This window comes from Parafrankia sp. FMc2, assembly GCF_041008525.1.
GTDB lineage: Bacteria > Actinomycetota > Actinomycetes > Frankiales > Frankiaceae > Parafrankia.
On the sequence record NZ_JBFLUG010000009.1, the window covers coordinates 57,672 to 111,679 of the forward strand.

Below are 54,008 nucleotides of genomic sequence, written 5' to 3' on the forward strand. Positions count from 1 at the left end.
CATCCACACCGTCGCGGGTAACGGCCAGAAGGGCTTCTCGGGCGACAACGGCCCCGCCACCCGGGCGCAGCTGTCCGTCCCGTCCGTGACCCTCGGCCCCGGCGGCGAGGTCTACATCGCCGACTACGGCAACAACCGGGTCCGCAAGGTGGACCCGAACGGGACGATCACCACGATCGCCGGGACGGGCACCGAGGGTTTCTCGGGTGACAACGGCCCCGCCAGCGCCGCCCAGTTCACCGAGCCCAGTTCGGTGGCCATCGACGGCTCTGGCTCGCTCTACATCGCGGACGCCGGCAACGACCGGATCCGGCGCATCGCGCCGAACGGCACGATCACCACGATCGCCCAGTAGGCCGGGGCACGAACCATGACGTCCGTCGACATCGGCCGTGTCGCGGCCGCGCTGACCGGCTACGAGCTCGGGGGGGAGCTCGGGCGGGGCGGTTTCGGGGCGGTGCTCGCCGGTCGCCACCGGCTGATCGACCGGGACGTCGCCGTGAAGGTGCTGCTCGAACCGAGCAGCGGCGGCCACGGCGGGCACGGGAGCGGGTACGGCGACAGCGGAGGCGACCTGCGCGACCGGTTCCTCTCCGAGGCCCGGGTCCTCGCCGGCCTGGACCATCCGCACGTCGTGCGCATCTACGACTACGTCGAGCACGACGGCCTCTGCCTGCTGGTGATGGAGCAGCTGACCGGCGGGAGCCTGAAGCACCGCGCACTCGGCCCGCACGACCCGCGCGCGGGCTGCGCGGTCGGCCTGGCGGCAGCCGGGGCGCTGGCCGCCGCGCATGACCGCGGCGTGCTGCACCGGGACGTCAAGCCGGACAACCTGCTGTTCGCCGCGGACGGCACCCCCAAGGTCACCGACTTCGGGATCGCCAAGATCCTGGAGACCACAGCAGCGACCACGACCGGCCTCGTCGGCACGCCTCGCTACATGGCTCCGGAACAGATCACCGGCGCCCGCCTCGGACCGGGCACCGACCTGTACTCCCTCGGCGTCGTCCTGTACGAACTGCTCGCCGGCCGGACACCGTTCCCCGCGGGCCTGCCCGTGCCCGCGCTGCTGCACCATCACATGTCGGTGGCGCCGCTGCCGCTCACCGAGGCGCCGCCGCCGCTGGCCGCCGTGATCCTCACCGCCCTCGCCAAGGAGCCGGCCTGGCGCCAGCCGACGGCCCACGACTTCGCCCTCGACCTCGCCGCCGCGGCGACGCAGGTGTTCGGCCCCGGCTGGCTCGCGGCCAGCGGTGTGCCGGTGCGCCTCGGCGACGACGTGCTCGCCGCCGCCGGCCACGCCCAGAGCTCGAACCCCACCGCGGCAGAACTGGCCGGCCGCCTCGGCGCTGCCCCGCCGGGCGGCCGCGGCATGCCCGGCTCACCGAGCGGTCACAGCGGGCCCGGCAGGCCGCTCGGGCCGGCGGGCCCCAGCGGCCCGGGTACGGCCCCGGCCCCCATGCCCGGCGGGCCGAGCTGGCCAGGCGGGCCGAGCTGGCCAGGTGGGCCGGGCGGTTCCAGCTGGCCGGGCGGACCGGGCACGCCGAGCGGGCCGGTGCCGACCCGGGTCGACCCGTACGGCGGTGCCACCGGCCCGCGTACCAGGCGGCGGGCGCAGCACCATGGCCCGGGCGGCGGCGGGTACCGGCCCGGACGCGGGACCGTCGTCATCGCCTCGGCCACCGCCGTGGCGCTGCTCGCCGCGGCGATCGGGCTGGGTCTCTGGCTCACGGGCGGCTCCGATCCCGAGCGGCCGGCGTACGCCAGCGGCGAGCCCGTCGAGGTCCAGGGTCTGTACAGCGCGGAGGACGTCAGCATCGGCCCGGACGGGTCGCTCTACACGGTCGACAGCGGCCCGACGTCCGGCGGGCAGGGCCAGGTCCTGCGGCTGCGGCCGGACGGATCCCTGGCCCGGATCGCCGGTGTCGGCCCGCCCGCTCCGACACCCACTCCCACGCCCACGCCGACCGGCGGGCCGTCCGCGTCGACCACCGCGAGCTCGGCGTCGCCGTCGCCGTCGCCCTCCCCGACACCGGTCCTGGGTGACGGCGGGCCGGCTGAGCGCTCGAACCTGATCGGCCCGCACGCCCTCGCGGTCGGCGGTGACGGCGAGGTGTACATCGCCGACACCGACGGCGGCCGGATCCGCCTCGTCGACGGGACGAGGATCACGACGGTCGCCGGCACGGCGCCGGACGAGGGCTTCGGCGGAGCGTCCGGCCAGGCAGCGAAGGCGGCCCTGAGCAGCCCACTCGCGGTGGTGGTCTCCGATGACGGCGTGCTCTACTTCACCGATGGCTACCGCGTCCGAAAGGTCCAGGACGGTCTCATCTCGGTGGTCACCGGCAGCGCCGACACCTGGGGCACGTCCGGTGACGGTGGCCCGGCGGCGGAGGCCATGTTCGCCAAGCCGGCGGGCCTCGCGCTCGCCGACAACGGGGATCTGTACATCTCCGACTACCGCGCCCACACGGTGCGAAAGATCACCCCGGACGGCAAGGTCACGCGCGTCGCGGGCAAGCCGGACGAGTCCGGGCGCTCGGGTGACGGCGGGCAGGCCGTCAACGCCCTGCTCTCCTACCCACAGGACCTCGCGCTCGGTCCGAACGGCGAGCTCTACATCGCCGACTCCGCCAACAACGCGATCCGGGTCGTGTCCGCCGTCGACGGTAAGATCACCACGTTCGCGGGTTCGAGCGAAGCCACCGCGAACATCGCGGACGGCGGCCAGGCCACCGAGACCCGCATGATGCCCCGCGGTCTGGCGGTCGACGTCTCCGGAGCCGTCTACGTCAGCGAGGGTGACGGCGGAGTCAGGCGCATCGGGCCGGACGGCATCGTGTCGACCGTGCTGCGGGCGGCGGAGGAGGATTAAAGCCACGCGCGGGCACGCAGGCGCCCGGGCATCGGACGGAACGGGCGGCATGGTCGACGGGCACGGTGCGGTCGACCGGCGGGAGGCGCTGCGCCTCGCCGGGGTGGGTCTGGCACTGCTGGGTCTTGGCGGGTTCACCGTCGGCGTTGCCGGGTGCGGCGGCGCGAGCGAGGAGAAGCCGACCGAGCGGGACTGGCAGCGTCTCGCGGAGAAGCTCTCCGGCCGCCTGGTCCGGCCAGGCGCGCAGGACTACGCCACCGCGAGCCAGCTCTTCGATCCCGCCTTCGATCAGATCCGGCCACAGGGGATCGCCTACTGTGCCTCGGCTGCCGACGTGGCGGCCAGTCTCGCGTTCGCGCGGTCAGCCGGGATTGCGCTCGCCGCCCGCTCCGGGGGGCACAGCTACGGCGGCTACTCCGCCAGCACCGGCCTGGTCATCGACGTGTCGCTCCTGAACGAGGTCCGCCCGGGGAGCCGCTCGGGTGCGGGCGGCCCCACCGCGGACGGCCCCGCCGCGGACGGCACAGCGGCTGCGGGCATCGCGGCCATCGGCGCGGGAGCCCAGCTCGTCGATGTCTACGACCAGCTCGCGCAGGCGGGGGCGGCGCTTGCTGCCGGCTCCTGCCCGACGGTGGGAGTGGCCGGCCTCACCCTCGGCGGCGGCATCGGGGTTGCCGGCCGGCGCCACGGCCTGACCTGCGACCAGCTGCTCTCCGCCGAGGTGGTCCTCGCCTCCGGCGAGATCATCCGGGTGGACGGCGAGCGTGACGCCGACCTGTTCTGGGCACTGCGCGGGGGCGGGGGCGGCAACTTCGGGGTGGTCACCTCGTTCACGTTCGCCACCTACCAGGCGGTACCTCTGACGATCTTCACCTACCGGTGGCCGTGGGACGCCGCGGCCGATGTGATCGCCGCCTGGCAGGACTGGAACCTGCGGCCGGACGCCCCGGACGAGCTGTGGTCCACCTGTGTCCTCACGAGCACCACGAGCACGGACGGCGCGACCGCGACCGTCCCCGCGATCCGGATCAGCGGCGTGATCAGCGACGTCACCCCCGCCTCCGGCTCCGGCCCGGGCGCACGCACACCACTTGGCGGGTCATCCGGGTCATCCGGGTCATCCGGCTCGGCCACCGCCGTCCCGCGGGCGGCCCAGGACCTGCTCGCCCAGCTGGTGGACGCCGTCGGCCGCGCCCCGTCCTCGGCCTTCGCAGCTCAGCGCGGCCCGCTGGAGGCCATGCTGATCGAAGCCGGCTGCGCGGGCCGGACCGTGGCCCAGTGCCACCTCACCGGTCGCCACCCCGAGGGCATGCTGCCCCGGGTGGCCCAGCTCGCGGCGTCGAACTTCCTCACCGAACCGCTGTCGGGCGCCGGCACCGAGGCACTGCTGGACGCCGTCGAGGCACGCCAGCGGGTGCCCGGCCTGCGCTCAGGCGGCGTCATCCTCGACTCCTGGGGCGGCGCCATCGGGCGGCTGGGCCCGCAGGAGACCGCGTTCGTCCACCGAGACGTGGTCGCGAGCGCGCAGTACATCGCCGGCTACGACCTCGGTGACGACGGCGACCTGCGCGCCCGCAACGCCGGCTGGCTGCGGGACACGGTGGCGGCGCTGGCCCCGCACGTCTCGCGGTCGGCCTACCAGAACTACATCGACCCGCAGCTGACGGACTGGGAGACCGCCTACTACGGGGCGAACCTGCCCCGGCTCCGGTCGGTGAAGCGCGCCTACGACCCGGACAACGTCTTCACCTTCGCGCAGAGCATCCGCCCCGCCTGAGCGGGCACGCGGCGCGACGCTGAACGGGCACACCCCACCACCAACGTCACTCACCGTAGTCAGCTGCCCGACAAGGCTGCCGCTCCAGGCAGGGAGTCGACGTCACCCGCCCGGAACGGTAGGGATCAGTACATCGGTTCGCCGGGGCGTCGGCTACTGGCCGCCCCTGGTCAATCCCCTGTCAGTTCCGTGTCATCGGACGGGCCCGTACCCGGACCCCGATGTCTCCGGCCCAGCAGGGGTTTCCCGGCCGCGGCAACCCTGCTCGATCGGCGGTTCGACACGCCGTCGGAGGCCACGGGGTGGGCTCACGGGCCGACCTCGCGGGCCGTCCCCGCGATCTCCGCGGGCGGGCGGAGGACCACCCGTGGGCCGCGCGGGGACCCCGCCGTGGCACGGCGGTTCCCCTTGCGACCACTACTCAAAGTCAGTACACACATGCTGTCGGCAACCACCGACCGTCACCACAGGCACCGGACCCCCGAGGGCACCGGTTCGCCCACGCTCTTCGGGAGGTCCAATGAAGCAGCTGATCTGGCCGTGGGGTGTGACCATCTTCATCATCTTCTTCATGGTCACCGCCCCCGGCGACGCCGCTGATGTGGTTCACAGCGCATTCGGTGCTCTGGGCACCGTGGCCGACGGGCTCAGCAGTTTCGTCTCGGACGTCGCAGTCTGAGGCCGGGGCCGGGGCGGTGGGGACGCCCCGGCGAGACCGGAAATCCCTCAGAAACTACTGGCCAGGGGACGGGTGACTGCGACCACCGTCGTCCAGTCGGACAGTTCCGAAAGAACAACCCCCCACCGGGCGCCCTTGGCCGCAATTACCTGCCCGTTCCCGACATACATTCCGACATGGCCGGGCGCGAGGGCCGTCCCGTCTGATCCAGGAATGAAGAGAAGGTCCCCCGGCTGCGGCTCGACGGCGGCGACCCGGGGGCCGAACGCAAGCTGATCCGTCGTCACGCGGGGAATGGAGATACCGATCGTCCGGTAAGCAGCCTGCACCAGGGACGAGCAGTCCCACGCGTTGGGCCCGGTAGCGCCCCAGACGTAGGGCTTGCCGATCTGCGACCACATGAAGTCGAGCACCGGCTGGACCGCCTCCACCGACACCTCGGCACCGGTGTCCAGCGCGTCGCCGTACACCTGGGCCTGCGCCAGAATGGTACGCACATAGTTGCGTGTTTCCGGGTAGGGCGGCACACCGGCATAGGCGAGCACGGCACCGGGCCCAGCGTTGTAGGCGGCGAGCATCTTTTCCTGAGCCGAGCCGGGAACGCTCGCCACCGACGCTGCGACAGCGCAGTCGTAACGTGCGGCAGCGGGAATGGCATCGACCGGATTCCACACGTCACCGGTGCCGTGACTGGCCCAGGTGCCAGGCATGAACTGGGCTATTCCCATCGCTCCCACGGGTGACCGGGCCTGCGGGTTGAAGCCCGACTCCTGCCGCAGCTGGGCGGCCAGGATGGCGGGCGTCACCTCGGCGCAGCCGGCCGCGTTCGCCGCATCCGTGATGAGCTGCACGTACTCGGTCGGGATTCCCTCGGAGTTCACGATCGCGCGGCTACCGGTCCGCTGCTCGTCGAGGAACGGCGCGGCGATCAGCAGGATCAGTATGGAGATCAGCAGGAAGACGCCGCCGATGGTGACAAAGCCACCGACGCCCAGCCAGAGCAGCCAGCGCCCTCCGCGGCCCGGTCGCCGCGACGTTCCCACCATGCCCGTCGCCCGCCTCTGCCCGTCGCGTGTCCGTACTACCGGCCCGACTACCGGCCCGGCGCGTCGCCGGCGGCGTTCGCCAGGTCGGCGCCGGCGATCCGCCAGGTGCCATCCGTGCCGGCCAGCATCGTGACCGCCGGTGTCGAGACGGTGATCTCGGGCTGGCCGTCGTTCGAGGCCGTCTCTCTGCGCACATTCAGCAGGAGCGCCACCTGCCCGGATGTGGTGGTGTCGGCCGCTCCGACGGGTGTGACCGCGAGCACCGTGACCGCCGACCGGGTGCCGGCGGCCCGCAGTTCCTGCCAGGCACGATCAGCCTGAGGGTCGTCCCGCCCCCCGTCCGTGCCGTCCACACCCCCACCCGGGCCGGATGCCCCGGTGAGCTTCGCGGCGAAGTCCGGGGTGAGGCAGTCGCGGGCCCGCTCGACCCCGGCCACCGGGCCGGCGTCGGTGCGCGCGTCGAAGGACTGCCACTTCTGAAAGCAGTCCCGGGCCACAGCCTGTGGATCTGTGGGATCAACCGTGGCCTGAGGTTCGGCGGTGGCGGTCGCGAGCGGCGGGCCGGGCGCCTGGCTGGCCCCCGGTGGCGGCCCACTGGTCGGCGACGGCGCCGGCTCGGTCGAAGCATCGTCGAGCGCCGCGCAGCCCACCGCCGTAACCAGGACGAGAGAGATCAATGTCACGCAACGGGCAAGGGGGTGGCACCAGGCGCTATCAGTGTGCCGAACTGGTGTTCCTCCCTCGTGCCCGCGTGGTCTCACTCGTGGCCGTCCAGCCAGTCCCGAACCCGGCCGCGCCGGATCCGCCACTGATGACCCACCTTGCGCGCGGGGATCGCCCGCTCGGACAGGAGCTTGAGCACGGTGCTCTCGGAAAGCCGCAACCACGACACCAGCTCGTCGACGGTCAGCACCTCGTCGTCGTCCGCCGGGCGGCTGGAGCTCGGCATCCTCGCAGGTGGAGAACTCGAGACCACGGGAGACGCCGCCGGCTCGGCGGTCCTCGCCGCCGGCCGGGCGGGCATGCGCGGCGGGCGCGGCGGGCGCGACGAGGCCGCCGGAAAGCCGTCCTGCACCACCCAGGGCCCCCTTCTCGACCGGCGTCAACCAGCCGTTGTGCACCGGCGAGGGAGGCTAACACCGCAATGCCTGCCCTGGCGAGCCCCAACTGGCGCTTGTCATACTTGAATGGCTCGTGTTACATCGATCCGACCGCAGCCGAGAGTAAGTAACAGTAAGTAACTGTAACTGGCACCAATTGGCCAGCAGAGTGGCCGACCGAGCCCATCAGCCCGGCTCCTGACCGAGACCCACCGATCAACCCGGACCAGGCAAGACAACCCGACCAGGCAAGACAACCCGGACCAAGCGATACGGCCCAGACCAAGCAACCAGCCCAGACCTGCCAGGAGGGCGACGGCGCGTGAGCGATGTGCCACAGGCACCGTACGGTGAGGAAGGGGACGCGCGGCCCGTTTCACTGATTGGCGCGCGAATCCCTGCATCCACGCCGTTCGCGGCCGAGCTCCCGGCTCGCGACGGCGAGAGCGAGGACCGCACCGGCGCACGGGCGGCCCGCCGCCGACACCGCAGGCGCGGCGACGAGGACGAGGCCACCGCCACCGGCGGTGGTGACGGACCATGGCAGGACCAGGCGTTCCACCTCGAGGATGCGGCACCGGACGAGCCCGGCCCCACAGGCCGGTCCGGCATGTCGGGGTCAGGCCGGACCGGCATGTTCCGTGACGCCCGTGACGAGCCGCGCGGCCAGGCCCAGCGCCGCGGCCGCCGGCTGCCCCGCACCCCACCGAGCGCCGGCCGTAACGGCACACCGGCCGCCCCCGGCGATTCCGCCCGCGGCGAGGCCGGCCGCGGCGAGGCCGGCCGCGGCGGGCGCACCGCAGCACCGCGTGCGCCCCGCCCCGAACCGCCTGTCGCCGGGGAGCCACCGCGCCGCGTCGACGTCGCCCGCGTCCCCGCCCCGGTACCCCCCGGCCGGTTCGCCGCGTCGTCACCGCTGCCACGGGTCACAGCCGCCAACCCGGCATCGGACGTCCCGGAGGACGAGCTGGCGGAGCGGAATCCGCCGCGCCGCCCGGCGCTACGGCGCGCGGCGACACCCCGCGCCGTCCCGCCGCCGACCCCCATGGGCCGCAAGGACCCGAGCTTCCCGCCCGCCACGGCGGGCTCCGTGGCCGCGCCTGCCGCACCTTCGGCGCCGTCGACCCCCACCGGCCCGGGCACGGCGGCTCCCGCCGGCCGCACCGGTCCGGGCGTTCCGGGTGGTGCCGGCCGAGGTGGTTCGGGTGCCGCGGGCGGAAGGGGCACCTCCGGTCGTTCCGGTCTGTCTCGTTCCGGTTCGTCGGGGGGCGCGCGGCCCTCGAGCAGCGACCCGCAGGAACCACCGTCCCGCCGGGGTGGCGGGACGAGCGCGCCCCCACCGGGCCGCCGACCCACCTCGGCCGGGCCGCGCCGTCCCGGCCGCCCGTCCGCCCTCGCGCCGAGGACTCCCGCCACCGGCCCGCAGCCGGCGGTTCCCCCGCCCGCTGCCACGCCCGCCACGCCGCCGCTCGCGGCTCCCCAGCCACCTGGCGCCACGCTGCCGCCCGCCGCGTCGCAGCCGCCTCCTGCCCCCCAGCCAATCGCTGGCCCGCAGTCGCCGGCCGTCTTCGGAGCGGGCTCGGCGTCGCCCTCCGGCTGGAACGACCCGTCCGGGGGCGGCTATGAGCATCCGAGCCAGCCCGGTGGCGGGCCGGAGCAGGTCTACCCACCAGACGCCGTGCTGCCCGACCAGGCACCCGCGCCCACGGGCGAACCGGCCCCCGCAGCCGGCGCCGTCCCAGCGGGCGAGACGGCCTGGCCGGCAGGGCAGGCCTGGCCGACCGATCCCGCGTGGCCGACGGATCCGGCCTGGCCCGGCGATACCGCGTGGTCCGGCGCTCCTGCGGAGGCCGCGCCCGCGGAGGCCGCGCCCGAAACGACCCCGGCGGCCGGCCCGGCCTGGGACCGGGCCGATGCGTGGCACGAGGCACCGGCACCGGCACCGGCCGAGATCGTGGAGGCGCTCCCGCCCGACCTGAGTGCCCAGCCGGCCGCGGACGACCAGTACGGCACGCCTGGCCAGCACAGCTGGGACGAGGTTGCGCCGTCGGCGGCCCCGGTGCCGCGGCTGGCTGCTCCGACCAGGGTGCCCGCCGTACCCGAGTCGCCTGCGGCCACGGAGAGCGACGAGGTGCCCGCCTCTACCGAGGTGGTCCCCGTCGGGCGCCGCCGCGTCCCGGCTCTCACCGCCGGAGACGAGGTACCGGCCGCGCTGCTGCGGCCGTCCACCCGCCGGCAGTGGCCCGGGCAGGAGAGCTGGGCCAGTGGGGACGGGCCCGAGCCGTGGGAGGAGATCCCGCTCCGGACCACTCTCTCGGACCGGGCGTCCAGCATCCTGCCCGGCTCGTGGCGGATCGTCGTGACCTCGCTGTTTCCCTATTCGGGTACCACCACGCTGACCGGGGTTGTCGGCCTCACCCTGGCGGGGGTGCGCGGTGAGCCGGTGCTCGGCATCGACCTCCACCCTGGAACGGAGACCCCCGGGTTCGTGCCTCCGACCTCGGCCGACAGTGTCGAGATCGACGAGTCACGCGGTGACAACCTGGTCAGCCGGGTCGGCAGCCAGGGGCTGGCCACGGTCGCCGACATCGCCCGCCTGCGTGGCTCCGGCGCAGGTGTTCCCTCCGAGGAGACGCGGGCGCTGATCGGCGCGCGCCGCGCGGGCAGCGTCTACGACCTGGACGTCCTGCCGGTCGACCGCCCTGCCGAGAACAGCACCGAAGGCACCGGCGCCGACGACCGGTCCCCGGTGCCGGTAGACGAACCGGTCACCCCGGCCATGCTGCACGCCGTCCTCGGCGGTCTGGCTCACGCCTACCCGCTGGTCCTCATGGACGCGCCCGCGGCCGCTCCGCTGACCCCCACCGCGCTCCGCTCCGCCGACGCGGTGATCCTGGTGACGCTGGCGACCGCGTCCGACCTGGAAACAACCCTCGCGGACCTGACCGACCCGGAGGGCGCACTCGCCGGTGTCGGCGTGCGGGCCCGTGAGCCGGCCGGCCGCGGGCATCTCGAGCCAGGAGCACCTGACGACGGGACAGCGGATCCGGCGCCTTCCGGGCCCGTCGTGATCGCGGCGGTGGTGTCGCCGCGGCGGGGCCGGCCCTCGCCCCGCGCTCGGAACGCCACCGCGCGGCTGGCCCGTCATGTCGACGGCATTGTGCGGGTCCCTTACGACCCTCGCCTCGACCCCAGCCGTGGCACCCCGGTACGGATTCCCCGGCTGCGGCTGGCAACCCGGCGTGCCTACCTGCGGCTCGCCGCCGAAACGGTGGACGCCCTCGCGGCCGTCGCCGACTCCGAAGGCGACGTGCGGGAGACCGAAGCGCAGGTCAGAGCACAGGCAGAGCCAACACCGGCGGTGGCTCGACCGACCGTCCGGCCACCCGCCGAACTAGCAACACCCAACACCTCGACGCTGCCACACACTGCCGATGCTGATCACGGTCAGGTGCCGGGCGTATCATTTGGCGACCTGCGGCCCGGAAGCCCACCCGCGCGGGTGTCCGAGCCGGATCGTCCGGGCGACCCGTCGCCCGCAGGGAGGGAACCACGATGATCGTCGATGCTGCAGCCGCTTCGGCAGCGGTCATTCTTGCCGTGGAAGTCGACCCGGACGACTCCAAGGCGCCTGGCATCAATGCCCTGAAAGACCTGGTCAACGGTCTGGCAGCCTACGCGGTCGTCGCAGCCGTGGCCGCCGTCCTGTTGGGCGGTATCGCCTGGGCGCTCGGTGAGCGGATGGGGCTCGACCGCGCTTCGGCGGCAGGTAAGAGCGGCGTCCTCGCCGGGTTCGGCCTCGCCTTCCTGGTCGGCGCCGCCGCAGCGTTCGTCAACTTCTTCCTGGCCACCGGCGCCTCCGCTTCCAACGACTCCGATGATGCGAACAGCATGCGCCCGCCGGCCGTGGTCCAGACGTTCACCCCAGCGCCCGCTGATGACATCGTCGATGACCCCGACGTGGTCCATGAGCTTCCGTCCAGCGACTTCTAGCCGGTTCCGGAGGTATCTGGCCTCCGACATTGCGATGATGACCCTGCCGGCAACGGAGGGGAGTGGGCGTTGGTGAGCCTGACGGAGTGGGCATTCGGGCGCCTGATCATCGTCATCGTCGCGACAGCCGCGGTGACCGCGATCGGGGCCGGTGGGATCGGTTACGTTGCCGGGCGGCATTCATCGGACAGCGGACCCAGGACTCCGGCCGATTCCGAACCTGTCCCCGAACAGTCCGCCGAGGCCGCTCCCGAGACACCGGCCGTGGCGGTTTCGCCCACCAGTGAGGTCCCCGTGGCAGCCAGCGACGGCCCGGTGGGTGGGCCCACCCGGGTCAACGAGTTCGGGGTGCCCGTCGGCTACCCCCACACCGAAGCCGGCGCGATAAGCGCCTGCGGTAATTACATTGCAGTAACAAGCGTGGCGAGAAATCGCGAGCAGTCTCGATCTCGGGACGTGATTATGTCAATCTCGGACGAGGCTACCGCGGCTAGACTGTCGAAACTGCTTACCGATATCGATTCAGAGACAGCACGCAATTTCGGAGTTCCCTCAATTCTCGCCCCACAGTTTTTGATGAATCACCGCGTATTCGGCTATCGAATCAGCGACCACAGAGAGAACGAGAGTCGGATCGAAGTTCTCTCAGCTATTGGCGCCGGCCTAGCCGAAGGTCCCCCGAATTTGCGCCCGTCTATGCACTGGGGAACCGACGTCTGTACGATTGCTTGGGATGGCTCAGACTGGAAACTTCGTGACGTTTCGGGAGGGGGAGAAGGACACGCCATGACGGAGCGGAGCTCGGAGTCCTTCGAACGCTTCGCTCTTGCAGGGGTGACATCATGACAAGTGCTCCAGCGACAGAGATTCTCGCCGTTCCAAACCCCCTTTCAGGCATCGGTGATGCCATCTCCGGGATTGCCGGTGGGGCTGCGGAAGATTTTCTGGACTCGGTCGGCAAGGCGTTCTGTAACATGGCGGCCGATCTTTCGGCATCCGTTTTCAGCTTTGCGGCACAGAAGACCGCTGTGGATCTCAATGCCCAGTATGTCGTCGACAACTACAACATCGTCTTCGGCGTCTCGATCCTGATCGTGACCGGTCTCTTCCTCTGTTCGTGCACCGTGGCCGCCCTGCGGGGCGATCCGCATGTGTTCGTGCGGGCCCTGGTCTCGACCGGTACGGCGGTCCTCGGGTCGTTCATCGCCCTGACGCTGCTGCAGATGATCCTCGCCGCCTCGGATGGCATGGCCGAGGCCTTCGGCAACGACAAGGAACTGGGGGCGGACCTCGTCGCCCAGCTGAGAGCATTGCCCGAACAGGGTAATTTCGCCCTCGACCTCGTGCTGTCGCTCCTGGTCGCCATCTTCTCCTTCACCCTCTTCGTGGTGCTGTACATCCGGAAAGTCGCGATCATCGTGGTGGCGGTGTTCATCCCGCTGTATCTGGCGGGTCAGCCGACCATGACGACCAGCACCTGGATCAAGCGCGCGGCGGAGATGCTGGTCGCCCTGATCTTCGCGAAGCCGGTCATCTACGCGATTTTTGCCCTGGGTGCGGGCATCGCCCAGGACCCGTCCGGCTCCACGGTTGACCAGACGCTGAGCATTCTCAGTGGTGTCGTTGTGATGATCGCGGCGGTCTTCTCACCGTTCATGCTCATGCACCTGCTGGGCTTCGCCGATGTTCAGCTGATGCGCGCGGTCGGATCGGCGGGCCGCCGGAGCGCGGCGTCGTTCGGGCATGGCGCGGGCGCACTGCTCGGCTCGACCTCGCGGGACACGTTCCGCGGAATCGGTTCGCGGCTGCAGACCAGGAACCGGGGAATGCTCGGCGATGCCGGCGTGGTCGGGGGCTCGGCGGTCCCCGCCGCACGGCCCGCTGTGCGGCCGGGCCGTGGCGGGAACGCCCCGGCCGGACTGCCCGCGCGCGCCGGAACCGCCGGCGCGGTGCGTGCCAGGGCCAACCGTTCGGGCACGCCGGGTTCGGCTGCGGCCCGCGGTGGGCGTGAGGCGCCGGCGACGGCCGGTGTGCGGGCTGCCCGCAGCACGGTCGGTGCTGCCGCCGGGGCACCCCGGTCCGTCCCGGCGAAGGCCGTCACCACCCGCGGGAGTGGCGGCGTGACCCGGGTCGGCGGGGCTGGTTCGGGTGGCGGGCGGACGTCCGGAGGCAGTGGCCCGGTGGCGAGGCCGCCGGTGACGCCGCAGGCCACGCCGCGGGTCACCCCGCCGGCGCGTACCGGCGGCGGGTGAGCCGATCGTGATCGCCGAACGCAGCTATCGCTTCGGGCCCCTGGAGCGGGGCGGGGTTCTCCTCGGCATGCGCTGGCCGCAGCTCGCCCTGCTGATCGGCGTGATGCTGTCGATCCTGGGCGCGCTGCGCTCGCCGCTGATCTTCGTGCCGCTGTGGCTGCTGCTGGCAGCGGGGTTCGTCTTCGTCGCGTTCGTCCGGGTGGAGGATCGTAACCTCGACCAGTGGGTGCCGATCGTGTTCGGCTTCACGATGCAGAAGGTGACGGGCGAGACGGTGTTCCGCGGAGGCTTCTTCCGGCTCGGGCCGACCGAGGACCGGATGACCAGGACGGTCCTGCCGGGGCCGCTGTCGAGCCTGGTCATCCTGTCGTTCCCGGTGGGCGGCGGCCGGTACGTGGCTGTGGTCAAGGATGTGAAGAAGCAGACCTACACGGCCGTCCTGCAGGTGAAGGGCAGCCAGTTCGCGCTGCTGGAGTCCGGCGACCAGCAGGCCCGGGTGGATGCCTGGGGCGAGCTGCTGGCCGGGCTGACCGGCGGCGGCGGCAAGCTGTCGCGCATCCAGTGGCTGGAGCGGACGCTGCCGGACTCCGGCGACCAGCTGCAGCGCCACTGGCGGGTGCGGGGCCATCACGACGACTCCTGGGCCGCGGAGGCCTACGAGCAGGTGATCGACGCGGCGGGGCCGGTCGCGCAGCGGCATGAGACCTACCTGTCCTTCCAGCTGCGGGCCAAGGACGCCCGCCGGGCCATCCAGCGTGCGGGTGGTGGGGACGAGGCTGCGTGCGCCGTGCTCCTCAGCGAGCTGCGGACGATGGAGGCGGCGCTGGCGCGCGCCACGATCAACACGGTGGGGTGGCTGCCGCCGCGGGCGCTCGCCGCGGTGATCCGCACGACCTACGACCCGTACTCGACCGAGATGATCGACGCTCGCGGCGGCGCGAGCACCGACCTCGCCGGTGGGCTCAAGGGGCTGCCGTCCGGCATCAACCCGGCGATCGCCGGCCCGGTCCGGGCGGTCAACGCCTGGGACCACTACCGCACCGACTCCGGCTTCCACACCACCTACTGGATCAACGGCTGGCCGCGTGTTCCGTCCCCGGCGGCGTTCCTGGCACCGCTGCTGATGGAGACGACCTGCCGGCGTACCGTTTCCCTGGTGGTGGAGCCGCTGCCGGGCCGCAAGGCGGAGAAGGCGGTGAACCGGCGGCGCATGGCGCATCTCGGTGAGCAGCAGATGCGGGACAAGGTGGGCAAGGTGACGACCCAGCGGGACGTCGCCGAGGCGGACGAGGTCGAGCGGCGCGAGCAGGAACTGATCGCCGGCTTCGGTGCCTTCCGCTTCCACGGCTTCGTCACCGTCTCCGCGGACGATCTGGAATCCCTCGCCGACGCCTGTGGCGAGGCCGAGACGCTGGCGTCGCGCAGCCGGCTGGAGATGGTCCGTCTCGTCGGCGAGCAGGACCAGGGCTTCAGTGTCGGCGCGCTGCCGCTCGCGGTGGGGGTTTCGTGACGCCCGCTGACTCCGACGACGCCGGCTACGAGACCGGCCGCCAGACCGGTTTCGACCCGGGCTACGAGACTGGCTACGACCCCGGCTACGGCTACGACGCCAGCAACGAGGCCGAGCCGGGCTGGCAGGCCAGCGGCTTTGCCGACCTGGGCGGCAGCCAGCAGAGCCGCCGGCGGCGGGCGAAGGCACAGGCAGCCCACAGCCGCCGGTCACGGCGTGCGGAGCGCGCGGCGGCGAACGCGGAGAAGATCGCCATGCGCCGGGCGCAGGCAGCACTGCGGCGCGGCGTCCAGCCACCGAAGCTGCTCGGCCCGTACGCCGGCCGGAACTACCACAAGCTCCGCCTGCCGGCCCACATGGAGACCACGGCGCAGATCGCCGGGATCTACCCCTTCGTCGTCGATTCCGGGCTCGACGCGCCCGGCATGTACATCGGGCGGCACGTGTGGTCGGGCAACTCGTTCGACTTCGACGTCTTCGAGCTCTACCGCCAGCAGGTCATCGAGAACCCGAACTTCGCGGTGTTCGGCGCCGTCGGCTCACGCAAGTCGGCGCTGCTCAAGACACTGATCTCCCGCGGGTCGGCGTTCGGCTACCAGGCCGCGGTCCCCTGTGACCCGAAGGGCGAGTACACCCGGCTCGCCCGCCGGCTCGGCTGCGAGCCGACCTACATCGGTCCCGGCCTCTCCACCCGGCTCAACCCGCTGGACGCCCCCCCGCGCCCGCGGGGCATCGCGGACGCCGACTGGGCACGCGAGGTGAAGCGGGCCCGCTCGGCGCTGCTGTCGTCGCTGATCGAGACGGCGAAGGGGGTCCCGCTCACCCCGGCCGAGCACACCGCCGTCGACCTGGCGCTCGACGTCGTCACCCGGCAGATCACCGGGGCCGCGCCCGACCGCTGGGCCACCCCGCTGCTCCCCCACGTGCTCGAGGCGATGACCGACCCGACGGAGGAGGACTGCGCGGCGCTGCCGATGACCGCCACCGAGCTGCGGGACGCCTCCCGCGACGCGACGCTGACGCTGCGGCGGCTCACCCACGGTGCCCTCGGTGGTCTCTTCGACGGTCCGACGACGTCCCCGCTGGACTTCGACCGGCCGATCGCCGTGCTGAACCTGGAGCGGGTCCAGGGCAGCGACGAGATGATCGCACTGATCATGACCTGCGCGCAGGCCTGGATGGAAGCCGCCCTGATGCGCCAGGACGGTGTGCAGCGCTACGTCGTCTACGACGAGTGCTGGCGGCTGATGCGCTTCGCCGGGCTCGTCCGACGCCTCTCCGCCCAGCAGAAGCTGGCGCGGCAGTGGGGCTGTGCGAACGCGATCGTCGCGCACCGCATCTCCGACCTGCTCTCCGCGTCCCCCGACTCGGTGGAGATCGCCAAGGGCCTGCTCGCCGAGACGGCGATCCGCATCCTGTACAAGCAGGCGTCCGACCAGATCGCCGACACGCAGGAGGCGCTGGGCCTCACCGACGTCGCGGCCGACCTGCTCCCGCGGCTGGACCCGGGCTACGCCCTCTGGCTGATCCAGCACCGCGCCTTCTACGTCGAGCACGTCGTGGGCGACCTGGAGATCCCGGTGGTGCTCAACGGGTCCAAGATGCACGGCGAGGTGGACGACACCAACCTCGTGCCGGACGACCTCGACCCCAGCGAGCTCGACCCGCCGGAGCTCGTCCCCACCCTGTGGCAGGACGGGGACGACCACGGTCACGACCCCGCCGAGGAGGACGAGGAGAACCTCGTCGCCGGCCCGCGCTGGTCCGCTCCGCCGCTGGTGCGGGAGGGGCTTCACCACATCCAGGTGGGGGACCCGCACGTCCCCGGTGAAGCGACGCCCCCGCCGACCTACCACGGGATGGGCCAGCCGCCCGCGGGCGGCTCCGGCGCACACCACTGACCCGCCTGCGTGCGGGGCCCCGCACAGCCGGCGGGCCGGCGGCGGGTGAGCGGCGGATCAGGGCGGGATCAGCGGCGGAGCATGCCGCGGAGCCGTGAGCGGGTCGGCCAGGCCGGCGGCGGCCCGGCCACCTCGTAGCCCGGCAGGACCCTCTCGGCGACGTCCACCAGCAGCGCGACGTCGATCGGGCGCAGGACCACACCGGCCGACAGGATGTAGTCCGCGATCCCGGCCAGCGGAAGCAGCAGCACCCCGTCCACCAGCGCGAGCCCGTTCGGGACGTCCGTGCGGGCGAAGGCCACGACCGGCTGGGCCTCGAGCTGCCACCCGGCGGGCAGTTCGGTCACGAGCTGGCTGGTGGCTTCCTCGCCCATCCAGGTGACGAGGCCGAGCATGGCGCGCAGCGGCACCTTGCCCGCCCACACCCCGGCGGCGTTCTGCCGCAGCGGGCCGCGGTGGGCGTCGGTCTCGATCACCCAGGCGCCGGACGGGCCGATCACCAGGTGGTCGATGTTGCCGGCGGAGTCGGCGAGCTGCCGGTCGTGCAGCACGGTGTAACCGGCCCGGCCGAGCCGGTCCAGCGAGCGGGCGGTGCGGCGCTCCGCCTCGGCGTCCACCCGCCAGGCCTCGATCTCCGGCGGAACCCGGTAGTACCGGACGGCGACCACGCCGAGCACGGCGAGAGCCGCGAGCACCGCGCCCTGTGCCACCCGCCCGGCGGACAGGCCGGCCGCACCGCAGAGGAACCCGACCAGCACGCTCGCGCCGACGGCAGCGGCCGCCGCGGTGGCAGCGACCCGCCGCGACCTGTCACCGCGCTCGGCGGCGTACAGCTGCCGGCGGCGCTGGTACTCGGCCATGGCCGACCTGCCTGCCGACCTGTTGGCCGACACGCGATCGTGAGTGTCCGCGGTCACCACCTCCTGTCAGCTCGGTGCCGTCGCCGTGCTTCGGCGGACCGCAGGGGGGTACCAGCGAGTCTGCCCCGATCCGGTCACCGGGCGCTACCAGCAATCTCCATCATCAGGGTCACACTTCCATCCAATTCGCAGTCACAACAGCCCGGAAGCGTGGAACATCCGGGAGAGCCACCGAAGACCCACAGCTCCCTGTCGGGAAGTGGCGGCCATCGTGATGCCTTGTGTCAGGTGGAGTCCGTCCCGACGCCGCCCGCCGAGGGGTAGCCGGGCCGTCGCTGTGGGGAGAACGCCCTCACGATAGGCGCCTCCTTGTGACCGAGGCGCAGGGAGAGGAGCCGCTCGATGCCACTCAGCGTGCCCCCTGGCGCTTCCGTAGACGGGCGAACGACCCGGGCCGGCCGCAACGGCCCGCGCACCCAGCCCGAGACGACCGACAAGGCAGATCACATGGAGACCACCTCCGCGCCCGCGGACGTGCTCCGGTCGTTCGAGGACATCGTCCGGGCCGCCGGGCGGGACGTCCTTGCCCACCCGCACCCGCACGCCGAGCGGCAGGCGGCCGGCGCTGCCGGCCCGGGCAGCGCCGCCGGACCGGGAGACAGGCAGGCCGAGGCCGGCGGCGCGCGCCGGGTCGGGATCGAGATCGAATCGTTCGTCGTCGACGTCACCCGCCCGCAACGGTCCGTCCCGCCGGAGGAGACGGCGGCCGCGCTCGCAGCCGCCGCCGGAGTTACGACCGGGACCGGGTCGGAGACGGAGGGGCGGCTGCCCGGCGGCAGCCGGCTCACCTTCGAGCCCGGCGGGCAGCTCGAGCTGTCCGGTCCCCCGCTGCCGCTGACCGAGGCGGTGGGCGCGATGCGCGGTGACCTCCAGATCGTCCGCGAGGAGCTCGCCCGGGCCGGGCTCGGCGTCGCCGGGTTCGGCGTCGACCCACTGCGGCCGCCGCGCCGGCACTCCACCGCCGCCCGCTACGTGGCGATGGACCGGCACTTCCGCACCTGCGGGGGCGAGGCGGGCCTGACGATGATGTGTTCCACCGCCTCGGTGCAGGTCAACCTGGACGGCGGATCGGGCGACGAGGACATCGTCGCGCGCTTCCGGCTCGCCCATGCGCTGGAGCCGGTCCTGATCGCGATGTTCGCGGCCTCGCCGGTCGGCGCGGGGCAACGGCTCGGCTGGCAGTCCGGCCGGCAGGCGGTGTGGGCCGGGATCGACGCGAGCCGCACCGGGCCGGTCCTGCCCGACCTCGCCGACCTGGCGGACCTCGCGGCCGGGCCGGAGCAGCTCGCCGTGCTGTGGGCCCGCTACCTGCATGACGCGACGCTGATGATGGTCGGCCACGACGACGGCCGGTACCAGGCCGTCGAACGGCCGACGACGTTCGGCGCCTGGCTGGCCGGCGCGGGACCGGTGCGGCGGCCGCCAACCGTCCAGGACCTGGGGTGGCATGCGACGACGCTGTTCCCGCCGGTCCGCCCCCGCGGCTGGCTGGAGCTACGCTACCTGGACGCACAGCCGTCCGGGCTCTGGCCGGTGGCGGTCGCCGTCCCGACGGTGCTGCTCGACGACCCCGACGCCGCCCGCGGCGCGCTCGCCGCGTGCCTGCCGGTGGCCGGCCGGGGCGAGGCAGCGGCCCGGCGCGGGCTGCGCGACCCGGAGCTGTTCCGCGCCGCGGCGCGGTGCATCGACCTCGCCGTCGCGGCTCTCGGCCGGGCCGGCGGTGACCCCGAGCTGCGGGCCGCGGTGGAGGCGTTCGCGGACCGTTACACCCGGCGGCGGCGGTCGCCGGCCGACGATCTGAGCGCGCGCTTCGCGGCGCGCGGGCCGACGGAGCTGCTGCGCGAGGAGGCTGCCCGATGCGTTCCGGTGCCCTGACCGACGGATCCGCTGGACCGGCCGAACCCGCCGACCCCGCCGACCCCGCCGAGGCGGACGGTGTGGACGGGTTGGCCGGCACGGACGGGTCGGCCGGGGTGTCCGGCCTGGAGCCCGCCGCTCCCGCTGGACCGGAAGCGCTCGCGGCGGAGCTCGACGCCGCCCGCAACCGGTCTCTCGGCTACACCGACCTCGCCGAGGACGATCTGCTGCGCCAGCACTCGCCGCTGATGTCCCCGCTCGTCTGGGACCTGGCGCACATCGGCAACTACGAGGAGATCTGGCTGCTGCGCGCGCTCACGGGCGGCCCGGAGCTGCGTCCCGGCCTGGACGGCATCTATGACGCCTTCCGGCACAGCCGGGCGAGCCGGACGACGCTGCCGCTGCTCGGCCCGGCCGAGGCGCGCGGTTACCTGAGCGACGTCCGCGCGCGGGTGCTGGACGTCCTCGCCCGGCTGGACGCCGACCAGCTGCTCCCCGGGTCCGGCCAGGATCGCCGGGAACGGCTGCTGGCGGGCGCCTTCGTGTACGGAATGGTGATCCAGCACGAGCACCAGCACGACGAGACCATGCTCGCCACGCTGCAGCTGCGCAGCGGGCCGCCCGTCCTGGACGACCCCGGGACGGGTCGGCCGGGCAGTGCCGGTGGTGCTGGCAGTACTGGTGGTGCTGGCAGTACTGGTGGTGCTGGTGGTGCGGTCGTCGACGACACCGCGGAGGTGCTGGTACCGGCCGGCGCGTTCACGATGGGGACGTCCGCCGACCCGTGGGCGTACGACAACGAGCGGCCGGCGCACCGCGTGCATCTGCCCGCCTTCCACATCGGCCGGTTCCCGGTGACGAACCGGGCCCAGCTGGCCTTCATCGCCGACGGCGGCTACGACGACGAGCGGTTGTGGTCCGCCGAGGGCTGGGCGTGGCGCTGTCAGGAGGGGCTGACCGCGCCCCTGTTCTGGTCGCGGGACGGCGACGTCTGGACCCGGCGGCGGTTCGGGCGGGTGGAACCCGTCCCGCTGGACGAGCCGGTGCAGCATGTGTGCTGGTACGAGGCCGAGGCGCACGCCCGGTGGGCGGGACGGCGGCTGCCCACCGAGGCCGAGTGGGAGAAGGCCTGCGCGCACGACCCGGTCACCGGGCGTTCACGACGCTATCCATGGGGCGACACCGATCCGACGTCCGAGCATGCGAACCTGGGCCACGGGCTGGCCAGGCCCGTGCCGGTGGGCGGCCGGCCGGCCGGCGCGAGCCCGTGCGGAGCCGAGCAGATGATCGGGGACGTGTGGGAGTGGACCGCAAGCGGATTCACCCCTTATTCCGGTTTCGCTGCGTTCCCGTATCGGGAGTACAGCGAGGTCTTCTATCCTCGGAGCAACGATCCGGCCCGGTTCCGGGTGCTGCGCGGTGGCTCCTGGGCCACTCATCCCCGTGCGGTCCGGTCGACCTTCCGCAACTGGGACTTCCCGATCCGGCGGCAGATCTTCGCCGGGTTCCGGCTCGCCCGCGACGCCGACGCCTCCTGACCCGCGTCCTGACCCGGAGGGGCCATCCGCCTGTGTGCCGTCACCTGGCCTGGCTCGGGGCCCCGCGCACGCTGGCGGAGCTGACCCTCGACCGCCCGTCCGGCCTGCTGCGCCAGTCGTGGGCGCCGCGCCGGATGCGGCACGGCACCGTCAACGCCGACGGCTTCGGTGTCGGCTGGTACGCGCCGGCGCTGCGGCCCGAACCGGCGCGGTACCGGCGCGCCGTCCCGATGTGGACGGACGCCTCCTACGCATCGTTCGCCGGCACGATCAGCTCCGGCTGCGTCCTGGCGGCGGTGCGCAGCGCGACAGTGGGCATGCCCGTCGAGGAGACGGCCACCGCGCCGTTCGCCTCCGGCACGCTGCTGCTGAGCCACAACGGCCGGGTCCACGCGGCCGCGGCGATGCGGGAGCTGCAGGCCCGGACGGACGGGGCGGCGGTGCCCGAGTCGCGCTGCGACTCGGCGGTCGTCGCGGCGCTGCTCTGGGAGCGCACCTCGCGGCTGCCGCTGGCCAAGGCCGTCGCGGATGTCGTCCTCACGCTGGGCGATCTCACCGAACCCGACGGGACGCCCGCCCGGCTGAACCTCCTCGTCACGGACGGTACCCAGATCGTCGCCACGACCTGGCGGGACACCCTCAGCTACCGCGAGGACCCGGACGGCGTTCTTGTCGCAAGCGAGCCGGATGATGACGAACCGGGCTGGGTCGACGTGCCTGACCAACAACTCCTGGTGGCTGACACACGCAAAGTCACTCTCAGTAGCTTGGCCTCCTAGGTCAGCTACTGTGAGTTGCACGAGGCAGACGGAGGACCCACGATGACATCCAGGACGCCGGCCACCGCCCGGGAAACCCTCGGGTCCACGTTCGCCGGAGCAGCCGGCGGCGGATCAGGTGACCCCGACAAAGCCCGTGACAGCAATGGATCCAGCGGGTCCAGCGGCACCGAGGGTCCCACTGGCATCACGGTCGACCGCCACCTCGCTGCGGCGGAACGCCACGCCTCCCTCGCCGCCGACGTCCGCGCCGGTCTGACCTCGCAGCCCCGCGAGCTGCCCCCCAAGTGGTTCTACGACGCCACCGGCGGCCTGCTCTTCGACCGGATCACCCGGCTGCCCGAGTACTACCCGACCCGCCGGGAGCACGCCGTGCTCACCGCCCATGCCGACGAGATCGCCGCCGCCTGCCCGGCCGCGACCCTCGTCGAGCTCGGCTCCGGCACCTCGGAGAAGACCCGGCTGCTGCTCGACGCCCTGCGCCGTCTCGGCACGCTGCGCCGCTTCGTCCCCTTCGACGTGGACGAGGCCACCCTGCTCCAGGCCGGCGCGGACATTCTGCGGGCCTACCCGGGAGTCGCGGTCCGCGCCGTGGTCGGCGACTTCGAGCGCCACCTGGGCAGCCTTCCCGGCGCACCCGCGCGAGCATCCGCGGCATCCGCATCCCCCGGCGCCCAGCCGGCCGTGGGCGGCGACCGGCGGCTCGTCGCCTTCCTCGGCGGCACCATCGGCAACCTGCAGCCCGCCGCCCGCGCGGCGTTCCTGCGCGCCGTGCGTGACCAGCTCCGCGACGGGGACGCCCTGCTGCTCGGCGCCGACCTGGTCAAGGACACCGGACGCCTGGTCGCGGCCTACGACGACAGTGCCGGTGTCACCGCCGCGTTCAACCGGAACGTGCTCTCCGTGATCAACCGCGAACTCGACGCCGACTTCGACCTGCGCGGGTTCGCCCACGTCGCGGCCTGGAACGCGGAGAAGTCCTGGATCGAGATGCGGCTGCGCAGCGTCCGCGACCAGGAGGTCACGGTGCGGGCGCTGGACCTGGTCGCCCGCTTCGAGGACGGCGAGCAGATGCGCACCGAGATCAGCGCCAAGTTCACTCTGGACGGGCTGCGGGCCGAACTCGCCGCGTCCGGCCTCGCCACCAGCCGCCAGTGGACCGACCCGGACCGCGACTTCTCGGTGACCCTCGCCGTCCCCGACTGAGTCAGGAAGCCGCGCGCAGGTCGGCGCAGCCGGTCTCGTCCGGGAGCAGCGGCCGGAAGTCGACCGTCCAGCGCCGGCCACCGGACGTCCACGGCGTCGTGTCCACCGCCGTGCGCGCGGCCGCCAGCAGCACCGTCGCGTCGGTTCCACTGACGGCCACGCAACCCACCTCGAGGCCCTCGACCAGCGGCTCACCTGGCAGCCCCGGGCCGGGCCAGGCCTGCTCCGCCGGAAGCGGGAGGCCGCCTCCGCAGGAGTCCGGCGACTGGACACCACCGGACGGACCTGCCGGCGCCGCACCACCGGACGGGTTCGCAGGCTGGACGCCGCCCGCCGGGCAGTCGCTGACCAGCGGTGCGGCGATCGCGGCGACAGCCGTCGGGACGTACGGCCCGGTGTCGCCGATCGTGCCCGGCAGGTCGGTGAGGGCGTCCAGCAGCCCCTGGATGTCCCGTCGCGCGTTCTGCTGCTCGGCGGTCAGCCCGGTGCCGTCCGCCTCGGCCAGCGCCCGCACCTCCGTCGTTCTGACACCCTCCGGGGTCCGGACCGTGAAGCGGGTCGACGGGACATCGGTGACCGGTGGCTCGCCGTAGTCCCTCCCGGCGCCGACGCCGGCCGCGACCGCGCGGTCGACGAGCCGTTGGACGTCGGCCGGCGCGATCCGCCGCAGCTGGATGTTCGGCAGCGCCGGCGCCGGGAAGATCGCGACCTGCGGACCCTCGGAGATCACCCGGCCACCCGGGTAGACGCTCACCACGGGCAGCCGGGCCGCCAGGATCTGCGGGGTCACGAACCCGCCGACCAGGTCCACCCGCAGCACCGCGGTGTCGTCCACCCCGGACTCGACGGGTGTGCCGGGGTCGCCAGGAGCGCCGGCGGGAGCGGAGCCGACCCCGCGGAGGCTGTCCGACCCGGTGGTGTCACCGGCGCAGGCCACCGCGGTGAGAAACAGGGGGAGGGCGACGGCCGCGAGTCGCGCGCCGCGCAGCGTCATCATCGTCACGGTGCTTCGACGCGGCCGGCCCCCGCCTGGTTCCCCGGCTGCCGCGTCCCGCCCCGGACAGTTCCGCACCGGACAGTTCCGCACCGGACGGCCCGGCGCGGACCGGACAGTCGTCAGGGGCGCGCGGAGAAGACGCGTACGTAGTCGACGATCATCCGCTGCGGGTAGTCGGCGGCGGTGGCCTGGGCGCCGTCCCGGTTCACCGCCACGTTGAGGATCACATAGTGGTCCTTGTCCCACAGCCAGACCGGCACGTCGTCGTGGGTGAACGTACGGATCGTCCGGCCGTCGAAGATGAACCGCAGCGCGGACGGCGTCCACTCCAGTCCGTAGGTGTGGAAGCCGGCGGCGAGGTCCACCCCGGCGTCGTGCATGCCGCCGCGCCCCCAGGTCGCCTGCCAGTGGGCACCGGACTCGTCCACCCCGTGGACGTTGGTGTGCACGGTCGTGGGTGCTGTGGACACGGTCTCGACGACGTCCAGCTCACCGCTCGCCGGCCAGTCGACCTCCGGCATGTTGGAGCCGAGCAGCCAGATCGCGGGGAAGGCACCCTGGCCGGTCGGCAGCACCGCCCGCGCCTCCAGGTAGCCGTACCGCATCGTTCGCTTGCCGAGCGTCTCGATCCGCCCGGAGGAGAACTCCGCGTCGCCGCAGGACGGCTCCCGCCGCGCGGTGATCACCAGGTGGCCGTGACCGTCGGCCGCCAGGTTCCGCCGGTCCGTGGTGTAGCACTGCATCTCCCGGTCGCCCCAGCCGGCGCCGGTCTGGGTGATCCAGGTGGCCGGATCCGGTGTGGCCCCACGGGGCCCGTCGAACTCGTCCGACCACAGCAGGCTCACCTCGTCACCTCTCGCGTGCCCTCCGGTCGCACCGGGCCTGGACGGCGCGACCGGGCTGGAGCCACGCAGGCCGGCAGCCGGTGGGCCTTCCGAACCCTGCTGCCCGCCCCCATGTTCGGCTTCCGGCTCCGCGGAGCCGGCTTCGCCGCCAGGACGATCGGCCGCCCCTGCCCCGGCGCTGCCGGACTCGGCGCTGCCAGCCCCGGCGCCGCCGAAGGCGGAGCCCGCCGCTGGGGCAGTGCCCGTGGTGGGCGGCCGCCCGGGCGCCTCGGCGGACGGAGCCGCGGACCTGCCGGAGGAGGAAGCCGGGGACCGACCGGGCGGGCCCGTGGAGGGGACCAGGGGCCCGCCGGTGGGGATGCCAGCGGCGCCCAGGCGGGCCGGGCCGTCGTCGAGCTGCGGACGGGTGGTCACCGTGATGCCGGTGACCAGGCCGGCCACCACCATCCCGGACAGCAGCGCGGCCGCGGCGGCCGCCCGGGGGCGGGGACGGCGACGGGCACCCCGAAGCGGGGGACGACGATGGGTGGGACGCCGGTGACGAGCCATGGCGAGGCGGATCTCCTCACGGTCAGCCCCCACGGGCCCGGCCGCGACTGCCAACCACCGCACAGATCACATCGTGATCGAACGACTACCTGGCGTCGCTACGGGCGAACAACGCCCACCTTCACACACATCAGGTGATCGATCCAGCAACCGATGGTGATCAACCGGTGATGAGCCGCACGTCACGCGCCGCGCCGGTCGAGGCGGACGTCGCCATCGCCGCGTAGGCACGCAGCGCCGCCGACACGACACGCTCCCGGCCCACCGGTCGGTAGCCGTCGCCGGCCTCGATCTCGGCTCGCCGCGCGGCGAGCTCCTCCTCGGACACGAGAAGCTGCAGCCGGCGGGTCGGGATGTCGATCTCGATGATGTCGCCGTCGCGGACGAGCGCGATCGGGCCGCCGTGCGCCGCCTCCGGCGAGACGTGGCCGATCGACAGACCCGAGCTGCCGCCGGAGAAGCGGCCGTCGGTGATCAGGGCGCACTTCGGCCCCAGCCCGCGGCCCTTGAGGAACGCCGTCGGGTAGAGCATCTCCTGCATGCCGGGGCCACCGCGCGGCCCCTCGTACCGGACGATGATCACGTCCCCGGCCTTGACGACCTTGTTCAGGATCGCGTCGACCGCGGCCTCCTGGCTTTCGACCACCACGGCCGGCCCGCGGAACGTCCACTGGCTCTCGTCGACACCGGCGGTCTTGACCACCGCGCCGTCCGGAGCCAGGTTGCCGCGGAGCACGGCGAGACCACCGTCGGCCGAGTAGGCGTGCTCGGCGGAGCGGATGCACCCGTTCTTCGCGTCGGTGTCGAGGCTGTCCCAGCGGTTGGTGGAGCTGAACGGCTCGATGGTGCGCACCCCGCCGGGCGCCGCGTGGAACAGCTCCACCGCGTCCGGGGACGGGTTCGCGCTGCGGATGTCCCACCGGTCGAGGAACTCGCGCAGGCTCGCCGCGTGCACACTGTGCACGTTCGGATCGAGCTTCCCGCCGCGGTCGAGCTCGCCGAGGATGGCGGGGATCCCGCCGGCGCGGTGGACGTCCTCCATGTAGTAGTCGGTCGAGCTCGGCGCCACCTTGCACAGGCACGGCACCGTGCGGGAGATCTGGTCGATGTCGTCGAGGCCCACGTCCACACCGGCCTCGACGGCAGCGGCCAGCAGGTGCAGCACGGTGTTCGTGGAGCCGCCCATCGCGACGTCCACCGCGAACGCGTTGCGGAACGCCGCCGCCGTCGCGATCGAGCGCGGCAGCACGGCCTCGTCGTCCTTCTCGTAGTAGCGCCGGGCGAGGTCGACGACGAGGCGGCCGGCCTCGACGAACAGGCCGCGCCGGGCCGCCGCCGTCGCCAGCGCCGACCCGTTGCCCGGCAGGGCCAGGCCGAGCGCCTCGGTCAGGCAGTTCATCGAGTTGGCCGTGAACATTCCGGAGCAGGACCCGCAGGTGGGACAGGCCGAGCGCTCGATCGAGCCGAGCTGCTCGTCGCTCACCGCCGGATTCACCGCGGCGGTCATCGCGTCGATCAGGTCGAGCCGCGCGTGGGCCACCCCGTCGGTGATGACGGCCTGGCCGGACTCCATCGCCCCACCCGACACGAAGACCGTGGGGATGTTCAGCCGCAGCGCGGCCAGCAGCATGCCCGGGGTGATCTTGTCGCAGTTCGAGATGCAGACCAGGGCGTCGGCGCAGTGCGCGTTGACCATGTACTCGACGCTGTCGGCGATGATCTCGCGGGAGGGCAGGGAGTACAGCATGCCGCCGTGGCCCATCGCGATTCCGTCGTCCACCGCGATCGTGTTGAACTCCTTGGCGACACCGCCGGAACCGGCAATCGCATCCGCGACGATGGTTCCCAGGTCACGCAGGTGGACGTGGCCCGGCACGAACTGCGTGAAGCTGTTCGCGATCGCGACGATCGGCTTGCCGAAGTCGTCGTCCGTCATGCCGGTCGCGCGCCACAGGGCGCGGGCGCCGGCCATGTTGCGGCCGTGGGTGGTGGTGCGGGAACGCAGAACGGGCATCTTGACCTCTGGGCTGGACTGCGGGGCACGGAACACTGGAGAGGTGCTCGGGACGCCAGACCTGGGCAGGTGGGCACCGGTCCGTGCGTACACACGCGGGGCGCATCCCGATCCGCGGTGTGGATCCGGAGGTCCGCCACCGCAAAGGCTACGCCTCACCTCCGACCATCGGCCCCACCACGATCGCGGATCCCCTCGAGCGCAGCCGGGTGGAAACCCTCAGGGCGTCCAGCCGCGGGGAGGTCCGGCATCCGGATCGTCCCGGTCGTCCGGCTCGCCCGGCCCTGCGTTCCCCTGGTCCCCCGCTCTCCCCTCCGGCCGGTCGGCGCGGTTCGCCCCACCGGCCTCGGCGGCCAGGAAGTCCAGCCAGGTCGGGTCGATGTCCGGCTCAGGCTCCGGTGACGGGTCCGCGGCGGGGCGGTCACCGGTCGGACCAGCGGTGCCCGAGCCAGGCATCTCCGGATGCTCATCCACCGGCCGCGGCCGCGGCGGCTGCTGGTGCGGCGGCTGCCACTGCTGCGGCGGCGGGGGCGGGGGCGCGAAAGGTGATGAGGGCGGCGAGGGCGGCGGTGGAGCGGCCAGCGGATAGCCGGGCCGGCGTCCGGCCCCGGCCCCGGGAGCGGACGGGCTGCCCTGCGCGCCGGGCGTCCACCCGGGGTGGTCCGGCTGACCGTGGGGTGGGACGAAGGGTTGGCCGGGACGGCCCTGCTGCCCCGGTTGGGAGGTGTGACCCGGCTGCCCGGGAAAGCCCGGATAGCCGGCCTGGCCCGCCTGGCCAGGCTGCCCCGCCGGCCCGGGATGGCCGGGATCCGCGGGATGCTGCCCCGCATGGGGGCCGCCGGAGCCGGCCGGCCCACCGGGGGAGCCCGCCCCGGCCCGCGGCCCGGATGCCCGGTTGAACCGCGCCACCGTCGTGCTGCCCCGCCGTCCCCTCCACCATCTGCGGACCGCCAGCACGAGGACCAGTGAGGCGACGGTGCCCAGGAGGGGCGCGACGTGCGGATCGTCGTAGCCGACCAGCTGGTAGATGCTCAGCAGCCCGATGAAGGCGTAGCCGGTCACGAAGAACACGACCGGCCTGAGTCGGATCCGCTCGACGACCCTCCGCAGAACGATCGCGACGAAGAGCCACACGAGGAAGCCGAAGAAGGCGGCGGTGAGCGGCGCGAAGACGAGGTACTCGAAGAAGGTGGCCATCGCAGATCAGGCGGGCCGGGTGCGGGCTAGGCCGACGTCGCCGGCGGGCCCGCCGGGTCCGCACGGTCGGCGATGGCCACCACATGCTCCACCGCCGGAGCACTGGCGAAGTACGGCGAGAGCGCCGCCCGCCACCGGGTGAACCGGTCGGAGCCGCGGAACGTCTCGGTGTGCGCCTCCAGGCTGTCCCAGTCGACGAACAGCACGAAGCGGGACGGTGACTCGACGCCCCTGGTCATCCGCACGGACCGGCAGCCGGGCGTGGTGACCAGTTCGTGCCGGACGAGCAGATAGGCGTCCGCGAACGCCTCCTCGCTGCCGGGCAACACGTCGAACCTCGCGACCTCGACAACCCCGGAGTCGCGCGGGGGAACACCGGAAACGGTCATGGCGTCCAGTCTGTCACCGCCCGGACGACTGTTCAGTCCGGTGGCCCACGGACCCGCCGAGGGTGGTGGGTGGGCAGTCAGTTGGCCATGTCGACGAAACGTGAGTAGTGCCCCTGGAAGGCGACGGTGACGGTACCGGTCGGCCCGTTGCGGTGCTTCGCGATGATCAGATCGGCCTCGCCGGCCCGGGCGGACTCCTTCTCCACCGCGTCCTCCCGGTAGAGCAGGATCACCGCGTCGGCGTCCTGCTCGAGGCTGCCGGACTCACGCAGGTCGGAGACCTGCGGCCGCTTGTCGGCCCGCTGCTCGGAGGCACGGTTGAGCTGCGAGATCGCCACGACCGGAACCTCCAGCTCCTTCGCCAGCAGCTTCAGCGACCGGGAGATCTCGCTGACCTCCTGCTGACGGCTCTCCACCTTCTTCGGCGACGACATGAGCTGCAGGTAGTCGAGGATGACCAGGCGCAGGTCGTTGCGCTGCTTGAGGCGCCGTGCCTTCGCCCGGATCTCCATCATCGTCAGGTTGGGGCTGTCGTCGATGTACAGCGGCGCCTCGGCGACCTCACCCATTCGCCGGGCGAGCCGCCCCCAGTCGTCGTCGGTGAGCCGGCCGGTGCGGATGTTCTGCAGCGACACCCGGGCCTCCGCGGACAGCAGCCGCATGGTGATCTCCATCCGGCTCATCTCCAGCGAGAAGATGACCGAGGTCATGCCGTTCTTGATGGACGCGGCGCGAGCGAAGTCCAGCCCGAGGGTGGACTTTCCGACCGCCGGCCGGGCCGCGACGATCCACAGCTGGCCGCTGTGCAGCCCGTTGGTCAGCTCGTCGAGATCGGTGAAGCCGGTCGGCACGCCGGTGAGTGCCCCGTCGTGGCCCTGGATGGCCTCGATCTCCTCCAGCGCGGGGTTGAGCAGCTCGCCCAGCGGGGTGTAGTCGTCGCTGGTACGCCGCTCGGTCACCTCGTACACGGCGGCCTGCGCCCGGTCGACGACCTCACTGACGTCGGGTGCGGGACCGAAGGCGAGCTGCACGATGCGGGTGCCGGCCTCGGCCAGGCGGCGCAGGACAGCCTTCTCGGCGACGATCCGCGCGTAGTACCCGGCGTTCGCGGCGGTGGGGACGCTGGAGATCAGCGTGTGCATGTAGGCGGGGCCCCCGACCCGCTCCAGCAGGTTCTGCCGGCCGAGCTCGGCGGCGACGCTGATGACGTCGGCCGGCTCGCCGCGCCCGTAGAGATCTCCGATGGTCTCGTACACGGTGGCGTGCGCCGGTCGGTAGAAGTCAGCCGCGTTGAGGACCTCGACGACGTCGGCGATCGCGTCCTTCGAGAGCAGCATGCCGCCGAGGACGCTCTGCTCGGCCGGAAGGTCGTGAGGTGGCGTCCGGTCGAACTCGACCGGTGCTCCGGACCCACGGGTGATGTCGGCGACGCTCACGCCCTGCTGCCCTCCCGCCCTTCGACGCCGACGGCCACGGACCTGACACCCGCCCCGCCGCCAGAACCGACACCGCCAGCAGCGACACCGCCAGAATCGATACGGGCCCCGGCATCGGCGCAGACCCCGACCACCAGCATCGAACATATGTTCGATGTGAGCATGGAGCCTGTCAACTCGGCCGCCCGGCCACCAGTTCGAAGATCATTTCCCCCCGCCCGTCTGGACTACCCGGTCCTCGTGGATAGATGGCCAGTGTGGACGGCTCGACAGTAGGCACACGCACGGGGAGGCTCCAAGAAGTTGTCCACAGCCCCCTGTGGACAACCTGTTGGTAACTGGCAAAGTTCTGGGGAATGCCTTGGGACGGAGCCCGGCGTGACTGTGGACACGCAGCACGGCGGGAACCGGATCCGCAGCGCCCGCCGGTTGTCGGCGCGGCTTCGCCTGTGGACGAAAAATCGTCCGGGCCGTTCTGGGACCATCGTGGGGGTTAACCAGTTCGAGTCATACCGTCCCGGGGTCTGAGCGCGTCGGGTTAGGGAGGCCCGCGCCGCACCAAGCCGGCCGCACGCTGCCAGGTGACGCAACCAGGTGACAGGTGACGCAACCGGGTGAACAGCGTGCCCGACCACCACAAGTTTCCCGCCGCACGGCACCGTCCGCCCCGACCACACGCCGGGGGACAGTGATCTACACGTGGCAGCGGCCCCGCACCGCGGCGCCGAAACACACGGGCTCCGCTGGCTCCCGACCGTGGTCGGGAGCCAGCGGAGCCTCGTCAGCACATCAGCCGGCGCGCCCGCGACGCACCGGCCCCGCCCCGCCCCGCACCGGGTACGGGGTGGCCACGGCGGACGCCCTAGGCCGCGACGACCTGGACGCTCACCTTCGCGGTGATCTCCGGGTGCAGGTGAACCGACACGGAGTGCGAGCCGAGCGCCTTGATCGGCGTGCTCAGTTCGACGCGACGGCGGTCCAGCGCCGGGCCGCCGGCCTCGGTGACGGCGGCGACGACGTCGGCCGCGGTCACCGAGCCGAACAGCCGGCCCTCCTTGCCCGCGCGGCTGGTCAGCCGCACGGACAGCCCGGCCAGCTGGCCGGCGATCTCCTTGGCGTGGTCGAGGTCGCGCACGGAGCGCGCGTCGCGCGCCCGCTTGATCTGCGCGACCTGGCGCTCGGCACCGCGGGTCGCGAGGATCGCGTACTTACGCGGCACCAGGTAGTTGCGCCCGTAGCCGTCGGCGACGTCGACGATGTCGCCGGGGCTACCGAGGCCCGGAACCTCCTGAGTGAGGACGAGCTTCATCGTCATCCCCCTCAGCGAGCCGTCGAGGTGTACGGAAGCAGTGCCATCTCGCGGCTGTTCTTCACCGCGGTCGCGACGTCACGCTGGTGCTGGCTGCAGTTGCCGGTCACTCGACGAGCGCGGATCTTCCCCCGGTCCGAGATGAACTTCCGGAGCAGCGAGGTGTCCTTGTAATCGATGTAGTGGACCTTGTCCTTACAGAAGACGCAAACCTTCTTCTTCGGCTTGCGCACGGCCGCCTTGGCCATGGATGTGCTCCTACCTCGGTTTGAGCGCGAGTTCCGATCGCGCGATGTAGACACCCCGCCCTCAGAACGGGGGCTCGTCGGAGTAGCCACCAGCGGGTTGCGACCAGGGGTCGTCAACGGCACCGCCGGCATAACCGCCGCTGCCCTGACCACCGCCGTAGCCACCACCGCCGGGGCCGCCGGAACCGCCCTGAGCGCCACCGAAGCCGGCGCCAGCCGGGCCGCCAGGCCCGCTCTGGCCACCGCTGAAGCCACCACCGCCGCCGCCGGGGCCACCCTGACCACCGAAGCCGCCGCCACCGCGGGAGGCCTTCGTGATCTTCGTGGTGGCGTACCGCAGGGACGGGCCGATCTCATCGACGTCTAGTTCGATCACAGTGCGCTTCTCGCCCTCACGGGTCTCGAAGGAGCGCTGCTTGAGGCGCCCCTGAATGATTACCCGCGCACCCTTGGTGAGGGACTCGGCGACGTGCTCGGCGGCCTGACGCCAGATCGAGCAGCGCAGGAAGAGCGCCTCGCCGTCCTTCCACTCGTTCGTGCCACGATCGAGTGTGCGCGGGGTGGATGCGACCGTGAAGCTCGCGACTGCGGCCCCGTTCGGTGTGAAGCGCAGCTCGGGGTCGTTGGTCAGGTTGCCGACGACCGTGATCACCGTTTCACCGGCCATGATCACAACTCCCTGGCTGGACAACCCGCCCCGGCGCGAGACGCGCCGTACGGGCGGGGTACGTCACGCCGCCGCCCGGCGCACGGGCTTCGGCGCCTTCGGCTCGGGCAGGCGGATCACCTTGGTACGGATCACCGACTCGTTCAGCACGAGCTGACGGTCCAGCTCGGCGACGACGGCCGGCTCCGTGTGCAGGTCGATGACCGCGTAGATGCCCTCGTGGCTCTTCGCGATCTCGTAGGAGAGCCGGCGGCGGCCCCAGACCTCGACCTTCTCCACCACGCCGCCGCCCTGGCGGACGACGTTGAGGTACTGGTCGAGTGACGGTGCGACCGTGCGCTCCTCGAGCTCGGAATCGAGGATCACCATCAGTTCATAGTGACGTGACAAGGCTGAACCCACCTCCTGTGGACTCTAGCGGCCACGGATGACCCGTGGCAGGAGGGACCGCATGCCGGGGCGGCTGAGCTCGGCGGTCAGCAAAGCTGTGTGAGCAGCAGAGCTGTACCGCCAGCAGAGCGCCGCACCGTCGGCACACGGCATGTCTGGACGAGATTACTCGACGCGCCCGCGGATGGACGGAAGGCTCAGCAGCCGGATCACCCGGAGCCACACCACGGCGACGCCGATGACGCCGGCCAGGTCGACGACGACCAGGAGCCCGTGGGCATGCCGGCCGGGCTCGGGCACCACGACGGCGAGGATCAGGAAGAGCAGCGCCAGCAGGCTGGCGGCGGCTGCCGGCACCAGCAGTGACGGCGGCAGTCGCCCGCTGCCGAGGCGCACCGGGGAGGCGCTGCCCCCCTCCTGGCGCGCCGAGGTCGCGGCGGTCGCCGCCGGGCCCGCGGGTTCGTCCCGTCCATGGTCAGCCACGCACCCATCCTGGACCATGGCCGGCCGCGAGGGCGCGCATCCGATCACGGTGGCCGTGTCGCTCCGTCCTCGCGGGCGGGCGGCGGCCTCAGTCGACCCAGTTCCCCTGCGTGAAGGCAACGACGAAGACCACCATGAGCGGCGCGCAGCACCACACGTACACACCGCGCACCCAGGGCCTCCGCGCACCCGCCCTGGCCAGCAGCAGGTAGAGCGGGAAGGCGACGAGAATGCCGCGGATTCCCGACGCGTAGTAGTTCGAGAAGCTCATCAGGATCGTCATGAGCCCGACGAACGTCGCCTCACCCCAGCGCCGCGACCACAGCAGGACAGCGGTGAGCAGCACTCCGATGACGACGGCGAGCAGCTCACCCCGCCAGAACCAGACGAACGTCGCCGCGCCGTTCCCGTCGAAGGCCGAGTGCCAGGTCTTCGACCAGCCGTGCCACGGCCAGTCGACGGCCCGGTTCCAGCCGGCGCGCATCGCGTCGGTGTAGGAGTCCCATTGCCCGCTCCGGACCCGCAGGTAGAGGATGAACCCGATGATCGGCAGTGGAGGCAGCGCCAGGGCCAGCGCGGGCCGGGCGACCACCGGCCTGCCGGCCGCGCGCCGCACGACCACGTACTGCACGACCAGCGCGGCGCAGAACGGCAGGCCGGTCACCCGCGCCGAGGCCGCCGCCGCGCCCAGCAGGCCGGCGAGCAGCCAGCGGTCACGCCGCGCCGCCAGCCAGGCCGCCGCGGCGAAGCCGAGGAACACCCCTTCGGAGTAGGCCGCGAACAGGAAGACGGCGTAGGGGAAGCAGACCAGCGCCAGAACCGCGAACCGCGCGTCCGCCTCGCCCACCTCGTCGGCCGCCAGCCGCCACAGCGCGGCCACCCCGAGAATGCCGACCAGGAACGAGACGACGAGGCCGGCGGCGATCCAGTCCGGGACGACGACGTGCACGGCGCGAATCGCCAGCGGCAGCCCCGGGAAGTCGACCTCGGTGCGGTCCGAGTACGCGTCGGAGAGATAGCCGTAGCGGGCCACCTTCGTGAACAGGCCGACATCCCAGCGGTCCCACAGCGTGGTCAGGCCGGGGACGTCCCGGACCGGCCCGTTCGACAGGGCCCGGGCGCCGGCGAGCGACGCGATGACCACCGCCACCCGGCTCGCCACCCAGAGCGGCAGCGTCGCCTGCACGGCCCCGGGGAGCCGCGCCCAGCCGTTCCGGAGCCACGTGCTCGCGGACCTGGACCCGGACCAGGACCGAGCCCCGTACCCACTTCGGCCCTCGGCACCAGGAGCGGGAACGGGAACGGGAACATCGTCGACGGCGACACCGCCCGTGGTCCCGCCGCGGCTCGGTGCGTCGTCGGTGCGGCCGGCGGGCCGCGCATCGCCGGTGCTGCGGTCGGGCTCCGGTCCGCCCTGCCCGGAGGGAGTGGGCGGCGAGTGCTCCGTGGTCATTCGACCGACGCGGGGACGCCCGCCGGCACGGCCTCCCGCGAGCGTCGGGGCCGGCGCGGCAGCAGCGAGCGCGCGCCGAACTGCCCGCCCCGGACGTCCGGCGCGCCGTCGAGCATCCCGCCGGCGGGGTCGTCCAGGCCGTCGGCGCGGACGACGTCCCGTTCGGGCCGGAGGATCTCCCGCACCACGAACGCGGCGAGGACACACAGGACCAGATCGCGCAGGACCACGGCGCCGACGAACCAGCCGCGGTCGATGCCGTCGGCACCCGAGGTGTCGTTGAAGATGAAGTGCATGAAACGGGTGAACAGCACCCACACCTCACAGGCCTGCCAGACCAGGAACAGCCGCCAGCGGGGCCTGGCCAGCGCGACCAGGGGCAGCAGCCAGATCGTGTACTGCGGCGAGAAGACCTTGTTGGTCAGCAGGAAGGCGATGACGAGCAGCAGGACCACCTGCGGGACGCGCGGCCGCCGTGGTGCGAGCAGGGCCAGTGCGAGGATCCCGGCGACGGCCGCCACGAGGAGCACCGCCGTGATGGTGTTCAGCGTCCCCACCGGAATGCCGTGCTCGTGCACCGCGCCCAGCACCAGCGGCGTGGCGATCGCCGGGACCAGCCAGCACACGACGGCCGCCGCGACGACCGGCCGGGTCAGCCAGGGCCATCTGCGGATCGCCAGCCAGGCGGCGAGCCCCGCCAGCAGCAGCGTGACGGCCAGGACGAGCAGATGCACGGGAGCGAACCAGCCGGTGTCGTACTTGCCCGCGGCCCAGGTGAGCCCGAAGGCGAGTGAGTCCCAGTCGGCACCGCGCTCGGAGTTGAGCTCGAAGAAGCGCTGCAGGCCGTTGTGGGCGCCGGCGCTCTCACCGTCCAGCAGGGCGACCCAGTCGCCGCCGCCCCAGAACGTCGACCAGATGCCGTCGCTGACCTTGGTCGTCCCGTCGAAGTAGCCGGCGGTCAGCCACACCGGCAGCATCACCAGTACCACCGTGCCGACCGCGAAGACCGAGGTGCGGGCCAGCTCCCGCATCCGCCCGGTCCGCAGGCACAGCGCGGCCAGCCCGACGAGGAAGAAGACCGGGTAGAGCTTGGTGACGATGCCCAGCCCGAACAGGATGCCGGCGAGCCGCGGGGCGCGCCGCGACCAGGCCAGCAGGCCGCCGGCGGCGAACGCGACGGCAAGGATGTCCCAGTTGGTCAGCAGGTGCAGGACGAGTGTCGGGGCCAGCGCGAGGAGCGCCGCGTCCCAGACCCGGGTGCGCCCGGCGGTCAGCGCGGTACAGGCGACCGCGACGCAGGCCGCGAGGACGAACAGCAGCGCGGTGAAGTCGTAGAACAGGGCCGACCGGGAGTCCATCGAGTAGTGGTCGAAGACCTGGGCGCCGGTCTCGTCGGTACGGAAGACCGCCTCCGGCGCCGAGCCGAGGCCGGCGAACAGGGAGGTGAACTGCATCGCCGCGCCGATGACCGGCGGGTACTCGGTGGGGTAGTCCAGGTAGGGGATCTTGCCATCGATCAGGCCCTCCTGGCTGTAGAGGGCGACCACGTCCGAGTAGCACATCCGGGTGTACTGGTACTCCTCGGACCAGTTCCGGGTGTCGCGGCAGCCCGCCTTCTGGACGTAGCCGAGCACGCAGGTGACGACGACCAGCAGCATCAGCAGGCGCAGCGGCGTCCACCAGGTGCGGTTCGCGCCGATGACGGCATGCCGCCCGGGCGGGCCGCCGACGATCTCACTCGCGCCCGCGACCACCGGGTCGTGACGCGCCGGGCTGGACCGGGTGGGCGACGCCGGGGTCGTGGCCATGCGGGCCATTCTGGTACACGGCGTCCGCGCCCCGTCCGACGACACTTGCGGCGCCGGCCGCCCAGGTGCGGTGGACGTTCCGCGGCAGTGCTCCGGGACGCAGCAGGGCTCCGGGATCAGTGCGGGCCTGGGCGCGCGGAACGGGACGGCCGTGACGGCGTCGGCGGAGGAGCAGCGCCGTCACGGCCTCGCTCAGTTGTTGAACGGGTCCACCACGATTCCGCCGGGTGTTCGTGACGGTCGAGGTCGGGTGGGTTGCTGTCCGGTCTGGCCACCCTGCTGTCCGGTCTGGCCGCTCTGGCCACCGCGGCCGTTGCGGTCATCGTCGTCCCCGAAAAGGTCCCAGTCGCCGATCCCGCCGCTGCCGCCGGTGGACGGCTGGGTCGGCAGCTCGGACGGCGGCGTCGTGGGGGCCGGCGCCGGGCTGCGCAGCGTGACCGCGCCGCCGTAGGCGGGCGGGTCGAACCCGGTCACCGGCTCGTCCTTCAGCGCGGCGTCCATGAAGGCCTTCCAGATCCGCGCCGGGTAGGTCCCTCCATAGACCCCGTTCTCGGCCCCTGGGATGCCTTTGAGGAGGTCGGTGTTCTCCCCCTTGCCCCGGAACATGTTCACGCAGGAGGCGATCTGCTTCGTGTACCCGCAGAACCAGGCGGAGCGGAAGTCGTCCGTGGTGCCCGTCTTACCTGCGGCCGGCCGGTTGTTCGCGAGCCTGGCGCTTTTGCCGGTGCCGTGGTCCAGCACGGCCTGCAGCGCGAACGTCGCGTCCCGCGCGACGGTCGGCGGGATCACCGGCTCGCCGGTGGTCTCGCCGTCCCGCGGGGGCAGGATGTCCTCGCCCGAGCTGTCCTCCACCCGGGCGACGATGTGCGGAGTGGACCGGTAACCACCGCTGGCGAGGGTGCTGTAGACCTGCGTCATGTCCAGGGCGGAGACGCCGTCCTGGCCCAGGGTGACACCGGCGACGTCGTCGAGCTGGGTCTCCTCGTCCACACCCATGTCGCGGGCGGTCTGAATGATGTCGTTGACCCCGATATCGACACCCAGCGGCACGTACACCGTGTTGATCGATTCCGCGGTCGACTCGACCAGATCCGGCCAGCCCAGATGGCCCGGCTCACTCTCGTCGTTGCCGAAATGGTAGTCACCGATGGTCATGTCGGCCGGAGCCTCGTAGGTCGACCTCAGGCTGATGCCTTCCTTCAGCGCGGTCACCAGGGTCACGGTCTTGAACGTCGAGCCGGGCGGGACCCTCGCCCCGGACACGTTGTCGACGAACTGTTCCTGACCGTTGTCGCCCTTGCCGTACAGGGAGCCGCCGTACCAGGCCAGTACCTCGCCGGTGCCCGGTTTCAGCGCGACCAGTCCGGTGCGCAGATCGGGCACGGCCGCGTAGGCCTGGGCGATCTGGTCGTTGACGGCCTGGAACGCCGCGGTCTGCCGCCCTTCGTCCAGGGTCGTGGTGATACGCAGGCCACCGCGGTTGATCTGGTCCTCGGTGATCCCGTTGGCGTCCAGTTCCCTCTTCACCTGGTCACGGATGTAGCCGACCTGGTCGGAGGAGGTGTAGTCGCCGCTCTCGTCCTTGTCCAGGACGGGCGGCGGCTTCTCGTTCGCCAGCGAAGCCGGCGCCCAGCCCTGGGCGACCATCGTGGCGACGACGTCCTTCCACCGGGCCTCCGCGGGCCCCGGGTTCTCCTTGGGGTCCAGATAGTTCGGCGACCGGATGAGGCCGGCGATCACCGCGCCCTCACCGGCGGTGAGCTGCGCGGCGGGCTTGCCGAAGTAGCTCTTGGCCGCGGCCTCGATACCGTACGACTGGCGCCCGAAGTAGATCGTGTTCAGGTAGTACTCCAGGATCTGGTCCTTGGAGTACTTCCGGTCCAGCTTGATCGCGAGAACGATCTCCCGCATCTTCCGGGTGAACGTGCGGTCCTGCGTCAGGTAGGCGTTCTTCGCGTACTGCTGGGTGATCGTCGAGCCGCCCTGGGAGATCTCACCGCCGGTGACGTTCACCCACATGGCGCGGGCGATGCCCTTCGGCGAGATGCCGGGCTCGTTGTAGAAGTTGTAGTTCTCCGCTGCCAGCACCGCGTGCTGGACGTCCTTCGACACCTGGGAGAGCGGGACGTCGGTGCGGTTCACCGTGCCGATCCGGGTGATCTCACCGCCGCCCGCCCAGGCGATGATCGACGTCTGGTCGGTCTTGACCTCGTCGGGCAGCGGCACCCGGGTGGCCGCGTAGATCACCGCGATGCCGGCGACGAACAGCAGCGACCCCGAGGTCAGGCCGATGAGCACCAGGCGGCGGAACCACCGCGGCCGGTTGCGCCACCACTTCGGGCCGCGTCGGCCCTGGGTGCGGCGCGCGGCACCGCGCCCGCCCGGGTCACGCTCTCCGGGGCGCGGCGGACCGCCGGGCCGCCGGCCCGGTGCCGCACGGCGCGGGCCGGACGCCCGGTCCACGCCGTTCATGCGCGCCGTGGCCGAGGACCCGGCGCCTGAGTCCCGGCTCATGTCGTCCAGCTCGTCGAGGCCGCCGGAGCGCCCGGTGGCGCCGCCGGGCGTGACCTTGCGGTACACGGTGGCGTCCGCGGTGCGCTCGGCGACATCGACCCGGCTCAGCGCGGCCTGGTCGACGGTGTCGTAGATGGCGTTGGGCCGGGCGGGCGGCTGCTCGGGCGCCGACGGGCGCCCACCGCCCGGGCGGACGGCCCGCAGCCGGGTGGTGGCGGCTGACAGCCGCTCGGTACGGTCCCTCCGTTCGGGCTCGCCCCGCCCGCCGCGCTCGCCTCGTCCGCCTCTGTCGTCGACGGCGGACGGTCGGCCCGCGGCGCGCTCCGCGGCGGCGCGGCCGGCGACCGAACGCGGCCCACGGCCGGACGCGGGTGGTTCCCCGGGACCGGAGCTGGCGGCGCGCGTCAGGTCGCCCCGGTCGGGGTCCTCGCGCCCGAACTGCCCGCGGGGACTGGAGACGCGGCCCGAGCCGGTCCGCCCGGCCCCGGTCTGGCGGGATCCGCCGCGATCGGAGTACCCGCGGCCACCTGCCGTGCCCGCGCCGGTCCCGCTGCCGGTCCCAGCTCCCGCGGCGGCGGCGCGGCCCGTCGCCGGCCTGCCAGCCGGACCGGAGCCGGGCCTTGCGGGGGCGCCCGCGCGGTCGTCGGCGCGGTCGTCGGCGCGGCTGTCGGCGCGACCGGCATGGCCGGTGCGACTGGTCGAATCAGCGCGTTCAGGGGTCGCCGGGCGGCCACCGGGCCGGCCAGGCGCCTGACCACCGGTGGGAGCGGCCGGCGGGCCGGCGGGGGTGCGCTGCGCGGAGCGTCCGTCCGGACCGGAGCCAGGGCGGGAGCGGGTGGCGGCCTCGGTCTCCCGGCGGCGGGCGGCGGCGCCCCGGTCGGGCGTCCAGCCACCGGCCTCGGCCTCGGCTGCGCCGGGCCCGCCACGGCCAGCCGCGGGCGGCCCGCCAGCGCTGGCGGCACCCGGACCTCGCCGGGCACCCGGCCCGCCGGGAACCGGCCCACCGGGCGGCGGCGGCCCGCCGGCCACCGGGGCGCCGGGGCGTGGCCGCTCGGCGCCCGAGCCCGGCGCGGCCCCACGCGGGTCCTCGCCGTTGCCGGCACCAGGCCCGATCGCCCTTGTGCCCTGGCTGTAGGGAGTGCTCACCAGCTACCCCATCCGTCGCCGTGAATCCCCCCGGTCACCGTGCTCATGCCATGGTCCGGCCGGTGCCGCATCCGGTGTGGCACGCCAAAGGCGGCCGCACCCACGTGGAAACCCACATGGCAGACCAGAATCTCACGCCAGATCGGGACACCCGCGAGAGGGCACCTATGTGCGGGTGGCGCCGGAGCGCGTGGGCGTCAGGTGTCGGCGGCCCGGCGGCCGGAGTGCTTCCTCGCCGGCGGCTCGCCCGTGCCGATCACATACGAGGTGATCAGGTGGTTCCAGCCGCAGGGCTGGCACACCTCCACGACGTAGACATGCAGCTCGCTGTACCGGGCGGCGAGACCGGGGAGCTCCTTGGTCGCCCGCACCCGGCCGGAGCTCGGGCCCAGCTCGTCGCCATAGGTGTAGGTGACGTTGACGAGCGGGTCGCCGCCCCGGCAGACCGGGCACCGCTTCCTGCTGGGCTCGCCGTGGTATCTCGCGGCCCGAACCAGATACGGATGCGCGTCGCAGACGTCGCCGGAGGCGACCCTTCCTGCGAACAGGTCGCCCAGCGTCGCCCTGCGGGCGAGCGCGTAGTCGACGACCGACCGTGGACGCATGGCTGCCACGGTACGCCGACGCCGGACCCCGGGCAGACGGAAACGACAGAACTTGACGAGCCGGCCAGGCCCCCCGCGGCCTCACACCGGCCTCCTCCCGCCGCCCCGAATCGCCGGCACATCCGGGTGCACGGGTTGGCTTGTCGACGTCGGTCCGTCATCGCCCGGTCGCCGATCCGCCATCCACTGTTGCCGTGGTCGTACCGGAAGGGCTATCCTCGATGTATCGCATCGATATGTTGGCGCGACAGGACAGCTCGATGCAGTTTCTCGATGCAGTACCTCGATACAGCTGGCCTCAGGGCGGCCTGGCCACCACGACCGGGAGGAGAGCGCGCATGTTGGAGCTGGCGGTGCTCGCACTCCTGTCGGAAAGCCCCATGCACGGCTACGAGCTGCGCAAGCGGCTCGCCGCCGTGCTCGGGTCCTTTCACCGCTTCAGCTACGGGTCGCTCTACCCGTGCCTGCGCCGGCTGCAGGCCTCCGGGTACGTGACCGCGGACGACGCCGGCGCCGCCGCCCGCATCGGGGGGCGCAGCCGGGTCGTCTACACCCTCACTGGCGAGGGCAAGGAGAAACTCTCCGAGCTGCTCGGCGAAGGCGGGCCGTCCTCCTGGGAGGACGAGATGTTCGGCGTCCGCTTCGCCTTCTTCTCCAAGACCGACGCGGCGGTGCGGCTGCGGATCCTCGAGGGGCGGCGCGGCCGGCTCGAGGAGCGTGGAGAGAAGGTGCGTTCGGCGCTGTCCCGCACCCAGAAGCGGCTCGACTCCTACACCCTCGAGCTGCAGCGCCACGGGCTCGAATCAGTGGAGCGCGAGGTCAGATGGCTCAGCGAGCTGATCGAGACGGAACGGGCCCAGAAGCCCGCATCCCCTCCCGGGGCACAGCTGTTGTCCACATCATCCACAGAGTTGTCCACAGGTTCGTCCACAGCTGAGGCAGCCTCGGCCGCGGGCGGATCGGCGGGCGGCATCCCGGGCGACCCGACGATCCGCGCCGACGGCCCTGACGGCGCGGGCACATCCCCGGGTCCCGAAAGCTAGCGCGGGCCTGGTCCGGCGGGCCTCGGGAGCAGCGTCCGTACGCACGGACCCGGCGCCCGGAGGCCCGCCGCGCCGGGCTTGTACCGGGCCGGGCCCGACAGCCGGTGGTCCGGCGGGCCGGACCACCGGCGCGGGCTCGTCCTCAGGCTCGTTCCCGGGTTCGTCCTGGCCGCTTCTGTGGTGCCCGGCCAGCAGAGCACCTGCCAGCCAGCACCATGCACCTGCACCTGCACCTGCCAGTCAGTGAACGCCAGCATCCCCTCCACCAGCCAAGGAGCGCATCCGTCATGGGTTCGGTACGTGTCGCCATCGTCGGTGTGGGCAACTGCGCCGCTTCTCTCGTCCAAGGGGTCGAGTACTACCGCGACGCCGACCCGTCCGCCCAGGTCCCTGGCCTGATGCATGTGACGCTCGGCGACTACCACGTCTCCGACCTGACCTTCGTCGCCGCGTTCGACGTGGACGCGAAGAAGGTCGGCCGGGACCTCTCGGAGGCCATCGTGGCCAGCGAGAACAACACCATCAAGATCGCGGACGTGCCCCCGCTCGGGCTGACCGTCGCCCGCGGGCACACCTTCGACGGTCTCGGCCGCTACTACCGCGAGACCATCGAGGAGTCCGACGAGGCCCCGGTCGACGTCGTCGCGGCGCTGCGCGAGGCCCGGGCCGACGTCCTGGTCTGCTACCTGCCGGTCGGGTCCGAGGACGCGGCGAAGTTCTACGCCCAGTGCGCCATCGATGCCGGAGTGGCCTTCATCAACTGCCTCCCGGTGTTCATCGCCGGTGTCCCCGAGTGGGCCGAGAAGTTCCGCGCGGCGGGCGTGCCGATCGTCGGCGACGACATCAAGTCGCAGGTCGGCGCGACCATTACCCACCGCGTGCTGGCGAAGCTGTTCGAGGACCGCGGTGTCATCCTCGACCGCACGATGCAGCTCAACGTCGGCGGCAACATGGACTTCAAGAACATGCTCGAGCGGGAGCGGCTGGAGTCCAAGAAGATCTCCAAGACGCAGGCCGTGACCTCCCAGGTGTCTCATGACCTGGGCAAGGACAACGTGCACATCGGCCCGTCCGACTACGTGGCCTGGCTCGACGACCGCAAGTGGGCGTACGTCCGCCTCGAGGGCCGCGCGTTCGGTGACGTCCCGCTGAACCTGGAGTACAAGCTCGAGGTCTGGGACTCCCCCAACAGCGCCGGTGTCGTCATCGACGCCGTCCGCTGCGCGAAGATCGCCCTCGACCGCGGTGTCGGTGGCCCGATCCTCTCCGCGTCGTCGTACTTCATGAAGTCGCCGCCGGAGCAGTACCGCGACAGCGACGCCCGCGACAAGGTCGCTGCCTTCATCCGCGGCGAGGGCTGAGCCCCGGCCGGGCCGAGCCCGGCGTGGTGCCCGAGCCGCCGCGAGTGCCCGAGACGGCACTCGCGGCGGCACTCGCGGCGGCTCTCGCCGTCTCGCTCACCACGAGTACGAGGAGGCGCTCACCACGGGGGACGGCCCTGCGGCACGGTCAGTGGGGGATCTCGGTGAGTGCGCCGACCAGGACCCCGAAGATGTTGTTCGGATCCAGCGCGGGATAGGTCTCGGCGCCGGTGGCCTCCGAGATCCGGGCGAGCGCGCCGAGGTCGGCCTCCGTCCCGTAGCCGATCGTGACGATCTCGACCGGGCGTCGCGGTGAGTACTCCTCCCGCAGGGTTCGCACCAGCTCGTCGAGGGAGAGGCTGCCCGGATCGGAGTTCCTCCCGTCGGTGACCAGCACCACCTGGTTGGGCCGGCCGTCCAGGTAGTGCCCGGTCATGTACCGGAAGGCGGCGAGCGCGGTGTCGTAGAGCCCGGTGTCGCCGCGCGCCTCGATCGCGTCCATCGCGTCCACCAGGGCCTGCGCCCTCGTCGACGGACCGAGCTGCTCGTTGATCGGGCCGAGCGGGACGAGCTCCGCCCAGTCCTGCTCTCCGCGCAGCCGCACGGAGAAGCGCCACAGCCCGAGCCGGCTGTCGTCGGCGAACAGCGGGAGCGCGGCCTTCGCCGCGTCGATGGCCACCGTCAGGCGGCTACGTCCCGGCCCGCCGGGGACCGGTTCGTTCATCGAGCCCGAGGTGTCCAGGACGGCGAGGACGTTCGCGCGCTGGTGCACGCTGATGAAGGTCGCCTGCAGCGCGGCCAGCACCGACGCGGTCAGTGGATGCTTCTTCTCCAGGTGCGGTCGTGCGAGCAGGCCGATCTCCGGCCCGAAGGAGTCCGCGACGCCGTCCGGCGGTCGGAAACCGCTGTGGGCCAGCGCTGACCTGCCTCGCGGTGACTGCACCACCGCCAGCAGATCGCGCGCCATGCGTGCCTTCACCGGGTCCGCCGAGGCACGACTCAGCTCGATGTAGCGGATCTCGTCCAACGTCTGGCCGTCGTCCGGATAGGACGCGACGAGTTGTTCCCCGCCCGGCATCCCGCCGCCCGCGCCGCCGTCCGCGGCCGCGGGCGCGCCGTCCGCGGCCGCGGGCGCGCCGTCCGCGGCCGCGGGCGCGCCGTCCGCGGCTACGGGTGCGCCGTCCGCGGCTACGGGTGCGCCGCCGGTTCCCAGACCACGGTTGTACTGGTAGACCACGCTCTCCGAGAGCAGGGCGACCGACATCCGCGGTGCTTCGGGGCTGTCGACGTCGGCGGCGCGCAACGCGGTGAGCAGGCCGGCGTCCGAGTCAGGCACCAGGCCTGCCCGGCGTTCCAGCTCGAGCACGGCCCGCCTCGCCGTCATGTCGCTCGTGACGACACGTTCCGTGAGCTGCTCGGGCGGGACGTCCAGCGCGAGCGAGACCGCGTTGGTCAGTGCGGTCAGCCCGGCCGTCGACGTCCGCGGGTCGGGCAGGCCGACGGAGAAGTCTCCCCAGGCCTCCTGGCCGCGAGCGCCCCAGAAGTCCTCGGCGCCGAGGAACTCCTGCAGCTCGACCCAGGAGACCTGGTTGCGTGGCCAGCCGAGCGCCTCCGCCATCGGGCGGGGCATCGCAAGGACCACCGGTGAGGTGGCGATCACCGTCCCGGAGTCGATCAGCAGCCGGTTGGCCGGTTCGGTGGTTCGGGCGAGAGCCAGCCAGTCGGCGGAGTCGGGCACCCACACGTCCGGTATCTCGCCGGCGCCCGGCTCGTTCCAGCCCCCGCGCAGGTAGGAGGCGGCCTTGCCGCCGTCGACGGTGTTCACCTCAAGAGAGGCGCAGTAGCCGAAGACCGCCGGGTGCTCGCTGCGGTAGGCCACCGCGGCCGCCTGCAGCGGTTCGGCCAGCGCCGGTGCGACGCTGACGGTCAGCGTCACGGAGCCGGAGCATCCCGCCGCCCCGGCTGTCACGCGCAGGAACAACCAGCCGCAGGTGAGAGCACCGGCAGCGAGCGGAACGGCAGCCAGCGTGGCGACCCCCCGTAACGACGTTCCTGAGCGGCGGTACCGGTGCCGGGCACCAGACATCAGACCGGAACACCTCCGAAACGGGTGAACTACGCGACGCGACCGTAGTCGACTCTTCGGACAGCATCCGGGTGTCGGAGAACCGCAGTGTCTACATTGAGGCGCCATTGCCGGGCGGCCACATCCAGGGCCCTTTTCGGCGGGCGGCCCGGCGGCACCCCTGCCCTGTCCGGCGACTGAGGGCTGTCACCGGCGCCTGTATGCCTGTCGCTCGCGGCAACCATGCGGCCACCCCCTCCCACGGCCGGGCCGCCTTCTTCGTAGGCTGCGGACGTGGCCTGGACCAGCAAGCACGGGACCGGCAGCCTGCGTGCCCTGCTCGACGGCCGCGGATTCCGGCAGCTTTACGCCTGCCGGTTGTCGTCGCAGGCCGCGGACGGTGTCTTCCAGGCGAGCCTGGTCAGCTACGTCATCTTCTCGCCGGAACGTGCGACGTCCGCGGGCGCGCTGGCGACGTCCCTCGCCATTGTGGTGCTGCCGTTCAGCGTGATCGGCCCGTTCGCCGGCATCGTCCTGGACCGGGTTTCCCGGCAACGGGTTCTCGTCGTCTCCTCGGTGGTCCGCACTGTGCTGATGGTGGTGCTGGTCGGGCTGATCCTCGGCGGGCGGACTGGTGCCGACTTCTACGCGACCGCCCTCGCCTCCGTCAGCGTGAACCGGTTCGTGCTGGCCGCGCTTTCCGCCGGTCTGCCGATGGTCGTCGACGTCGGCAGGCTCGTCACCGCCAACGCACTGTCCGTCACCTCCGGCACCGTCGCCACCCTGCTCGGCGCCGGCGTCGGCAGCGGCCTGCGCGGCATCACCGGCGGCGGCGACAACGCCGTCGCCCTGGTCGCCGCGCTGGCGGCGCTCGCCTACGCCACCGCCGCGCTGATCGCCGCCCGACCCGGCCGCGTCGCCTTCGGCCCGGTCGAAACGGTGCCCTGGCAGGGTGCCTGGTCACAGACCCGCAGCGTCGCCGTCGACCTGGCGGACGGGGTGCGCTACCTGTGGCGCCATGGCCCCGCCCGGCGCGCCCTGGCGGCGCTGACGACGTCCCGGGCGGCCTACGGCCTGGTGCTGGTCATGACGGTGCTGCTCTACCGCAACCACTTCACCGGCACCGGCGGCGGGCTCGCCGGCCTCGCGGCGGTGGTCGCCGCCAGCGGCGCGGGAACGGTTCTGGCCGCCGTCGTCACCCCCCGGGTGACCAGGCGCATCCCGAAGGCGACCTGGATCGCGCTGGTCCTCGTGGCGGGCGGCGCGGTCGAGATCGCGCTCGGGCTGCCGTTCCTCTCCCCGCTGTATGTCGTCGCCGGCCTGCTGCTCGGCTTCTCCGCCCAGGCCAGCAAGATCTGCGTCGACACGATCGTGCAGGAGCAGACCGAGGACGCCTACCGCGGCCGGGCCTTCTCCCTCTACGACCTGCTGTTCAACCTTGCCTTCGTGGCCGCGGCCGCGCTTGCGGCGCTGATCCTGCCCGAGGACGGGCGGTCGGCACCGGTCGTCGTCGTCGCGGGTGTCGGCTACCTCCTCGCCGGCGCGATCTACTTCCGGGCCGCGATGCGCCACCCGGAGGACCGGGTGATCCGCGGGGTCGGCGCGGCCCACCCCACTGTCACGGTGCCCGGACCGTCGGCCACCGACAGCGCTCCGCCCCCCAGCAGCTCGCCCTCCCCCGGCGGCGCTCCGTCTTCGGGCGGGGCTCCGTCTTCGGGCGGCGCGCTGTCCCCCAGCGGCACGTTGTCCGCAACGCCGGGGACGAACGTGCCGCCCGCGACGAACCCGACCTGACGACCTGACGGCCGGACGGCCCGGCCCCTCGGCTCCTCAGCCGGCGCCGGCTGCCCCGCCATCGCCGTCGGCGGCACTGCCGCCGTCGCGGTTCCCGGCCGCGTCGCCCGGAAGCGGGACGCCGTTCTCGCGCGCCCAGCGGAACAGCTCCGCCTCGGCGCCCTCACGGCCGAGCAGCCCCCGCTCGAACCGGACGTCGAGCATGTACGCCCGGGCCTGCCCGACGAGCCGCGACGGGCGCAGCCCGAGCAGCGACATGATGTCGTCGCCGGAGAGCTCCGGGCGGATGGCGGCGATCTCCTCGCTCGCGGCGAGGTCGGTGATCCGCTCCTCGAGGGAGTCGTAGGCGCGGGCCAGGTTCTCGGCCTTGCGCCGGTTGCGGGTCGTGCAGTCCGAACGGACCAGCTTGTGCAGCCGGGACAGCTGCGGGCCAGCGTCGTGGACGTACCGGCGCACCGCGGCGTCCGTCCACTCGCCGGAGCCGTAGCCGTGGAAACGCAGGTGCAGGTAGACGAGCGAGCAGATGGCGTCGACGACGTCCTTGGGGAAGCGCAGCGCGACGAGCCGGCGGCGGGTCATGTCCCGCCCGACGACCTCGTGGTGGTGGAAGGACACCCGGCCGCCGGGGACGTGCCGGCGGGTGCGCGGCTTACCGATGTCGTGCAGCAGCGCCGCCCAGCGCAGGACCTCGTCGGGCCCGTCCTCCTCCAGCGCCATCGCCTGGCGCAGCACGGTCATCGTGTGCGCGTAGACGTCCTTGTGCTGGTGGTGCTCGTCGATCTCCATCCGCATCGCGCCGAGCTCGGGCAGCACCAGGTCGGCGACGCCGACCTCGACGAGCCGCTCCAGCCCGGCGACCGGGTCCGGGCTGACGATCAGCTTGCGCAGCTCGTCGCGCACCCGCTCGGGCGAGACGATCGAGATGCGGTCCGCCCGCGAACGCATCGCGGCGACCAGCTCGGGGACCGGGGTGAGGCCGAGCGCGGCCTCGAAGCGGGCCGCGCGCAGGATGCGCAGCGGGTCGTCGTCGAAGGACGCCTCCGGCGGGCCGGGGGTGCGCAGCACGCCGCGGGCCAGGTCGGCCATGCCGCCGAACAGGTCGACGAAGTCGTGGCCGGGGACGGACACCGCCATCGCGTTCACCGTGAAGTCCCGCCGGACCAGGTCCTCACGCAGGCCGTCACCATAGGTCACGGTGGGGTTGCGGGACGTCCGGTCGTAGGACTCGCTGCGGTACGTCGTGACCTCGAAGCGCACCCCGCGGCGAGCAAGGCCGACCGTACCGAAGGCGATACCGGCCTCCCAGGTCGCGTCGGCCCAGCCGCGGGTGATCTCCAGGACGCGCTCGGGGCGGGCATCCGTGGTGAAGTCGAGGTCAGGGGCGTCGGCGGCGCGGCCGAGCAGCGAGTCGCGGACGGACCCGCCGACCAGGTACAGGGCATGCCCGTGGTCGGCGAAGATCCGGCCCAGCTCGTCAGCGGGCGCGGGGACCCGCAGCAGCTCGCTCACCACCTGCTCCGCCGAATCCCGGGGATTGTCAAGACTGATCACAGCCACCTGTTCAGATTACGGGCGAGTGGGCCCGGAGCGACGGCCGTACCCCCTCCGACGCGCGCGGACACCTCCCGGGCCGCCGCCGGGATGCGGAACGTACCCAACCGTGCGCTGAGGTGATACTCCCGGATGAAGCGGACACACAACGGGGCCGATTCGGCCGCTGCTCGTACGATCAGTGCATGCCCTCCCCGCGCAGGACGCCCGGCCACAGGCCGCTGCGCAGGGTGGAGGAGACCTCCGCCGGTGGACTCGTTCTCGATACCGTCTCCACCAGGGCCAACGCCGCTCTGATCGCCCGTAGGGATCGCCATGGTCACCTGTTGTGGTCCTTGCCGAAGGGGCATGTCGAGGCGGACGAGACCACGGAGGAGGCAGCCGTCCGGGAGGTCGCCGAGGAGACCGGGGTGACGGGAGCGGTGCTGGGCCCGCTGGGCACCATCGACTTCTGGTTCGTGACCGGGCAGGCCCGGGTACACAAGACCGTGCACCACTTCCTCCTGCTGCGGATGTCCGGTGAGCTCTCCGACGACGACATCGAGGTGGCGGAGGTCGCGTGGGTGCCCCTGTCCGAGGTCGCCGCCCGCCTGGCCTATGCGGACGAACGGCGCCTGCTGGATGGCGTCCCGACAATTCTCGCCGACGCCTCGTGAGCGGACTCCTCCCGGCCCGGCGGCGGCCGGCGGCGCGCCTCGCCGCGGTCGCGGCCGTGCTCGGCACCATGGTGATCACCGGGCCAGGCGTGGGAACAGGCGTCGCCGTGGGCACCGCGGCCGGGACGGAGGGCCGCTCCGGACAGGCTTCATCCACAGTTTCCACAGCGCTGTCCACAGACTTGTCCACAGGATCAGCCTCATCTGTGGGAATCGCCGCCGGCCCACCGGTAGCCATCCAGCCCGTCACCCGGACATCTCCGGGCACAACCGGCACGGCATCGTCAGGCACGGCGCCGTCGAGCCCGGGACCGTCAGGCGCGATGCCGCCAGGAGCGAACCTCCCGATCCGCCTCACCCTCACCCAGGTCACCGCCCCGAGCGCCGCCTCGCCGCTGCTTCAGGTCGCCGGCTCCGTGCTCGTCCAGGGCACCGACCGGGTCGCCGACCTCGGCGTCGTACTCGAGGTGGGGTCGGCCGTGCGCTCCCGGGAGGACCTGGGCCGGCTGAGCCAGGGCGAGCAGGTGCCGGCCGTCCAGTACCGGAATCTGGCCAGCGGGCCGCTGGACACGGCCAGCACGATGCTGGGCAGCCCGTTCCGCGCGGAGGCGGACGTCTCCCGCTACGTCCCCCCCACAGGGGTCGAAGTCCACCCCGTGCGGATCAGAGTGGTCGGCAGGGTCAACGGCCGGGCCTCGTCCACGGTGGCCACGGCGACGACGTTCATGGTCCTGTCCGCCTCACGGGTGGCGGCCCGGACGCAGGTGCTGACCGTGGTGCCGCTGGCCAGCCCGCCGCGGCTGCGCTCCGACGGCCTGCTCACCGACGACGGCCTGCGCGCCGAGATCGCCGAGGGGGGCGGGCTCCGCGAGCTGCTCGACGCGGTCCACGCCACCGCGGTGGGCATGCCCTCCGTCCCGCCGACAGTCGCGCTCGGAGTCGACCCCACCCTCGTCCAGGCCCTGCTCCTGATGCGGGAGGACTACTTCTTCGCGGCTCCGGACGGACCGAAGACCGGCCGGGCCGACCCGGAGGCCGGCGCGTTCCTCGAAATGATCAAGCAGTACGCCGACCTGGGTGGCACCGTCTTCGCCCTGCCCTACGGGGACGTCGATCTGCCCTCCCTCGTCCACGCCGACCAGCTGGACGCGCTGCAGTACTCCGTCAACACCGGCCAGACCGTGATCGCCGAACTGCTCGGGGTCGACCCGCAGCGCATCCGGGACATCGCCTTTCCCGCGGACGGGATCGTCGACGCACCGACGGTCAACGTGCTCAGCGCCAACGACGCAGGCACGGTGATCGTCGATGACGAACTGCTGCCCGCGGCCCGCTCCGTCACCCACACCCCGTCCGCCGGGGTCACCCTGGCCACCGACACCGGTCAGATCCACGCGCTGGCCGCCGACCACCGGCTTGCCGATCTCGTCACCGGTTACGAGGGCAGCGAGGTGGACCACGATGTGGCACTCGCCCGGTTCCAGGCCGAACTCGCGATGATCACCGCCGAGCGGCTACGGGCGTCACGGTCGGTGTCGGGGTCGGTCGTCCTCGCCCTGCCCCGTGACGCGAGCCGGATCCCCCAGGGCTGGCTCGCCGAGATCCTCCGCACCATCGAGAGCCCCTATTCGACCGCCATCGGCATCCAGGCGGTGACCGACCCCGCCCTGGACGGCACCCGGCAGCGCGCCGGGCTGACCTACCCCGAGGCGCTCCGGGAGCGCGAGCTGCCGGTCGACTACGTCGACGGCGTCGGCGAGATCCGGGACAAGGTGCAGACCCTGGCCTCGCTCTTCTGCCCGGCGACCCCCGCGGCCCCCGCGGCCCCCCTCGCCTGCCAGCGGACCGAGCGCCTGAAGAACACCCTGATCACGGGTCTCTCGGCGGCCTGGCGGACGGACCGGCCGGCCGGAGTCTCGCTGGTCCAGCAGGCAGACGGTGAGGCCACCGGGTTCCGGGACGGCGTGCGGGTCGTCGGGTCGCAGATGGTGAACCTCACCAGCAGCCGTGGCCGGGTGCCGGTGACACTGGAGAACAGCACCCCGTGGGACGTCACCGTCGTCCTGAAGATCGTCTCCAGCGACCGCGGGCGACTCATCTCGGCGCCCGAGGTCGCCCGCCGCCTCATCGCCGGGCAGAAGGACCAGATCGAGATCGAGGTCGACGCGGAGAGCGCCGGCACGTTCCCGATCGACATCCGGCTGGAGACCGCCGACGGCAGGACGCTCGGCCCGGAGGCGGCCGCGCGGGTGCTGGTCCGGTCGACGGTCTACGGCGCCATCGCGACCACCATCACGGTCGGCGCGATCGGCGTGCTGATGGTGGCGGTCGTGGTCCGCCAGCTCCGCCGGCTGCGCGCGTGGTCCCGGCAGCGTGCCCTGGCCGGCGGTGCCGGGTCGCCCCAACGCTCCGATCCGCCCAGGCCCGATGTCGGCGGTCCTGTGCCGTCCCGGGCCGGGTCAGAATGGGCCGACCAGGCGACACTGCCGCTGCGGGGCAACTCGCCGGGCGCTCCGGAGCGGGACCCGTATCCGCCGGGCCTCGACCGGTTCCCCCACCATCCCGGCGACCCGGACCACGGCCCGACGGTGCCCTGGGTCCCGGACCGGCCGGCCACACCCGCCGGCTCGGGACCCCGGCCGCGGCGACGGGACGGCCGGTGACCCCGGCGGACCGGCCTCGGCGGCCCCCCCGCGACGGCCAGGACGGCCGCCAGCACGGGCGGAACCCCGACCGCGGCACCGCCGGCGACCCCTACGCCGCCGAACGGGATCCCTACTCCGTCGAGCGGTACGCCGACCACGGCGACGAGCACTACGGGAACGCCGGGCAGCCACGTCCCGAAGACCCGCCGTTCCCCGATGCCGATGAGCGTCTGGACCGCTACCGTCCGAACGTGGCCCGACCCTCCGGAGACTCCTCGACGTCCTGGGACGACCCGGATCCGCGCCGGCCCCCCCGTCCCGCCAACGAGTTCGACCACCACGACCACCACGACCCCCGCGGCTACGAACGGTCGTACGGCGGGTACGGGCGTCAGGACGCCGGCGGCCCGCCGGTCGACTACCCGCGCGGCAGCTACCCACCAGGCACCTACCCGCCGGGCACCTACCCGCCGGGCGGCTACCCGCCGGGCGGCTACCCGCCAGAGGCCTACCCGCCGGACGATCAGCCGCGCGAGGGCAGCCGGCGGGAGGACTACCAGTCCGGCGGCTACCAGTCCGGCGATCACCGCCATGAGGACCGTCCGTACGAGGACCGTCCTGACGACGGCCGCGAGTCCGGCCGCTACCCGCGGGGCGACGAACGCGGGCGCGGTGATCGGCACGGATACGACGGTCACGACGCGGCGCGCGGCGACCGCGGTCACGCCCCGCCGGGGTACGAGCAGCCCCCTCGGCAGCCCGGTCCGGGCTACGGCCCGCCCGGCGCGGACACGCCCGCCGGATACGAGCGCTGGTATGACGGCGAACGCGGCGGCAGCGACCGCGGCGGCCGCTCGTACGACGTGGACCGGTATGGCGGTCCCCTGGCCGAGGAGCACCGTCACGACGCCGCGGCCGACGACCGAGGGTCCCGACGCCCCTGGGCCGACGACGGTTACGACCAGGATGACGGCTACGGCCGGGACCGCGGTCACGGCCGGGAACCTGGCTACGGCCAGCAACCTGGTTATGGCGCGGACTACGGCCACGGCCACGGCGATCGCGGCGAGGGCCGAGGCCGGCGCTCCCCGGACGGCCGGGCGGGCTCGTGGCAGGCGGACGGCGCACCCCCCACGGCCCGCGTGCCGTCCGGTTCCGCCTACCCCGGTGGTCCGCCGGTGCCTCCGACCCCGCCCCCGGCAGCGCCGCCACCATCACCGGCAGCGGGCCGGCGGCCCAGCAGAGACCCGCACGACAGCGGGGCCGGCCGTATCGACCCGTATCCGGGCACGCCGCCCAAGTCATACCAGGTGGATGAGGGAGCGATCAGCGGGTACCCCTCCGGTCCGCACGCCCCCGTGGAGCGTCTGGCCGAGGAGCAGACCAGGAGGCTTCCGAGCGCCCCGGCGG

40 protein-coding genes and 1 pseudogene (1 of these 41 only partly in view) are annotated in these 54,008 nt (G+C 72.8%); 20 read left to right on the forward strand and 21 right to left on the reverse strand.

The window, feature by feature from the left end; genetic code table 11:
• The 4 genes from AB1460_RS05580 to AB1460_RS05595 all read left to right on the forward strand — a co-directional run.
• Nucleotides 1–355 carry the final stretch of a serine/threonine-protein kinase gene (locus AB1460_RS05580; RefSeq protein WP_368959521.1) on the forward strand. It extends 2,342 nt beyond the left edge of the window, so the window shows 355 of its 2,697 coding nt (coding positions 2,343–2,697); its start codon lies beyond the left edge, outside the window; it ends in the stop codon at nucleotides 353–355.
• 15 nt (nucleotides 356–370) lie between these two features.
• Nucleotides 371–2,875, forward strand: coding sequence for a serine/threonine-protein kinase (locus tag AB1460_RS05585; protein WP_368959522.1), 2,505 nt, complete (start codon nucleotides 371–373; stop codon nucleotides 2,873–2,875).
• Between the two features lie 49 nt (nucleotides 2,876–2,924).
• Entirely contained in the window at nucleotides 2,925–4,652 is a 1,728-nt protein-coding gene (locus AB1460_RS05590; protein WP_368959523.1) for an FAD-binding oxidoreductase, read from the forward strand.
• Nucleotides 4,653–5,172: 520 nt separating this feature from the next.
• Nucleotides 5,173–5,331: a hypothetical protein gene (locus AB1460_RS05595; RefSeq protein WP_006542861.1), complete on the forward strand. Its 159-nt coding sequence runs from the start codon at nucleotides 5,173–5,175 to the stop codon at nucleotides 5,329–5,331.
• 47 nt (nucleotides 5,332–5,378) lie between these two features.
• Here AB1460_RS05595 and AB1460_RS05600 read toward each other — a convergent pair whose 3' ends face one another.
• From AB1460_RS05600 to AB1460_RS05610, 3 genes are all read right to left on the reverse strand, one after another.
• Nucleotides 5,379–6,377, reverse strand: a complete 999-nt coding sequence (locus AB1460_RS05600) for an NlpC/P60 family protein (RefSeq protein WP_368959524.1) — start codon at nucleotides 6,375–6,377, stop codon at nucleotides 5,379–5,381.
• A 47-nt stretch (nucleotides 6,378–6,424) separates the two neighbouring features.
• On the reverse strand, nucleotides 6,425–7,060 hold the full coding sequence (locus tag AB1460_RS05605) for a hypothetical protein (protein WP_368959525.1): 636 nt from the start codon (nucleotides 7,058–7,060) through the stop codon (nucleotides 6,425–6,427).
• A 74-nt stretch (nucleotides 7,061–7,134) separates the two neighbouring features.
• On the reverse strand, nucleotides 7,135–7,326 hold the full coding sequence (locus AB1460_RS05610; RefSeq protein WP_071084065.1) for a helix-turn-helix domain-containing protein: 192 nt from the start codon (nucleotides 7,324–7,326) through the stop codon (nucleotides 7,135–7,137).
• Nucleotides 7,327–7,799: 473 nt separating this feature from the next.
• Here AB1460_RS05610 and AB1460_RS05615 point away from each other — a divergent pair, with 473 nt between their 5' ends.
• The 6 genes from AB1460_RS05615 to AB1460_RS05640 all read left to right on the forward strand — a co-directional run bounded on the left by AB1460_RS05615 (nucleotide 7,800) and on the right by AB1460_RS05640 (nucleotide 17,133).
• Nucleotides 7,800–11,036, forward strand: coding sequence for a hypothetical protein (locus tag AB1460_RS05615; RefSeq protein WP_368959526.1), 3,237 nt, complete (start codon nucleotides 7,800–7,802; stop codon nucleotides 11,034–11,036).
• On the forward strand, nucleotides 11,033–11,470 hold the full coding sequence (locus tag AB1460_RS05620) for a DUF6112 family protein (RefSeq protein WP_368959527.1): 438 nt from the start codon (nucleotides 11,033–11,035) through the stop codon (nucleotides 11,468–11,470). The genes AB1460_RS05615 and AB1460_RS05620 overlap by 4 nt, the downstream gene beginning before the upstream one ends.
• Nucleotides 11,471–11,542: 72 nt before the next feature.
• Entirely contained in the window at nucleotides 11,543–12,316 is a 774-nt protein-coding gene (locus tag AB1460_RS05625) for a hypothetical protein (protein ID WP_368959528.1), read from the forward strand.
• 182 nt (nucleotides 12,317–12,498) lie between these two features.
• Entirely contained in the window at nucleotides 12,499–13,722 is a 1,224-nt protein-coding gene (locus AB1460_RS05630) for a hypothetical protein (RefSeq protein WP_420497200.1), read from the forward strand.
• A gap of 7 nt (nucleotides 13,723–13,729) precedes the next feature.
• Nucleotides 13,730–15,232 carry an SCO6880 family protein gene (locus AB1460_RS05635; protein WP_368959531.1) on the forward strand — a complete coding sequence of 501 codons (1,503 nt, stop codon included), beginning with the start codon at nucleotides 13,730–13,732 and terminating at the stop codon, nucleotides 15,230–15,232.
• Nucleotides 15,229–17,133, forward strand: coding sequence for a conjugal transfer protein TraC (locus AB1460_RS05640; protein WP_368959532.1), 1,905 nt, complete (start codon nucleotides 15,229–15,231; stop codon nucleotides 17,131–17,133). The genes AB1460_RS05635 and AB1460_RS05640 overlap by 4 nt, the downstream gene beginning before the upstream one ends.
• A gap of 68 nt (nucleotides 17,134–17,201) precedes the next feature.
• Here AB1460_RS05640 and AB1460_RS05645 read toward each other — a convergent pair whose 3' ends face one another.
• Nucleotides 17,202–17,993 carry a nuclease-related domain-containing protein gene (locus tag AB1460_RS05645; RefSeq protein ID WP_368959533.1) on the reverse strand — a complete coding sequence of 264 codons (792 nt, stop codon included), beginning with the start codon at nucleotides 17,991–17,993 and terminating at the stop codon, nucleotides 17,202–17,204.
• Nucleotides 17,994–18,395: 402 nt separating this feature from the next.
• On the opposite strand from AB1460_RS05645, the gene egtA reads away from it, so the two are divergent.
• From egtA to egtD, 4 genes are read left to right on the forward strand one after another with little or no spacing between them, the layout of a single operon-like run.
• Nucleotides 18,396–19,928 carry an ergothioneine biosynthesis glutamate--cysteine ligase EgtA gene (gene egtA / locus AB1460_RS05650; protein WP_420497201.1) on the forward strand — a complete coding sequence of 511 codons (1,533 nt, stop codon included), beginning with the start codon at nucleotides 18,396–18,398 and terminating at the stop codon, nucleotides 19,926–19,928.
• Nucleotides 19,910–21,448 (forward strand): ergothioneine biosynthesis protein EgtB, encoded by a 1,539-nt coding sequence (egtB, locus tag AB1460_RS05655; protein WP_368959534.1) that lies wholly within the window; start codon nucleotides 19,910–19,912, stop codon nucleotides 21,446–21,448. The genes egtA and egtB overlap by 19 nt, the downstream gene beginning before the upstream one ends.
• A 32-nt stretch (nucleotides 21,449–21,480) precedes the next feature.
• Nucleotides 21,481–22,227, forward strand: coding sequence for an ergothioneine biosynthesis protein EgtC (gene egtC / locus AB1460_RS05660; protein WP_368959535.1), 747 nt, complete (start codon nucleotides 21,481–21,483; stop codon nucleotides 22,225–22,227).
• A 42-nt stretch (nucleotides 22,228–22,269) separates the two neighbouring features.
• Complete coding sequence (gene egtD, locus AB1460_RS05665) at nucleotides 22,270–23,433, forward strand: L-histidine N(alpha)-methyltransferase (protein ID WP_368959536.1); 1,164 nt, start codon at nucleotides 22,270–22,272, stop codon at nucleotides 23,431–23,433.
• Between the two features lies 1 nt (nucleotide 23,434).
• On the opposite strand, the gene AB1460_RS05670 is transcribed toward egtD, so the two are convergent.
• The 15 genes from AB1460_RS05670 to AB1460_RS05740 form a co-directional block, all read right to left on the reverse strand.
• Nucleotides 23,435–24,430 (reverse strand): cold shock domain-containing protein, encoded by a 996-nt coding sequence (locus AB1460_RS05670; RefSeq protein WP_368959571.1) that lies wholly within the window; start codon nucleotides 24,428–24,430, stop codon nucleotides 23,435–23,437.
• A gap of 119 nt (nucleotides 24,431–24,549) precedes the next feature.
• The gene (locus AB1460_RS05675; protein WP_368959538.1) at nucleotides 24,550–25,824 is read right to left on the reverse strand and encodes a glycoside hydrolase family 16 protein; all 1,275 of its coding nucleotides are present in this window, start codon (nucleotides 25,822–25,824) and stop codon (nucleotides 24,550–24,552) included.
• Nucleotides 25,825–25,984: 160 nt separating this feature from the next.
• Nucleotides 25,985–27,838 (reverse strand): dihydroxy-acid dehydratase, encoded by a 1,854-nt coding sequence (gene ilvD, locus AB1460_RS05680; RefSeq protein ID WP_368959539.1) that lies wholly within the window; start codon nucleotides 27,836–27,838, stop codon nucleotides 25,985–25,987.
• Between the two features lie 219 nt (nucleotides 27,839–28,057).
• The gene (locus tag AB1460_RS05685; protein ID WP_368959540.1) at nucleotides 28,058–29,035 is read right to left on the reverse strand and encodes a hypothetical protein; all 978 of its coding nucleotides are present in this window, start codon (nucleotides 29,033–29,035) and stop codon (nucleotides 28,058–28,060) included.
• Between the two features lie 26 nt (nucleotides 29,036–29,061).
• Nucleotides 29,062–29,424, reverse strand: a complete 363-nt coding sequence (locus tag AB1460_RS05690; RefSeq protein WP_018636690.1) for an antibiotic biosynthesis monooxygenase family protein — start codon at nucleotides 29,422–29,424, stop codon at nucleotides 29,062–29,064.
• Between the two features lie 77 nt (nucleotides 29,425–29,501).
• Entirely contained in the window at nucleotides 29,502–30,860 is a 1,359-nt protein-coding gene (dnaB, locus tag AB1460_RS05695; RefSeq protein WP_018636689.1) for a replicative DNA helicase, read from the reverse strand.
• Between the two features lie 862 nt (nucleotides 30,861–31,722).
• Nucleotides 31,723–32,169 carry a 50S ribosomal protein L9 gene (rplI, locus tag AB1460_RS05700; RefSeq protein ID WP_071084172.1) on the reverse strand — a complete coding sequence of 149 codons (447 nt, stop codon included), beginning with the start codon at nucleotides 32,167–32,169 and terminating at the stop codon, nucleotides 31,723–31,725.
• Between the two features lie 11 nt (nucleotides 32,170–32,180).
• Nucleotides 32,181–32,417: a 30S ribosomal protein S18 gene (gene rpsR, locus AB1460_RS05705; RefSeq protein WP_006543269.1), complete on the reverse strand. Its 237-nt coding sequence runs from the start codon at nucleotides 32,415–32,417 to the stop codon at nucleotides 32,181–32,183.
• Between the two features lie 61 nt (nucleotides 32,418–32,478).
• Nucleotides 32,479–33,084, reverse strand: a complete 606-nt coding sequence (locus tag AB1460_RS05710) for a single-stranded DNA-binding protein (RefSeq protein WP_368959542.1) — start codon at nucleotides 33,082–33,084, stop codon at nucleotides 32,479–32,481.
• Nucleotides 33,085–33,147: 63 nt separating this feature from the next.
• Nucleotides 33,148–33,474 (reverse strand): 30S ribosomal protein S6, encoded by a 327-nt coding sequence (gene rpsF / locus AB1460_RS05715; protein WP_026310950.1) that lies wholly within the window; start codon nucleotides 33,472–33,474, stop codon nucleotides 33,148–33,150.
• A 165-nt stretch (nucleotides 33,475–33,639) separates the two neighbouring features.
• Nucleotides 33,640–33,957 carry a hypothetical protein gene (locus AB1460_RS05720; RefSeq protein WP_368959544.1) on the reverse strand — a complete coding sequence of 106 codons (318 nt, stop codon included), beginning with the start codon at nucleotides 33,955–33,957 and terminating at the stop codon, nucleotides 33,640–33,642.
• A gap of 88 nt (nucleotides 33,958–34,045) precedes the next feature.
• Nucleotides 34,046–35,410 carry a hypothetical protein gene (locus tag AB1460_RS05725; protein WP_368959546.1) on the reverse strand — a complete coding sequence of 455 codons (1,365 nt, stop codon included), beginning with the start codon at nucleotides 35,408–35,410 and terminating at the stop codon, nucleotides 34,046–34,048.
• Complete coding sequence (locus AB1460_RS05730) at nucleotides 35,407–37,218, reverse strand: glycosyltransferase family 87 protein (RefSeq protein ID WP_420497202.1); 1,812 nt, start codon at nucleotides 37,216–37,218, stop codon at nucleotides 35,407–35,409. Before AB1460_RS05730 ends, AB1460_RS05725 begins: the two co-directional genes overlap by 4 nt.
• Nucleotides 37,219–37,410: 192 nt before the next feature.
• On the reverse strand, nucleotides 37,411–40,878 hold the full coding sequence (locus AB1460_RS05735; RefSeq protein WP_368959550.1) for a transglycosylase domain-containing protein: 3,468 nt from the start codon (nucleotides 40,876–40,878) through the stop codon (nucleotides 37,411–37,413).
• Nucleotides 40,879–41,075: 197 nt separating this feature from the next.
• A complete protein-coding gene (locus tag AB1460_RS05740; RefSeq protein WP_368959552.1) occupies nucleotides 41,076–41,483 on the reverse strand; it encodes a DUF5318 family protein in 408 nt (135 codons plus the stop codon).
• 338 nt (nucleotides 41,484–41,821) lie between these two features.
• On the opposite strand from AB1460_RS05740, the gene AB1460_RS05745 reads away from it, so the two are divergent.
• The gene (locus AB1460_RS05745; protein ID WP_368959554.1) at nucleotides 41,822–42,526 is read left to right on the forward strand and encodes a PadR family transcriptional regulator; all 705 of its coding nucleotides are present in this window, start codon (nucleotides 41,822–41,824) and stop codon (nucleotides 42,524–42,526) included.
• Between the two features lie 287 nt (nucleotides 42,527–42,813).
• Entirely contained in the window at nucleotides 42,814–43,887 is a 1,074-nt protein-coding gene (locus AB1460_RS05750) for an inositol-3-phosphate synthase (protein WP_071084043.1), read from the forward strand.
• A gap of 148 nt (nucleotides 43,888–44,035) precedes the next feature.
• Here AB1460_RS05750 and AB1460_RS05755 read toward each other — a convergent pair whose 3' ends face one another.
• The gene (locus AB1460_RS05755; protein ID WP_368959556.1) at nucleotides 44,036–45,973 is read right to left on the reverse strand and encodes a substrate-binding domain-containing protein; all 1,938 of its coding nucleotides are present in this window, start codon (nucleotides 45,971–45,973) and stop codon (nucleotides 44,036–44,038) included.
• A 273-nt stretch (nucleotides 45,974–46,246) separates the two neighbouring features.
• Between AB1460_RS05755 and AB1460_RS05760 the strand changes: the two genes are divergently transcribed.
• Nucleotides 46,247–47,746, forward strand: coding sequence for an MFS transporter (locus AB1460_RS05760; RefSeq protein ID WP_368959558.1), 1,500 nt, complete (start codon nucleotides 46,247–46,249; stop codon nucleotides 47,744–47,746).
• 36 nt (nucleotides 47,747–47,782) lie between these two features.
• Here the strand turns inward: AB1460_RS05760 and AB1460_RS05765 are convergent, their stop codons facing one another.
• On the reverse strand, nucleotides 47,783–49,297 hold the full coding sequence (locus AB1460_RS05765) for a CCA tRNA nucleotidyltransferase (RefSeq protein WP_368959560.1): 1,515 nt from the start codon (nucleotides 49,295–49,297) through the stop codon (nucleotides 47,783–47,785).
• A 185-nt stretch (nucleotides 49,298–49,482) separates the two neighbouring features.
• Between AB1460_RS05765 and AB1460_RS05770 the strand changes: the two genes are divergently transcribed.
• From AB1460_RS05770 to AB1460_RS05780, 3 genes and pseudogenes are all read left to right on the forward strand, one after another.
• A complete protein-coding gene (locus AB1460_RS05770) occupies nucleotides 49,483–49,953 on the forward strand; it encodes an NUDIX hydrolase (protein WP_368959562.1) in 471 nt (156 codons plus the stop codon).
• 56 nt (nucleotides 49,954–50,009) lie between these two features.
• Nucleotides 50,010–52,616 (forward strand): DUF6049 family protein, encoded by a 2,607-nt coding sequence (locus AB1460_RS05775; protein WP_420497203.1) that lies wholly within the window; start codon nucleotides 50,010–50,012, stop codon nucleotides 52,614–52,616.
• A pseudogene (locus tag AB1460_RS05780) lies at nucleotides 52,613–54,008 on the forward strand (hypothetical protein); the annotation flags it as partial. The gene AB1460_RS05775 and the pseudogene AB1460_RS05780, both read left to right, overlap by 4 nt.

Bases quoted from the DNA above. Each gene is read 5' to 3' on its own strand.
- AB1460_RS05585 (WP_368959522.1), top strand. From the start codon at position 371: ATGACGTCCGTCGACATCGGCCGTGTCGCGGCCGCGCTGACCGGCTAC.
- egtD (WP_368959536.1), top strand. From the start codon at position 22,270: ATGACATCCAGGACGCCGGCCACCGCCCGGGAAACCCTCGGGTCCACG.
- egtA (WP_420497201.1), top strand. From the start codon at position 18,396: ATGCCACTCAGCGTGCCCCCTGGCGCTTCCGTAGACGGGCGAACGACC.
- rpsR (WP_006543269.1), bottom strand. From the start codon at position 32,417: ATGGCCAAGGCGGCCGTGCGCAAGCCGAAGAAGAAGGTTTGCGTCTTC.
- AB1460_RS05730 (WP_420497202.1), bottom strand. From the start codon at position 37,218: ATGGCCACGACCCCGGCGTCGCCCACCCGGTCCAGCCCGGCGCGTCAC.
- rplI (WP_071084172.1), bottom strand. From the start codon at position 32,169: ATGAAGCTCGTCCTCACTCAGGAGGTTCCGGGCCTCGGTAGCCCCGGC.
- AB1460_RS05610 (WP_071084065.1), bottom strand. From the start codon at position 7,326: ATGCCGAGCTCCAGCCGCCCGGCGGACGACGACGAGGTGCTGACCGTC.
- AB1460_RS05710 (WP_368959542.1), bottom strand. From the start codon at position 33,084: ATGGCCGGTGAAACGGTGATCACGGTCGTCGGCAACCTGACCAACGAC.
- AB1460_RS05770 (WP_368959562.1), top strand. From the start codon at position 49,483: ATGCCCTCCCCGCGCAGGACGCCCGGCCACAGGCCGCTGCGCAGGGTG.
- AB1460_RS05645 (WP_368959533.1), bottom strand. From the start codon at position 17,993: ATGGCCGAGTACCAGCGCCGCCGGCAGCTGTACGCCGCCGAGCGCGGT.
- AB1460_RS05745 (WP_368959554.1), top strand. From the start codon at position 41,822: ATGTTGGAGCTGGCGGTGCTCGCACTCCTGTCGGAAAGCCCCATGCAC.
- AB1460_RS05675 (WP_368959538.1), bottom strand. From the start codon at position 25,824: ATGGCTCGTCACCGGCGTCCCACCCATCGTCGTCCCCCGCTTCGGGGT.
- AB1460_RS05750 (WP_071084043.1), top strand. From the start codon at position 42,814: ATGGGTTCGGTACGTGTCGCCATCGTCGGTGTGGGCAACTGCGCCGCT.
- AB1460_RS05755 (WP_368959556.1), bottom strand. From the start codon at position 45,973: ATGTCTGGTGCCCGGCACCGGTACCGCCGCTCAGGAACGTCGTTACGG.
- AB1460_RS05685 (WP_368959540.1), bottom strand. From the start codon at position 29,035: ATGGCCACCTTCTTCGAGTACCTCGTCTTCGCGCCGCTCACCGCCGCC.
- AB1460_RS05725 (WP_368959546.1), bottom strand. From the start codon at position 35,410: ATGACCACGGAGCACTCGCCGCCCACTCCCTCCGGGCAGGGCGGACCG.
- AB1460_RS05670 (WP_368959571.1), bottom strand. From the start codon at position 24,430: ATGATGACGCTGCGCGGCGCGCGACTCGCGGCCGTCGCCCTCCCCCTG.
- AB1460_RS05590 (WP_368959523.1), top strand. From the start codon at position 2,925: ATGGTCGACGGGCACGGTGCGGTCGACCGGCGGGAGGCGCTGCGCCTC.
- AB1460_RS05600 (WP_368959524.1), bottom strand. From the start codon at position 6,377: ATGGTGGGAACGTCGCGGCGACCGGGCCGCGGAGGGCGCTGGCTGCTC.
- AB1460_RS05690 (WP_018636690.1), bottom strand. From the start codon at position 29,424: ATGACCGTTTCCGGTGTTCCCCCGCGCGACTCCGGGGTTGTCGAGGTC.
- AB1460_RS05595 (WP_006542861.1), top strand. From the start codon at position 5,173: ATGAAGCAGCTGATCTGGCCGTGGGGTGTGACCATCTTCATCATCTTC.
- egtB (WP_368959534.1), top strand. From the start codon at position 19,910: ATGCGTTCCGGTGCCCTGACCGACGGATCCGCTGGACCGGCCGAACCC.
- AB1460_RS05740 (WP_368959552.1), bottom strand. From the start codon at position 41,483: ATGCGTCCACGGTCGGTCGTCGACTACGCGCTCGCCCGCAGGGCGACG.
- ilvD (WP_368959539.1), bottom strand. From the start codon at position 27,838: ATGCCCGTTCTGCGTTCCCGCACCACCACCCACGGCCGCAACATGGCC.
- AB1460_RS05620 (WP_368959527.1), top strand. From the start codon at position 11,033: ATGATCGTCGATGCTGCAGCCGCTTCGGCAGCGGTCATTCTTGCCGTG.